This window comes from Amycolatopsis pretoriensis, assembly GCF_900107925.1.
Taxonomy (GTDB): Bacteria; Actinomycetota; Actinomycetes; order Mycobacteriales; family Pseudonocardiaceae; genus Amycolatopsis; species Amycolatopsis pretoriensis.
Map to the genome: position 1 here is coordinate 786790 of NZ_FNUJ01000004.1, position 50883 is coordinate 837672.

Sequence of the window (50883 nt, forward strand, 5' to 3'; positions counted from 1 at the left end):
CTCGGCGCCGAACGCGCGGGCGGCCTGCGGCGCCACCTCGGCGGGCACGACGCCGACGCTGCGCGTGATCGCCTTGCCGTGCAGGCGCCGCGCGTACCGGAACAGCAACGCGCGCTCCCACCACGGCAGCAGCCGGTGGTGCGCCAGCAGTGCCGCGCACTCGCCGTGCCCGATCGCGAAGATGCTCGTCAGCTCGTCGTAGGCGCCGTTCGTCGCCGGCTCGTTCAGGTGCAGCCGGACCTCGAAGCGGGTGCGCGCGGTGAGTTCGTCGAGCAGCTCACGGCGATCGAGCCGTGCCTTCGCGCGGGAAAGCGACCAGTCGGACATCGGACCTCCAGACGTCGCGCACAGGCTAAACGCCGCGCGACGCCCGGAACACGGTTTCAGCCGATCTTCTCGCCGTACATCTCGCCGAGCGGGTCGGAGATCAGCTCGACGCGGGCACCGTCCGGATCGGACAGGTAGATGGAAGTCTTGCTTTCCAGCAGGTACTTCACGCCGGCTTCGTCGAGCTTGTCCTTGATCGCGCTCCACCGTTCGGGAGTGACGGACAGGGCCAGGTGGTGCAGTCCACCCAGGACTTCCGCGTACGGGCCGAGGTCCAGACCGGGCAGGTCGAAGAACGCGACCGCGTTGCCGTTGCCGACGTCGAAGAAGAAGTGGCTCGAACCGGGGTAGTCGCGGTTCTCGATCAGCTCGGTGAGCGGGAAGCCCAGGATGTCCTGGTAGAACCCGATGGTCCGCTCGACGTCGCTGGAGATCAGCGCGGTGTGGTGGATGCCGCGCCCGTTCGTCGCCGGACGGTCGGCGGCCGGGCGCAGGTGGCGCTCGCGCAGCTCGTCGCGGATTTCGGCGAGCTTGGTGACCTCGGCCTGGGTCGGTGCCATGTCCCTCACGTCCCTTCCTGGTGGTGTTCTCCAAGCTACGCTCGATTTATCTCGCGTGCAAGAGGTTGCTTGGCGAGAGTTCCGTTGACCGGAACGCCGAGGCTTGTGTGCGGGGTGCCCGCACGGCAGAGTCCGGAGCGTGGATGCCAGCTTGGTGCAGGAGGCCGCCGCCGTACTGGCGCGGGCCTACGCGACGCGCGAACCGATCGAGCCGCTGATCAAGCTCTACCCGGACGCGGGGGTCGAAGACGCGTACCGGATCCAGCAGGAGCAGGTGCGGAAGTGGGTCGAGGGCGGGGACGCCGTCCGCGGGCACAAGGTCGGGCTCGCGTCCGCCGCGATGCAGCGGCAGATGGGCGTCGACCAGCCCGACTACGGGCACCTCACCGGCAGCATGTTCCACCTGGAGCACCAGCCGATCCCGACGGCGGCGTTCCTGCAGCCGCGGATCGAGCCGGAGATCGCGTTCGTCCTCGGCTCGGCGCTGCGCGGCCCCGGCGTCACGGTCGCCGACGCCGTGCGGGCGGTCGACTTCGTGCTGCCGTCGCTGGAGATCGTCGACTCGCGGATCCGGGACTGGAAGATCTCGCTGTTCGACACGATCGCCGACAACGCGTCCTCCGGCGGGGTGGTGCTGGGCAGCCGTCCGACGGCGCTGCGCGACGCCGACCTGCGGCTCGCCGGCTGCGTGCTGCACCAGAACGGCGAGGTGGCGGCCACCGGCGCGGGCGGCGCGGTGCTCGGGTCGCCGTTGAACTCGCTGGTGTGGCTGGCGAACACGGTCGGGCCGCTGGGCGTCACGCTCGAACCCGGGCACGTCGTGCTGCCGGGCTCGATGACCCGCGCGATCCCGGTTTCGCCGGGCGACACGGTCGTCGCGACCATCGCCGGCCTGGGCAGTGTCACCGCGGTCTTTTCGGAGGAATCGTGAACGTGCGGGAAGCGGCCACCGCGCTGCTGGGGACGACTTCGGAGCGTTCGCCGCTGTCCGAGGAGTGGCCGGAGCTGGACGTCGACACGGCGTACGCGATCCAGGCCGAGGCGTTGCGGCAGCGACGGGCCCGCGGCGAGACGCTGGTCGGGCTCAAGCTGGGCCTGACGTCCCGGGCGAAGCAGGAGCGGATGGGCATCGACGCGCCACTGCTGGCCTGGCTGACGGACGCAATGGTGCTGCCCGCCGGTGTCCCCGTGCCGCGGCTGATCCACCCGCGCGCCGAACCGGAACTGGTCTTCGTGATGCGGGACCGCTTGGCGGGCCCGGGCGTGACGGCGGCGACGGCGCTGGCCGCGGTCGACCGCGTGTACGGCGGCGTCGAGATCATCGACAGCCGCTACGCGGACTACCGCTTCACGCTCCCGGACGCCGTCGCGGACAACGGCTCGTCGGCGTACTTCAGCGTGGGCCCGGTGGGCCTGCCGCCCGCGTCGCTGGATCTCTCGCTGGAGGCGGCGCTGCTGGAGGTCGACGGCCAGATCGTCGACACGGCGACGGGCGCGGCAGTCCAGGGCCACCCGGCCGAAGCACTGGCCCTGGCGGCGAACGCGCTGGGCGCGCGCGGGCTGGCGGTGGAGCCGGGCTGGATCGTGCTGACGGGCGGCATGACGGACGCCGTCCCGCTTCGAAGCGGCTCCCGCGTGGCGGCGCACTTCTCCCACCTGGGCTCGATCACGCTTTCGGGCTGACCTCGGCGCGCTCGGCGATCCGCGTGATGCCGCGGACGATCCGCGGCCAGACTTCGCGGGGCAGGTCGTGGCCCATGCCCGGGACGACGTCGAGGTCGGCGCCGGGGATGGCTCGCGCCGTCGCGCGGCCGCCGGAGACGTGGACCAGCGGGTCGCGGGCGCCGTGGACCACCAAGGCGGGTGTGCGCACCTTCCGCAGCCGCGGAGCCCGGTCGCGCTCGGCCATGATCGCCGCGAGCTGGCGCAGCGTGCCGCCGGGGTGGACGCCGCGGTCGAACGTGCGCTCGGCGCGGTCGCGCATGCGGGCCTCGTCGAACGGGTAGCCCGGCGAACCGATCAGCCGGAAGGTCCGCACGAGCATTTCGACGTACTCCGCGCGGCTGCGCGGCGGCGCGCTGAGCAGCATCGACATCGCCCGGCCGCTCGGGCGGCCGACCAGCCGGCCGCCGGTGCTGGACATGATCGACGTCAGCGACAGCACCCGCGCGGGGTGCCGGATCGCCAGGGTCTGCGCGATCATCCCGCCCATCGACGCGCCCACGACGTGCGCGGCCGGGATGCCCAGCGCGTCCAGCAGCCCGGCGGCGTCGGCGGCCATGTCGGCCAGCGAATAGGGCGCGCTGTGCAGCAGGTACGCCTGCGCGAGGTTGGCCCGGCCCCGCATCCGGCTCGACCGGCCGGCGTCCCGGTTGTCGAACCGGACGACCCGGAACCCCTGTGCGGCAAGGGATGCGCAGAACTCTTCGTCCCACCAGATCATCGGCGCGCCGAGGCCCATCACGAGCAGCAGCGGCCGGCCGCCCGCGTCGCCGAAGGTTTCGTGGCACAGCTCGACTCCGCCGACCTCGGTGACCTGCTCCGCCATCAGGGCTCCCGGGTGTGCTCGGCGGCCAGTTTCGTGAGCTCGGCCAGTGCGTCGTGCAGGTGGCCGATCAGGTCCCAGACGTCCGGGATCAGCTCACGGCAGGCGACGAGCCCGAAGTCCAGCTTGCCGTCGTAGGACATCACGGTGATGTTCAGCCCGCCACTCGCGTCGGTGATCGCGGACACCGGGTAGTTGCCGAGCAGCCGCGCGCCGGCGAGGTACAGCGGCCGCTGCGAGCCCGGCACGTTCGAGACGACGAGGTTGACGACCGGCGCGGTGGCGCCGAGGAACTTCATCGTGGCGCGGGCGGCGAGCCCGCCGAGCGCGGCCGGCAGCATCCCGCTGAAGTCGACCAGCCACGACGCCGGCAGCGGCTGGTACCGCTGCTTCGCGGCGACCATCGCGCTGGTGACCTCGGCCAGCCGCGCGGCGGGGTCGGCGAGGTGCGTCGGCAGCGGCGCGAGCATGACGGAGACCTGGTTGCCGGCGTCCTTCGCCTGCTCGGGCGTCCGTACGGACAGCGGGACGAGCGTGACGAGCGGCTGGTCGGGCAGGGCGTCGTGATCGGCCAGCCACCGGCGCATGACGCTCGCGCACAACGCGAGCACGACGTCGTTCACGGTGACACCGAAGGTGTTCTTGACGTGCTTGACCTCGTCGAGGGGCAGCGAGCCGTACGCGAACCGGCGGTGCGGGCTGATCGGCCCGTTGAACGGCGTGTCGGGCGCGACGAGCCGCGGCCGGGCGGCCTCGTGGCGCCCGGGCCCCTGGCGCGTGACGCGGTTGAGCACGCTGCCGGCCTTCGCCAGCAGCCCGACGCCGGGGTAGCGGCCGAGGCCGGGGACGTCGTCGAGGTGCTGCAGCAGTTTCGGTACCTGCAGCGCGGCTTTGACGGGGTGCAGCACGAGCTTCCGGGTCCCGTTGAGCGCGAGTGCGACGGGCGTGGGGACGGGCTCCTTTTGTGGGGTCTTGGGTGGTTTTCGCGGTGCCGGTTCGGCGGTGGTGTCCATGAGGACGCCGATGAGCTCGGCCCCGGAGACGCCGTCGATGGCGCTGTGGTGGACCTTCGTGTAGACGGCCTTGGTGCCGTCGTGCAGGCCGTGCATGAGGTAGGCCTCCCAGAGCGGCCGCCGCCGGTCGAGCGGCCGCGCGGTGAGGCGCGCGATCTGTTCCCCGAGCTGTTTCGGATCGCCGGGAGCGGGCAGCGCGATCTCGCGGACGTGGTATTCGAGGTCGAACTCGGGATCGTCGATCCAGTAGGGGTGGTCGAGCCCGAGCGGCACGGGCAGCAACCGCCAGCGCAGCGGTCTCGCGAGGTGCAGCCGCGACCCGATGTGCTCGCGCAGGCCGTCGAGGGTGAGGGTCCGGTCCGGCGCGGTCAGGGGGTCGAGGATCGAGAGGCCCCCGACGTGCCCGGTGGTGGTGGTCGACTCGGCGTTGAGGAACTGCACGTCCAGGGCGGTGAGCTGGCGCATCAGGCCTCCTCGGGCTCGACAGGCCAGTCTGCCCCGCGGGATCGGCGCGGTAAATCCGCTGGCCGGAGTACGCGAGCGGCACACGTGATCAACCGAAGCGAGCCGCGTCCGGTCGGAAATCTTCACGACGGCGTGCGAATCCGTCGTGACAAATCCTGGTCAATTCACACTGGTCTTCTTCGCTTCGTTTCGGATCCGTGCAAAGCGGCGTAACACGGAAGGTGGACGCGGAAGCCCGGCACTTCGCCGTGTCTCCGGAGGGGATCCTTGACAATTCCAGAACACGGTTCGAGGGGCCGAAGACGCGCTGCCGACCCCTCGTGAGAACCGCGGACCAGGCTCAAAGAATGAGAATCTGCTTCGTTTCGGTCTCGGTTCGGACCAGCAGTTCGGCGTGGTCCTCCTTGACGGCGCGGTACATGACGTCACCGATGCCGGTCAGGCGGCGGACCGCTTCGGTCAGCGAGACGTTCTCCCGCTCGCACACGTTCTCGAGCGCGGCGAGGGTATCGGCGTTGACGGCGACGTTGATGCGCTTCGGGGCGGGCTTCGGTTTCGGACTCGCCGCGGGCCCCGGTTGGATATCGGTGCGGTCGGTCGTCGACGTGGCGGTAGGCCTGCTCATGGTCGTGTCCCTTCCTCTGGTGGTCCCCGGGCTCGCGACGCCTCCCCGAGCGCGCCGCCGGCAGGCGAGGTCCGGTGCCCGGCTCCCCGCTCAGTACCACTATGTGCCCGGCCCCTGGCCAGACGCCACCTCTGGACTGCTTTCAACGTGGTGAAAGCGAGCGACAAGCGCGCATCTGCTGCTCCCGTCTTCGTCCCGGCGGTAGCGCTGCCCTGGTCCGAGCCCGTGGGCTTCGCTAGCCACTAAACCACTCGCTCAGGCAGATCACCACCGCCAAGCGGCGGGTTTCACACTTCTTAACCACGCTGAGACTCTTTGATACCCACAGTACACACACGCTAGACACAGCATCAACACACGTACAGCACACATCAAGGTACCTTGGGGATAGCAGTGACCGCGCACGGCACTTGTCCCCGTCGGGTGCCATCCGTCGATGGACCGGGAAAGGACAGCCATGACCAAACCACCCGAGCACAGGACACCGCCGCCACGCCCCGACGCCACCGCGACGCACGCCGAAGAAGCGGAGAACGACCAGCGTTGGTGGGAAGACTCCCGGGTGCTCGCGTGGCTTGAAGGCTCGACGCTGGAGGGGTTCGAACACGAGGCCAGGACCACCCCCTTCCTCCGAAGCCGCTGCCGGACCGACGTCCCGCCGCGCCCGGAAAAGGCCGGGGACGATGACTGACGACGAGGCCCCGCCACCGGCAGCCGAAGGTGAGGAGCCGGTCGTTGCCGCCGTCGACTCCGAGGCCGGCGACGGGGAGACGGTGATAGAGGACGCGGAGCCGGTCGAGCTCGGCCTCGGCGATCCGCCGCCGCAGACGAGCGAGGTCGTGCGCGTGCTGGTGCCGGAGCCCCCGGCGGTGCCGGTCACGCTGGCACTGCCGCCGACCCTGGGCCGGGCCGACGAGGTCAAGCAGCTGGAGCGGGAGCACGACCAGGTCATGCTCACGCGCGAATACAATCACGAGACCCAGCTGCAGAAGGAGGAGCTGCGGCATCGCTCGCAGATGCAACGGCTCGTACTCGGCTCGATCATGGTCGTGCTGCTCCTGGTCTTCGGGCTGGTGCTGGCGGCGGTCTGGAACCACGGCATCACTCCCGAGTTCGGCCTGGAGCTCAGCCGGCTGATCGTGCCGTCCCTCGTCGGGTCCGCCGCGACCATCGTGGGCGCGATGTTCATCAGCGGCGGCAGCGGGATCAAGAAGTGATGGTGCGCGGCTCCGGGACCTCCGGGCCCGCGCGGTAGGCGCGCGCCTGGATTTCGTACAGCTCGTGGTACACCCCGGCCGCCCTGGTCAGCTCCTCGTGGGTTCCCTGCTCGATCAGTCTTCCCTTCTCCAGCACCAGGATCCGGTCCGCCGAGCGGATGTTCGCCAGCCGGTGGGTGACCAGGATCGTCGTGCGCCGGCCGTCGTGGGACGCGCTTGCGTGTTGCAGCCCGGCGAACACCCGGGCCTCCGCGCGGGCGTCGAGCGCCGCCGTCGGTTCGTCGGCCACCAGGACCGAGGCGTCGCGGTAGATGCCGCGGGCGATGCCCATGCGCTGCCACTGGCCGCCCGACAGGTCCTGGCCCTCGTCGAACTTCTTGGACAGCACCGTGTTCTCCTTGGCGGGCAACGACTCGATCACCTCGTCCGCGCCCGAGTAGTCCACCGCTTCGCGCCACGCCCGGCCGTCCGGGTCCGCGCGGCCGAGGCGGCCCACCGTGACGTTGTTCGCCGCTGTCATCGGCCACTCCGCCGGTTCCTGCGCGATCACCGCGATGTTCGCGTGCACCGACGCCGGGTCCGCGTGCGCGAGGTCGACGTCGTCCCAGCGGACCACGCCTTCGTCCGGTGGGTACAGCCCGGTCAGCAGCTTGCCCAGCGTCGTCTTGCCCGACCCGTTCTCCCCGACGAGCGCGACCACCTCGCCGCGCCGGATCGTCAGCGAGATGTCCCGCAGCGCCGGCCGCTGCTGGCCCGGGTAGGTGAACGAGACGCCCTCCAGCCGGATCTCGCCCGGGTCGGCCGGCGCGGTCAGCGCCGTCGGCGGTGGTTGCCGACGCACCGATTCCACCAGCAGCTGGTTGTAGAACCCGATGTAGAACGAGTCCTCGTACAGCGAATTGACCGCGCGCATGGTGTTCGACAGCGCCGTCGACGCCGTGCGCATCGCCAGCACCGCCGTGCCGGCCAGCGCCAGTTCCATCCCGCCGGAGTAGAGGAGCCAGCCGAGCACCAGGTACGCGACGGCGGTGCCGAACCCGGCCGCCGCCCGGCCGGTCGTGCGCACCAGGTTGCTGCGGTGCGCCAGCTGGACCTCTTCCTGCATCAGGCTGCGCGAGATGCGCCGGTATTCGCCGAGCAACGGTTCCTGCAACGTCAGCGCGTGCCGTTCGAGGGCCATCGACCGCCAGGTCGCGACCTCTTCGACCACCGACTTGCGGATGTTGCGCCCGACCGTGTCGATGAAGTGCCGGTAGTTCAGCTTCGCGATGCGCGCGGCGGCGAAACCGTCGGCCGCCGCGGCGAGCAGCAGGACCGGCGCCAGCCACGGGTTGAGGAGCCCCGCCGTCAGCATCGCAGCCGCGAGCGAGATGACCGACGACGTCAGGTCGGCCAGCCGGCGCAGGCTCGTTTCGATCGACCGGACGCCGAACCGCGCGCCCTGCCGCGCCAGCTCGCGGAAGTCGGCGTCCTCGAACGCGATCAGCCCGACGCGCACGACCGCCGCCGTCACCGCGTCGTCCGCCGCCGCGGTGACGCGGGGCCGCAACGCGCCCTCGACGGCCGCGACGGCGGCGTCGAGCAACGCGCGCGCCGCGTACGAGCCGGTGACGACCGCGATCGCGGGCAGCGACTGCAGCACCCGATCCGGTGTCGGGCCCTGTTCGAGCAGCGCGGTGAAGACGTTCGCGGTGGCGAGCAGCCCGAACGCCGTGACGCAGCCCGAGATGACGTGCACGAAGCCGGCCAGCAGCGTCAGCCGTGGCGACGTGCGCCAGGCCAGCCGCAGCACGACGGCGATCGCGGTCGGCAACGCGCGCACGGCCTGGCCGAAGCCGGCCGCGGCCACGCGTTCGTCGACGCGTGCCCATTCGGGCATCTTCACGTTCTCGACCCCGATCAGCGGGGCCGCGTCGGTGGCGTCCTGGGGTGTTCCGGCGGGTCTGCGCACGCATCCATCTCTACTCCGGGGGTCCGACAATTTCGGAGCGCCGCTAGGCCGTTCGGGTGAAAGTAATCGATTTCTCTGGGCCTTCGCGAGTGTCGGGGACACACTCGCTGCAGAACCTCGAATCGAGCAACACCGAATAACTAATAATTGTTGTGAAATTGACCCGTCGCTGGGCCGCCCGGGTCGGCAGGTCCGCGGATGTGGTGGCAGAGACCGGAAACAGGTGACGTCCTCGTGCCAGGGGGGAGGGGCGTCGCCTGTTTCCTCCTACCTGTTTTCGCGGGTGTACCGCGCCCGCAGAAATGCGCTGAATTCGCCGTCTTCGCCCAGTCTGATGTCGATTTCGTGGGTCAGGGTGGCGCCGTCCGGGGTGAGCCGGTGCCGGGCCACCCCGCGAGCGGTCTGCTTCTCGAGGACGAGCGTCGCGCCGGACCAGTCTCCGCGAGCCGGCGACTCGGGCGGGTAGCCGTAGCTGTCGAAGCCGTACCAGAGCGTCTCGCCGGTGTGCGGGTCCACGGTGAAGATGTTGTGCCCCAGGAACTCCGTGCCGTCGTCGCGCAGCTGGCGGTAGTCCTGGACCAGTGCGAACCCGTTGAGCTCCGAGCGGTACCGGCACTCGGCGCGCGCGGTCGAAGCCGGCGCCCACGGTGAAGCGGCGAGCTCCTCGGTGCCGGTCCAGTCGCCGGCGAAGGCCTTCAACGCGTCGTGCGCGGGGCCGAGGGTGGGCATGTCCATGGTCGTCTCCATTTCGACAGGTACCTGTCGATGTGCGAGACTAGCACGCATGCGGTCCCATCGAGCCGAGACGTTCACCCGGGTGATCGACGCGGTCTTCGCGTGCAACGGCGGCTTCCTGACCGCGGGCGACGCGCTGACCGAGCCGGTCGGGCTGACGGCCGCGCAGTGGCAGGTCCTCGGCTTCCTCGAGGACGGCCCGGCGACCGCGGCCGAGGTGGCGCGACGCCGCGGGCTGCGGCGCCAGAGTGTCCAGGAGACGGTGAACCGCTTGCTGCGCAACGGAATGCTCGACCGCCTGCCGAACCCGGCCGACGCGCGGGCGCCGCTGCTGTCGTTGACGCGGCGGGCGAAGGCGGCGATGCGCGAACTGGGGGTGGCGCAGGTCGCGTGGGCGGAGGACGTGGCGGGCGCGGTGTCCCAGGAGGACCTGGAAACGACGCTGCGGACGTTGCGCCGGCTGCGTGAGGTCGTCGCGCAGCCGCGGTTGCACTGAGGGTTACGCGGCCACGCCGGGGCCGGGAAGCGCGTCGACGTCGCGTGCGTGCATCGGCTCGCCGCAGTGGGTGCAGCGGAGGTCGACGGTGGTGATTTCGCCGCACGCGTGGTGCCGGTAGAGCACGGGAGGGCCGGCCTCGCCCGCGAGCCACTTGTCGCCCCAGCGGGTCATGACCATCAGCATGTCGACGAGTTCGGTGCCCTTCTCGGTCAGGACGTACTCGTAGCGCGGCCGCCGGTCGTACGGCCGCCGCTCGACGATGCCCTGGTCGACGAGGTGATTCAGGCGTTCGGTGAGAACCTTGCGCGAGATGCCGAGGTCGGCCTGGATCTGCTCGAACCGGCTGGCCCCGACCCACACGTCCCGCAGGATCAGGGGTGACCAGGGCTCGCCGATGACGTCGAGCGTGCGTGCGATCGAGCACGCGGCCAGTTCGCTGAAGTGGGTGCGCTGCATGAGACCACTTTAGCATTCGGGGTTCCCTTAGGGAACTCGTCCTGCTACGGTTACGGAGTCTCCTCAAGGAACTCCGGAAGGATCGCGATGAGCAAGGTCTTCAGTGCCCACGCAGTGTCGGTCGACGGGTACATCACCGGCCGCGGCGCCGGTCCGGGGCACGGTCTCGGCGACGGCGGGACGCTCTTCGACTGGTACACCGACGGCGACACCCAGAGCCGCGTGTTCGACTTCTTCAAGCTCAGCGAACCGAGCGCCCGCGTCTTCGACGACCTCGCGGGGCGCGTCGGCGCGATCGTGGCCGGCCGGAACACCTATGAGGACTCGGACCACTTCGGCGGCGGCAGCCCGCACCCCGGCGCCCCGCTCTTCCTGCTCAGCCACCGCCCGGCGCCCGAGCTGACGCCGCGGCAGACCCTGGTGGGCGACATCGAGGAGGCCATCGAGGCCGCGCGCGAGGCGGCGGGCGGCAAGGATGTCGGCCTGATGGGCGGCGGCGTCCTGACGTCGGCGCTGGCGGCGGGCCTGGTCGACGAGGTCGTCCTCCACCAGGTCCCGGTCCTGCTCGGCGGCGGGCGCTCGTTCTTCCAGGAACTGCCCTCGCACGTGCGGCTGCGGCTGGTCGACGCCGTCGCCGCTCCCGGCGTCACCCACCTCCACTACTCGGTCGCCTGAACTCACCCAAGGAGAAAGCCATGCTGAACGAAGACGTCCGCCGCATCCTCTCGACGAACGTGGTGGCCCACCTGGCCACGGTCCTGCCCGACGGCGCCCCGCACTCGATCCCGCTGTGGGTCGACCCGGAGGGCGACCACATCGCGATCATGACCGGCCCGGACTCCCGCAAGGCCCGCAACCTCCGCCGCGACCCGCGGGTGGCGCTGTCCCTGACCCCGGCGGACAACCCGTTCGAGCCGGTGATCATCCGCGGCCGCGTGGTCGAGTGGATCGACGGCGACAGGGGCTGGGAGATCGTCGACCGCATCGCCACGAAGTACATCGGACAGGGTTACCCGCGGGAGCAGGTGCGGGTGGTCGGGCTGATCGAGGTCGAGCGGCAGAGCATCGGGATGGGCTGAGCTACTTGCGCTTTCCCCAGCGTTCGTCGGCCGGTTCTTCGCCGCGCCGCAACGCCGCGAGGTAGGCGCGGTCGGTGGCGAAGCGGGCAGCGATCTCGTGTCCTTCGGCGATGGCGCCGTGCCCGGGGATCAGGACGTCGACGTCCTTGGCGGCCGCTTCGAGCCGGTCGAGCGCGGCGGGGTAGGCGTCTTCCTGACCGGAGCGGCGCGGGTCGAGGAGCGGGATCAGGACGTCGGAGAGCATGTCGCCGGCGAGCAGGACGCCCCGGTCGGCCAGCAGCAGAGCGGCGTGGCCGACGGCGTGGGCATCGTGCTCGACGAGCTCGCCGGGCAGGGGGTTGTCGGCGGGCAGCGGGGTGACGAGGGCGATCGGCTCGAGGGGGATGTCGGGCGCGGTCTCGGCCGCCATGGCCTGCGCGCGCTCCCGGGCTTCGGTGGCGACTTCGGCCGCGGCTGGGGTGGCGTAGCGGGGGACGTCGCCGAAGCGGGGGTGCCAGAGCAGGTGGTCGAAGTGGGGGTGGGTGCAGAACCCGGCGACCACGGGGAGGCCGAGCTGGTCGAGGTCGTCGGCGAGCTCGTTCAGTTCGGCGCCGGTGATGCCGGGGTCGACGAGGACCAGGCCGTCGTCCGTGCGGATGACGGTGGTGTTGCTCCAGACCCATTCGCTCTGCCGGACCCACACGCCGTCGGCTACCTGCTTCAGCATCGGAACACGGTGTCAGGTGGTGGGGGTTGGCGCAATCACACCGGGGGAACGGTTTCGGTGGCCCGGGGTGGAGGCTGCGAGGTGGGGGCGGGCGGCGGGTCGGCCGGGCGGGCGGCTGCCTGGGTGGAGCGCTGGCCGCGGGCGGCTGTCGGCCAGGTAAGCGGCCTCCCGGGGTGGGTCGTTGGCGGTGGCGGCCTGGCTCTCGTGGGTTGGTGGGGCCTGGCGTGGGCCGGCCGGCGGGCGGCTTTGCGTGGGTTGGTGGGGCCGAGTTGAGCCGCCTGGCGTGGGCCGGCCGGCGGTGCCGGCTGGTCAGGCTGTCCCCGCCCCGCCCCGCCCCGCCCCGCCCCGCCCCGCCCCGCCCCGCGGCCGCCGATGCGCCGCGAACCCTCGGAGCCCGCGACCGTCAGTCCGGTTTGATGCCCAGCAGCGTCAAGAACGTGCGGAACCCGGCCGACATGTCGACCTCCGACCGGTCCAGCAGCCACTGCAGCTGCAGCCCGTCCAGCACCGCGATCGCGATCGGTGCCAGCTGCTCCGGGGTCGTCCCCGGGGGCAGCTCGTCCCGGTGGCGCTCCAGCATCTGCGTCATGCCCGCGCGCACCCGCTCGTACCGGTCGTGGAAGTACCCGCGCGCCGGGTGGTCCTCCGTCACGCTGTCCGCCGACAGCACCGTGTACGTCTGGACTATTCCCGGCCGCGTCGCGTTGTAGTCGACCAGGTCCGCCAGCTGGTTGACCGTCATCGACGACTCGGCGTGCCCGAAGTGCAGCAAGTCCCACTCGTCGCGGGTCTCCAGCACCGCCGTCAGCAAGTCCTCCTTCGTCGGGAAGTAGTGCATCAGCCCCTGCTGCGTCAGCCCGACGCGGTCGGCCACCGCCGCCAGCGAAGTGCCCCGGTAGCCGCGTTCGGCGATCACCTCGAACGCCGCTCGGACGATGCTCGCGCGGCGGTCGGCGCCCCTGGCCCGGGTCATGATCCCGAGCCTACGGGACGCGCTGTCACGAAACTGTAACGTTCACTAGTCATCGCCAGGTACAGTAAGCGCCCATGAGCTTCGACGTCGACGCGCTGCTGGCCGGGCTCGACCTGGACACCAAGGCGAGCCTGCTCGCCGGCCAGGACGTCTGGAGCCTGCCCGCGCACCCGGACCTCGGCCTGGCCTCCCTCGTGCTCTCCGACGGCCCCGTCGGCGTCCGCGGGGTCCGGTGGAGCCCGGACGACCCCTCGGTGACGCTCCCCAGCCCGACGGCCCTCGCCGCGAGCTGGGACCCGCGGCTGGCCGTGCGCGTCGGCCGGCTGCTCGCGCAGGAAGCCCGGCGCAAGGGCGTGCACGTCCTGCTCGCCCCGACCGTCAACCTCCAGCGCTCGCCCCTGGGCGGCCGCCACTTCGAGTGCTACTCGGAAGATCCCCTCCTCGCCGGGATGATCGGCGCCGGCTACGTCACCGGCGTGCAGGACGGCGGGGTCGCCGTCACGGTCAAGCACTTCGTCGCCAACGACTTCGAGACCGAGCGCTTCACCGCCGACGTCCGCGTCGGCGAACGCGCCCTGCGCGAGCTCTACCTCGCACCCTTCGAACTCATCGTCCGACGGGCGAAGCCGTGGGGGATCATGGCCGCCTACAACAGCGTCAACGGCACCACGATGACCCAGCACGCCGGGCTCCTCAACGGCGTGCTGCGCGACGAATGGGGCTTCGACGGCTTCGTCGTCTCCGACTGGCTGGCCGCGCGCGACACCGTCGCCTCCGCCAACGGCGGCCTCGACGTCGCGATGCCCGGCCCCCGCACGGTTTTCGGCGACCAGCTCGCGGAAGCCGTGCACGGCGGCGAAGTCGACGAAGAAGTCGTCGACGACATGGTCCGCCGCGTGCTCCTGCTGGCCCACCGGACCGGCGCGCTCGGCGGCGCAGCTGTCCCAGCACCGTCCACTCTGGACGGTGACGCGATCGCGCGCGAGGTCGCGCACCGGTCGTTCGTGTTGCTCAGCAACGAAACCGGCGTGCTCCCGCTCAAGCAACCGCAGAGCATCGCGCTGATCGGCGCGCTGGCCGAGGACCCCAAGATCCTGGGTGGCGGCAGCGCCACCGTGTTCCCCGATCACGTCGTCTCCCCTCTCGACGGCCTCCGCAAGGCCGTTCCCCCGGGCACCGACCTGGCGTTCGCCCTCGGTGCCGATCCGCGAACGACGCTACCGCCGGCCACCGACAATTTCCGGCTCCGCGCGACCGCCAAAGCGGCCGATGGCACCCGATTGGCTGAATTTCCGCTCAGGGAAGCCAAAATCAACTGGATCGGCGAGCTGCCGCGCGGGCTCGACCTCGCCACGCTCGCGTCGGTCGAGATCGAAGGCACCTACCTGCCGGAACGCGGCGGCACGCACACCTTCGCCGTCACCGGCCCCGGCGACCTGCGCCTCACGGTGGCCGGCCAGACCCTCTTCGACGGCGTCAACCTGCCCGAAGGCGGCGACGTCTTCACGTCGATCATGCAGGTCATCGAGCAGCGCCGCGAGGTCGAGCTGACCGCCGGCGAGCTCGTCGACATCAGCCTCACGTACTGGATCCCGTCGGAGATGGCGGAGTTCGCCCGCGGCACGTTCGCCTGGGTCACTTTCGCGCTCGGCCACCGCGGCCCGGTGCCCGCCCCGGACGCAGCCCTCGACGAAGCCGTTGCCCTGGCGGGGAAGTCGGACGTCGCCGTCGTCGTGGTCGGTACCACCGCCGAGGTCGAGAGTGAAGGCTTCGACCGGACTTCCCTGGCCCTGCCCGGAAGGCAGGACGAACTCGTCACCCGGGTCGCGAAGGCCAACCCCAACACGGTGGTCGTCGTGAACGCCGGCTCCCCGGTGGAACTGCCGTGGCGCGACGACGTCGCCGCGGTGCTGCTCACCTGGTTCCCCGGCCAGGCCGGCGGCGACGCGCTCGCCGATGTCCTCTTCGGCCGCGAGGAGCCCGGCGGCCGCTTGCCGACGACCTGGCCGGCGAAGCTCGAAGACGCCCCGGTCACCGACGTCACCCCGGAAGAAGGCGTCCTCGAGTACGGCGAAGGCGTCTACATCGGGTACAGCGCGTACGCGAAAGCGGAGACACAACCCGCGTATTGGTTCGGCCACGGCCTCGGCTACACGACCTGGGTGTACGAGGAACTCGACGTCTACCCGGACGACGAAGGCGGCGCGCGCGTCCGAGTCCGCGTACGCAACTCAGGGACGCGCAGGGGCCGCGAAGTCGTCCAGCTCTACCTGGCGCCGACCGAACGCGGCGACCGGCCACCTCGCTGGCTCGCCGGCTTCGCGAGCGTCGAGGCCGGGCCCGGTGAGGCCGTCGAGACCGACATCGTCGTCACGCCGAGGTCCGCCGAGGTCTGGCGCGACGGCTGGCAGCACATCGCCGGCGAGTACGTCCTGGAGGCGTCGCACTCCTACGACCAGCCGCGGCTGAGCACGCGGGTCGTCCTCCAGAAAATACGTTGACGCCCGGTGCCGGAGGCCCTAACTTCACGCGAGCACCCATGATCAGCGAAAGGAGGTGGGACCGATGATCACCCAACCGATCACGCGCTCCCACCTCGGAACGAGGGTGCCGGGTACCTGACCGGGAGCGCGTACTCCTGGAAGGAATTCCGTGACCGATCTGGTCATCCGCCCGCTCGAAGCGGGCGAAGAAGCCCTGTTCACCTCCCTGCCCGACCGCGGTCTCGTCGGCCGCAAGCTGTTCGGCAACGACTTCACCGAGATGGCGGCGAAGGGCGAATACCGGCCCGGGTGGGTCTGGGTCGCCCTGCGCGACGACGTCGTCGTGGCGCGGGCCGCCTGGTGGGGCACGCCGAAGGACGAGACGCCGATCGCGCTCGACTGGTTCGACTTCACCGACTTCGACGCGGGCGTCGAGCTGCTGAAGAAGGTGCCGCTGCGTGCGGAGTACGCGTTGAACACGCCGCCCGCGTGGCAGGACGACCCCGACGTGAAGCACGAGGTCACCATCCGCGTCGAAGCGGCCGAGAAGGCGGGCTACCGCAAGCTCGTCGAGCGCTACCGGTTCTGCTGGACGCCGGAAAACGGCCTGCCGGAGAAGCCGGGCCGGCTCGAGTTCCGGCCCGAGCCGGACGACGACGTGTTCCTCGACGTCTTCAAGCGCGTGCACGTCGGCAGCCTCGACGCGCACGTCCGCAAGACGATCGAGGAGCACGGGCTCGACGCGGCCGCCCGCGAAGACCTGGACATCATGCTGTGGATGCCGGCGCCGCGGGACTGGTGGCGGCTGGCGTACACCCCCGATGGCGAGCTCGTCGGGCTCACCCTGCCGAGCCGCAACGCGTACGACCCGGTCGTCGGGTACATCGCCGTGGTGCCCGAGCAGCGCGGGAAGGGCTACGCCTACGACCTGCTGGTCGAGGCCACGCACGACCTCGTCGGGTACGGCGCGGAGCAGATCGTCGCGGGTACCGACGTCGGCAACGTGCCGATGGCCAAGGCGTTCGCCAAGGCCGGCTACCCGGTGACGCAGCACCGCATCGACCTGGTCTGAGGCGGAGCTTTCATAGGGAAAGTGCCGCCCGGCACTTTCCCTGTGAAAGAGGCGGCGGTACCTTCGCTAGAGCGATCTATCAAATCCAGGGGGCTGTGATGGACGTTCTCAAGGAAAAGGGGCTGACGCCGCTCCGCGTGATCCTCGGCTTCTCGCTGCTCACGACCACGCTGCACTACGCGCACAACGTCATCCGGGCGGCGGACTACCCGCCGGTCCCGGGCATTCCGCTGCTGGTCACGCAGGTCGTCGTCGCGTTCGGCTGGGTCCTGTTCACGGTGTTCGGCTGGCTCGGCTACCGGGCGTACGAACAGGGGCGATACCCGCGCGCGCTCGCGTTCCTGCTGGTCTACTCGCTGTCCGGGCTGGCCAGCGCCGGCCACTTCCTGGTGGGCGTGCCGCGGATCCCGGCGTTCTGGTTCGCCACGATCTTCACCGACTCGGCGGCAGCGCTGGCCCTGTGGGTGTTCGTAACGTGGGCGTGGTCGGTGCTCAACCGGGTGACCTCGCGAGATCAAGTTTCTACACAACATTGACGTTCGTCGTACCTGTGTAGACAATCGGGTGAGTGACCACCACCACACCGGTGACCTTCGACCGCCGTCCGGACGAGTACCGCCACTGGCGCCTCCAGCTCGACGGGGAGGTGGCCTGGCTGGAGCTGGACGTCGACGAGCAGGGCGGGCTCGTCGAGGGCTACGAGCTCAAGCTCAACTCCTACGACCTCGGGGTCGACATCGAGCTGTACGACGCCACCCAGCGGCTGCGGTTCGAGCACCCCGAGGTCCGCGTGGTGGTGGTGACCAGCGCGAAGGACAAGGTCTTCTGCGCCGGCGCGAACATCCGGATGCTCGCCGCGTCCGAGCACCACTGGAAGGTGAACTTCTGCAAGTTCACCAACGAGACCCGCAACGGCATGGAGGACGCCACCGCGCACTCCGGCCAGACGTACGTCGCCGCGGTGAACGGCACCTGCGCCGGCGGTGGCTACGAGATCGCGCTGGCCTGCGACAAGATCCTGCTGATCGACGACAACTCCTCGACGGTCGCGCTGCCGGAGGTGCCGCTGCTCGGCGTCCTGCCCGGCACCGGCGGCCTGACCCGGGTCGTCGACAAGCGACGCGTGCGCCGGGACCTCGCCGACGTCTTCGCGACGCGCCCGGACGGCGTCAAGGGCAAGACGGCGGTCGACTGGCGGCTGGTCGACGAACTGGTGCCCCGCCAGGGGTTCCGTGACGCCGTGGCGAAGCGCGCGCGGGAGATCGCGCGCGAGTCCGACCGGACCGGTGAGGGCGGCATCGAGCTGACACCGCTGGAACATCGCTATGTCGACATAGAAGTAGTCAAAGACCAGGCGACCATCACCATCAAGGGTCCCGAAAACGATCCGGGTGACCTGCGCGAAGAAGGCGCGAACGGCTGGTTCCTCGCCATGACCCGCGAGCTGGACGACACGATCCTGCGGCTGCGCACCAACGAGGTCGAAGCCGGCACCTGGATCCTGAAAACGCAAGGCGACCCGGAGAAGGTGCTCGCGCACGAACAGGCCGTCCTCGGCGCGAAGGACTGGCTGGGCAACGAGATCACGCACTACTTCAAGCGCACGCTCAAGCGGCTCGACGTCACCAGCCGCACGCTGATCGCGCTGATCGAGCCCGGCAGCTGCTTCGCCGGGTCGCTGCTCGAACTCGCGCTGGCCGCGGACCGCCAGTACATCCTCGACGGCCCGCCGATCGACGACGAGGATTCCGAAGAGCGAGCCACGATCAGGTTGTCCGAAGCCAACTTCGGCCCGTTCCCGATGGGCAACGGGCTCACGAGGTTGCAGACGCGCTTCTACGGCGACGACGACCACCTCGCCTGGCTCGCGCGCGAAAAGGACCACGAGCTGAGCGCGGCCGAAGCCGTCGAACTCGGCCTGGTCACCGACGCCCCGGACGACCTCGACTGGGAGGACGAGATCCGGATCGCGCTCGAAGGCCGGGCGTCGCTCTCCCCGGACGCCCTCACCGGGATGGAGGCCAACCACCGGTTCGTCGGTCCCGAGACCATCGAGACCAAGATCTTCGGCCGGCTGGCGGCTTGGCAGAACTGGATTTTCACCCGGCCGAACGCGTCCGGGCCGGAAGGCGCGCTGCGCCGATACGGTACCGGTCAGAAGGCCGTCTTCGACAGGAAGCGGGTCTAGCGCAGATGCCCGAGAAGATCGACTACGACGCCAAGATCCCGAACAACGTCAACCTCTCCGAGGACCGGCGCCTGCAGCGGGCGCTGGAGGGCTGGCAGCCGAAGTTCATGCACTGGTGGGGCGAGATGGGCCCGACGCTGGAGACCCAGGGCGTCTACCTGCGCACCGCCGTCAGCGTCGGCCGCGAGGGCTGGGCGCACTTCGACCACGTCAACGTGCCCGACTACCGCTGGGGCATCTTCCTCGCCGAGCGCGACCCGGACCGGCGGATCGCCTTCGGGGAGCACCAGGGCGAGCCGGTCTGGCAGCAGGTGCCCGGCGAATACCGCGCCGACCTGCAGCGGCTGATCGTCATCCAGGGCGACACCGAACCCGCGTCCGTCGAGCAGCAGAAGCTCCTCGGCCTGACCGCGCCGAGCCTCTACGACCTGCGCAACCTGTTCCAGGTCAACGTCGAAGAGGGCCGGCACCTGTGGGCGATGGTGTACCTGCTGCACGCCTACTTCGGCCGCGAAGGCCGCGACGAGGCCGAAGGGCTGCTGCTGCGCAACTCGGGTAGCCCCGACGCGCCGCGCATCCTGGGCGCGTTCAACGAGGAAACCGCCGACTGGCTGGCGTTCTACATGTTCACCTACTTCACCGACCGCGACGGGAAGTACCAGCTCGGCACGCTCAAGGAGTCCTCCTTCGACCCGCTCTCGCGCACCTGCGAGTTCATGCTGAAGGAGGAGGCGCACCACATGATGGTCGGCACCACCGGCGTCGACCGCGTGGTGATCCGCAGCGCCGAGCTGATCCGCGAGCACGACACGCTCGACATCGGCCCGCACGGCGGCATCCCCCTGGACCTCATCCAGAAGTACATCAACTTCCACTACACCGTCTCGCTCGACCTGTTCGGCAGCGAGACGTCGACGAACGCGGCGAACTACTACACCGCCGGGCTGAAGGGCCGCTGGCAGGAGACCCGCCGCAAGGACGACCACAAGCTCACCGACGACGCCCGCAGGCTGGAGAAGCCGGCCGCCGACGGCACGTGGACGTCCGAGGAGCTGCAGGCGATCCTGTTGCTCAACCTCGACCTGCGCAGCGAGTACGTGGCCGACTGCCAGACCGGCGTCAACCGCTGGAACAAGATCCTCGCCGAGGCCGGCATCGACCACACGTTCCGCTTGCCGCACCCTGGCTTCAACCGCGAAGTCGGCATAAACTCCGGCCACCACGTCACTCCCGACGGGACCATCGTCGACGAGGCGACCTGGGAGGCCGGCAAACGCAAGTGGCTGCCCACCACCGAGGACCTCGCGTTCGTCCGCTCGCTGATGCACCCGGTGTACGAGCGGGGGAAGATCGCGAGCTGGGTGGCCCCGCCGCGGCAGGGCATCAACGGGAAGCCCTTCGACTACGAGTACGTGCACCTCACGTAGGAGGTCTGGTGGCGACAGCGTTCAACGCCGCGGAGTACCTGCTTTCCGCCGGGCACCCGGACGCGACCGCGGTCGTGTCGCCCCGGCGGTCGCTCACCTACGGCGAGCTGGCCGAGGAGTCCCGCCGCGTCGCGGGCGGTCTCCTCGAGCTCGGCGTGCGGCCCGAAGAGCGCGTCATGTTCTGCATGGTCGACGACGTCGAGCTGCTCACCGGCATCCTCGGCGCGATGCTCGCCGGCGCGGTCGCCGTGCCGGTGTCGACCATGGTCACCGGCCTCGAACTGGGCAAGATGCTGGCCGACTCGCGGGCGCGCCTGCTGTGCGTGTCCGGCGAATTCGCCGAGCAGGCCGTGACGGCGGTGGGTCTCGCGCCCGAGGTCACCGACGTCCTGCTCGACCGGTCCGACGGCGACGGCTTCGGGGTCCGGACGCACCAGTGGCCGGCGCTCGCCGGAACGTTCCACAGTGGACGGACCTGGGCGGACTCGCCCGCGTTGTGGCTGTACACGTCGGGGACGACGGGGCAGCCGAAGGGTGCGATGCACCGGCACGCGAGCATTCGCGCGGTGTGCGAGACGTACGCGCGCGGGGTGCTGGCGACGACCCCGGTCGACCGGTTTCTGTCCGTGCCGAAGCTCTTCTTCGCCTACGGGCTGGGGAATTCGTGCTTCTTCCCGCTGGGCGCGGGCGGGACGACGCTGCTCGAACCTTCGCGGCCGACCCCGGCGTTGTTCGCGAGACGCGCGCGTGAAGAGCAGCCGTCGTTGTTCTTCGCCGTCCCGACGTTCTACGCGGCACTGCTCGCCAGCGACGTCCCGGACGACTCGTTCGCCTCGGTGCGCCACGCGGTTTCGGCGGGCGAGCCGCTGCCCGCGTCACTCTTCGAACGGTTCCGCGCCCGCTTCGGCCTGGAGATCCTGGACGGCATCGGGTCGACCGAAGCGTTGCACATCTTCCTGTCCAACCGGCCCGGCGCGGTGCGGCCGGGCACCACCGGCGTCGCGGTGCCGGGGTATTCCCTGCAGATCCGCGACGAGGCCGGCGCGGTGATCGACGCCGCGGGCAAGCCGGGCGAGCTGTTCGTGGCCGGGCCGTCGACGGCGACCGGCTACTGGGCGCGTTACGACGCGACGAAGCTCGTGTTCCAGGGCGAGTGGCTGCGGACCGGCGACAGCTACGTGCGCAACGAGGACGGCACGTTCACCTGCCTGGGCCGGTTCGGCGACATGCTGAAGGCCGGCGGGATCTGGGTGTCACCGTCCGAAGTGGAGGAACGGCTGCGGCAGCACCCGGCGGTGGCGGAGGTCGCGGTCGTCGCCGCGCCGGACGCCGACGGGCTCGACAAGCCGGTGGCGTGCGTGGTGGCCGCCCCCGGGGTTACCGTGGACCCGGACGAGCTGATCGAGTTCTGCCGCGAGGGTCTCGCGGCGTTCAAGCGCCCGCGGGGAGTGGTCGAACTGGCGGAACTGCCGAAGACGGCGACCGGGAAGATCCGCCGCAACGTGATCCGCGAGCAGGTCCGCGACGTGCTGCGGGTGGTGCCCAGACCGTGATCGACGGGTACTTCGTGGTCGACGCGCACGTCCACGCACCGCGCCTGCCGACGCTCAAACCCGCGTGGCTGCAGTGGGCGCACGACTTCGCGGGGTCTTACCCGTGGCGTTCGGTGTATTCCGCCGACGGGTCGGTGATTCCGTCTGCGATGGACGAGCTGATGGAGTCCGAAGGCGTCGACCGGGTGCTGTTGTTCTGCGAGTACAGCCCACGGGCGACGGGCATCCAGTCCATTGAGGACAACCTGCCGCTGGTCGAGCACAACCCGGCGCGGTTCCGGCTCGTGGCGAACGTCAACCCGTACGTGCACCACCCGCCGGCGGCGGAAGTGGCGCGGCAGCTGGACCTGGGCGCGGTGGCGCTGAAGATCCACCCCGTGCACGGCGCGTTTTCGCCGGCGGACAAAGAGTTGTACCCGGTCTACGCGTTGTGCGCCGAGCGCGGGGTGCCGGTGATCCTCCATTCGGGAACGTCGAGCTTCCCGGGGTCCCGGACCAGTTTCGGGAATCCCGAGCTGATGTCCGATGTGGTCGAGGACTTCCCGTCGGTGCAGTTCGTCTTCGCCCACGGCGGACGCGGGTGGTGGTACGACGTGGCGGCGTTCTTGGCTTTGGCGCGCGAGAACGTGTGGCTCGACTTGGCCGGGTTGCCGCCGAAGAAGCTGCCGGAGTACTACCAGCGGTTCGACCTGGCCCGGTTGGCGGGCAAGTTCATCTTCGGGACGGACTGGCCCGGCGTGCCGAGCGTGGCGGCCAACGTGCGGACGTTGATCGGGCTGGGCCTGCCGGAGGACGTCTTGACCGGGGTGCTGTCGGGCAACGCGGTCAAGCTGATGCCTGGCCTAGCCTAGGACCTGGTGCAGGCAAAGCACATTGCCCTCCGAGTCGGTGAACCACGCGGCCCGCTCACCGCCCAGCTCGGCGATGTGGTCGACGGTCTTCAGGCCTTCCAGCTCGAAGTCCTGGAACCGCACCCCGCGGTCCTCCAAGGTTCTGACTTCGGCCGGTAGATCCGAAACCTCGAAGCTCAACGCCGTGTTCTCGCTCTGCGCACCCGCCGGCATGGTCCGGAGCCCGATGGCGCCCGCGCCCGCCGCGAAGTACAGCGTTCCGTCTTCGCCCTTCCCCGTCTGCTTCAGGCCCAGGGAGTTCGCGTAAAAGTGGCCGGCGCGTTCGCTGTCGGTCACCGGGAGCATCGTCGTGATCGTCGATTCGGTGAGCATGTGTCCATCGTGCGCGCTGCGAAAACCGCTGACCAGCGAGCCTTTTTCAACGTCAGGCGTTGAATGCGCGCAGTGTCCGCATCGCTTCCGCGAGTGGCTGCGCGTCGTCACCCAGCGGAGCCAGGACAATGCGCCGCAGGATCTCCGCCGCCGCCGAGCGGGCCTTGTTCGCCATGTCCAAGCCGTGGTCGGTCAGCGCCGCGAACGTGACGCGGCGGTCGTCCGGGCTCGGGACGCGGCAGATCAGGTCCGCCGCGACCAGGCGGTCGGCCACCTTCGTGAAGCCGCCGCTCGACAGCGCCGCCTCGGTGGCCAGCTTGGTCATCGGCATCCGGTGCTCCGGCGAGCGGACCAGGCGCAGCAGGATGTCGAACGACGCCGGCGCGAGGCCGAGGCGGTCGGCGATCTCGCCCATCAGCTTGTCCTGCGTGGCCAGGTAACCCTCGATGACCAGGCCCCACCACGTGACGATCTCGTCGTCGTCGGTCTTCGGATCCACCGCGTCAGCCTACCCGAAAGTCTGTACGGAATATATCTTGCGAGCGAGAGGTTCTGCGGTTACCTTACGAAGAGGAGGCAACCATGTCGATCAAGACGTCCGGCCTGCACCACGTCACCGCGATCGGCGGCGCCCCGCAGCGCAACGCCGACTTCTACCTGCGGACCCTGGGCCTGCGGCTGGTGAAGACCACCGTGAACTTCGACGACCCGGGCACCTACCACCTCTACTACGGCGACAGCTCGGGTAAGCCGGGCTCGCTGATGACGTTCTTCCCGTGGCCCGACGCGCCGAGCGGCCGCCACGGCACCGGCCAGGCGACGACCACGTCGTTCTCCATCCCCGAAGCGTCGCTGGGCTGGTGGAAGCAGCACCTCGCCGCGAACCGCATCGAAACCGGTCAGGTCCGCAACGCCGACAACGAAGAAACGATCACGTTCCGCGATCCCGACGGCCTGCGGCTCGCCCTGGTCGCGCACCCGCAGGGCGACCCGCGCGACCCCTGGGACACCGAGCTGGTCCCGGCCGAGCACGCCATCCGCGGGCTGCACTCGGTGACACTCTCGGTGACCAAAGAGGACGCCACGGCCGGCATGCTCACCGACGGTCTCGGCCTCTCCTTCGCCAACCAGGACAGCAACCGCCTGCGCTTCGCCGCCGGTGACGGTGGCCCGGGCGCGCTGGTCGACGTCCTCGTGACGCCGGACGCGCCGCGTGGCCTGGTCGCCGCCGGCACCGTGCACCACGTCGCCTGGCGCGCGCCGGACGAAGAGACCCAGAAGACCTGGCGCGAAGAGCTCGTCGACCAGGGTGTGCACGTCACGTCCATCCTGGACCGCCAGTACTTCCGCTCGATCTACTTCCGCGAGCCGGGCGGCACGCTCCTGGAGGTCGCGACCGACGAACCGGGCTTCGCCATCGACGAGCCGCTGCTGGAGCTGGGCCGCGCGCTCAAGCTGCCGCCGTGGCTGGAGCCGCGCCGCGAAGAGATCCAGCACATGCTGCCCAAGCTCGACCTCCCCGCCGAGAACAACCCGGAGCTGTCATGACGCTGGAGCACAAGTACGTCGAGGGCTCGCCGGACGCGCCGCTGCTGCTCCTGCTGCACGGCACCGGCGGCAGCCCCGACGACCTGCTCGGCCTGGCGCGCGAGCTGAGCCCGGACTCCGCCGTGCTGGCCCCGGCCGGCCCGGTGTCCGAGCACGGCGCCGCGCGCTGGTTCCGGCGGCTCGCCGAGGGCGTCTTCGACCACGAGGACGTCGTCAAGCGCGCGAACGAGCTCGCGGACTTCGTCGTCGAAGCCCGCGAGAAGTACGGCCTCGGCGACCGGCGGCTGGTCGCCGTCGGGTTTTCGAACGGTGCCAACATCGCCGCCGCGGTGACGCTGCTGCGGCCGGAGGTCGTCCGCGAGGCCGCGTTGTTCGCCGCGATGTCGCCGGTCCCGCAGCCGCCGTCGCACGACTTGAGCGCGACGCGGGTCTTCCTGGTCAACGGCGAACGCGACCCGATGGCGCCGCTGGCGTCCACCGAGGAGCTGGTCCGGCTGCTGCGGGAGCGCGGTGCCGACGTCGTCACGCAGCGCCACCCCGGCGGGCACCAGATCACGCTCGACGGCGTCCGCGCGGCCGCGAAGTGGATCATGACCTGACGTTTGTACGGAGCGTATACCGGCGCGCCCTACGATCGGGCGATGACTAACGAGGCACTACAGCGTGCTACGAAACTGCTGGACGCCGTCATCCTCGCCGACGGGCACAACGACCTGCCCTGGGAACTGCGGATGCACGGCGGCCCGAACCCGGTCGAGGCGGCCGCGTCGCTCGACCTGACCGTCCGGCAGCCCGCGTTGCACACCGACTTCCCGAAGCTCGCCGACGGGAAGCTCGGCATGCAGTTCTGGTCGGTGTACGTGCCGTGCGAGTTCGAGGGCCACAGCGCCGTGACGGCGGTGCTGGAGCAGATCGAGGTCGTGCACCAGCTGGCCGAGCGCTACCCCGACCGGCTGCGGCTGGTCGACACCGCGGACGAGGCCGAGGCCGCGTTCGCCGACGGCCGGATCGCGTCGCTGCTCGGCGCCGAAGGCGGGCACAGCATCGCCGAGTCGCTCGGCGTGCTGCGGATCCTGCGCCGCCTCGGCGTCCGCTACATGACGCTGACGCACAACTACAACACCACCTGGGCCGACTCGGGCACCGACGAGCCGGTCCACGGCGGGCTCACCGAATTCGGCCGCGACGTCGTGCGCGAGATGAACAAGATCGGCATGATGGTCGACCTCTCGCACGTCGCGCCGTCGACCATGCGCGCGGCGATCGAGGTCAGCTCGGTGCCGGTGATTTTCAGCCACTCGTCGTGCCTCGCGGTGAACGACCACCCGCGCAACATCCCGGACGACGTCCTGGCGCTGCTGCCCGGCAACGGCGGCGTCGCGATGACGACGTTCGTGCCGGCGTTCATCTCACCGAAGGTCACCGCGTGGGACCAGGAGCTGAAGGCGGCCATGGCCGACGCGGGCCAGGACTACCGCAACCTGACCCTGCGCGGGCAGTTCGTGAAGGAGTGGGACGGGCCGGCCAAGCCGAAGGCCACCGTCGAGGACGTCGTCGCGCACGTCGAGCACGCCCGCGAGGTCGCCGGCGTCGACCACATCGGCCTCGGCGGCGACTACGACGGCGTCGGCTCGCTGCCGGAGGGGCTGGAGGACACGTCCAAGTACCCGGTGTTGTTCGCGGCGCTGCTCGAGCGCGGGTGGAGTGAGGAAGACTGCGCGAAACTGGCCGGGAAGAACACGCTCCGCGTACTCCGGGAGGTCGACGGCTTCGCCCGTTAGGGGGTTTGGCACGGCGCTCCCCGCGCACCGGACGGACACTGAGGACATGACGCACGCGCGCGGGGGCGCGGCCGACCGCCCCACCGGCCCCACCAGTCACGACCTGCCCGGCAACGACGGTCCCGGCCGTCACCAGCTGGGCGAGAACGACGTGCCCGAGGGCGCGCTCGAACCCGCGGAGCTGCGGGCGGGCGACGTCCGGCCCGGCGCCGAGGAGGTCACGCCGGTGCGTCCGGCGCCGAGCAGGCCCGCGGCCACCAAGAAGGCGCGCCCGACGCGGATCAGCGGCACCTGGGTCGCGGTCATCGCCGGCCTGGTCGTGCTGATCGTGCTGCTGATCTTCATCCTGCAGAACCTGGACTCGGTGACCGTGCACTTCTTCGGCGCGGACGGCAGCCTGCCGCTGGCCATCGCGATGTTGTTCTCCGCGATCGGCGGCGCGGTGCTGGTCGCGCTGATCGGCGGCGCCCGGATCCTGCAGCTGCGGAAGCAGGCCCGCCGCCGCTAGGTGTCACTTTCCCTATAAAAGCTCCGCCCCTCCGGTGGGAGCTTTCATAGGGAAAGCTCCGCTTCAGACGATGATCGACGTCATCGTCAGGACCTGTGCGCAAACGTTTTCGTCGCCGGTCGTGCGGACGCGGCCGACGTCGGCGGTGTTCTTCGTGCAGAGGCGCCAGAACGTGTCCAGGTCCGTCGTCACCGTGGCCAGCGGGGTGCGTGACGGCGGGGCGCCGCGGTCGAGCGTCCAGCCGTCGCGCTCGCGGCGGGCGTGCCACTTGCCGGCGCCGGTGACCGTGTAGCCGACCTGCTTGCCGACGCGGGCGTCGACTTCGCGCAGGGTGTGCGGCAGTGCGCGGACGAACGTGTCGGCGATCGGCTCGGCGTACTCGGCTTCGAGCGGGGTGTGTTCCAGGGCCTCGCGAATCTGCACGTGGTGGACCCAGAACTCCGAATAGTCGCGGGCCGCGTCGAGCCAGCGCGGCGCCGGTTCGTCGCCGGCCCAGCTCACCGGTATGCCGAGGGCGCCGAGGTCGAGCTTCGCCCAGTACTCGGTGGTCTGGCCCATGAACTCGTACATCATCGTGAGCAGCACGTCCGTCGAAAGCCGGCGGCACGCGACGACCCACTCCTCGTTGATCCGGTCGATGAACCGCGGGAAGGCCTCACCCGGACGGGGGGCATCTGAGGAGTGCCCGTCGCGGCCGCGGGACAGCCGGCCGACCTTGTCGCCCAGCAGGTGGGCGGCGACGTCCTTGACCGACCAGCCCGCGCACATCGTCGGGCGCGTCCAGTCTTCGTCGGTCAGCGCGCCGAGCAGCGTCATCAGCGCCTGTTCCTCTTTCGAAAAGTACGGGAGGACGTCGATCGGCGGACCCCAGCGCGTCGGACTCATGTGTGCATCCAAACACCGCCGTTCGGCCTACCCACAGGTAGCATCAGCCGCGTACGCAGAGGGGAGTGGCCTGGTGAACGCAGAGCGACCGAACGGCCGGGGCACCGGCGACGAGGTGGCCGACCTCGCGCGCCGCGCCGGGCAGCTGGCCGGCTGGGCCGCGCGCACCGGCTTCGCGCTGGGCCGCAAGCTCCCCGGCGTCGAGACTGCCGAACGCGGGGTGCGGCAGGTCGAGCGCCAGCTGCTGGCCGAGCTGCGCCGCCGGCTCGACGAGGTCGACGACCCGTACCACGCGGCCCTGACGGCGGCGTCGGCGATGAACCGCCCGGCGGTGCCCGGCAAGGTCGAAGCGTCCGTGACGCTCGTGCCCGCGCGCGACAACCACGTCGAGCCGTTGCGCGCCGCGATGGCCGAGCTGCTCAACCACTCCATCGGCTTCGGGCGGGACCGCGCCCGCGAATACTTCTACGCGATCATCCTGCGCCAGCTGACGCCCGACGAGGCGCGCATCCTCTCCGCGCTGTCGGACGGCTCGCCGTTCCCCGCGATCGACGTCGTCGAGCGGACCGGCATCGGCGGCACGGGCCGGGTCGCGCTGCGCAACGCGTCGACGGTCGGCAAGGCGGCCGGGGTGTCGCTGCCCGACCAGGTGCCCGGGTATGTGACGCGGCTGATCGGGCTGGGCCTCGTCGACCTCGACGAAGAGGTGCCGTCGCTGGAGACGCAGTACGAGATCCTGCTGACCGACGAAACCGTGCGCGACGCGGAAAAGCACGTCAAGCGCGCGAAGTACGTCCGGCGGACGATCCACATTTCGCGCCTGGGTGCGCAGTTCTGGCAGGCCTGCGACCCGAGCTTCGCCTAGCCGGATGGGGGCCTTCCTCAGCGGCATCCTCGCCGACTTCGCGCAGCACTGGCCCCTCTACGTCTCGATCCCGATCGTGGCCGCGCTGATCGGCTACGGCACCAAGCTCGTCGCCATCCGGATGATGTTCCAGCCGGTGGAGTTCATCGGCGTCAAGCCGTTCCTGGGCTGGCAGGGCATCGTGCCCAAGCGCGCGGCGCGAATGGCGAGCATCGCGTGCGACACGATGACCGAGCAGCTGATCAAGCCGGCCGAGGTCGTGGCGCGGCTGGACGCGTCCCGGATCGCGCAGGAGATCGAGAAACCGCTGCTGGCGGGGGTCGAGGACATCGTCCGCGAGGTGGCCGGGCACTACCAGCCGGGGCTGTGGGAATCGCTGCCGGTGCGGGTGCAGCGCCTGGTGATCGAGCGCGTCCAGCACGAGTCGCCGCGCATGGTCGCGGCGGTGCTCGACCTCATCAAGTCCGATGTGGACAGTGTCTTCGACCTGAAGGGCATGGTGGTCACCAGCCTGGTCAAGGACAAGCGCCTGCTGAACCGCATCTTCCAGGAGGCGGGCGCGAAGGAGTTCAAGTTCATCGCGCGCTCCGGCCTGGTCTTCGGCGGCGCGATCGGCGTGATCCAGATGGTGGCGTGGGTGCTGTTCAAGTTCCCGCCGATCATGCCGATCTTCGGTTTGTTCACCGGCTGGTTCACGGACTGGCTGGCGTTGCGGATGATCTTCTACCCGATCGAGCCGCGCCGGTATTTCGGAGTCGAGTGGCAGGGGCTGTTCCTGAAGCGGCGCGCGGAGGTCGCGGAGGCGTACGGGTCGTTGATCGCGAAGGAGATCATCACCCCGCACAACGTCATCGAGGCCATCCTGCACGGGCCGTTGTCGGACCGGGTGCTGGCGTTGATCCAGCGTCAGCTGGACCGGGAACTCGGGAGCGTGGCGAAGCCGTTGCTGGTGTTCGCGGTGGGTTCGCGCAAGTACCAGGACGTGAAGCTGGCGATCGCGTCGCAGATCATGTCCCGGTTGCCGGAGACGATGCGGTACATCGAGGACTACGCGGCGGACGCGATGGACATCCGGAACGTGCTGGTGTCGAAGATGAAGGAACTGTCACCGCGGGAGTTCGAGCGGTTGCTCCGGCCGGCTTTCGAGCAGGACGAGTGGATTCTGATCGCCACCGGCGCGGTGCTGGGGTTCGCGGTCGGTGAGGGCCAGGTCCTGTTGCTGGAGCACTTGGCGGCCTGAGCCCGGACGGGCGAGGAACTCCACCCGAACGGCCGTACACCCGGACGTATCCCAGTGCTCACCTCGCGCCTCTACTCTGCGTCAGGACGACGACCGGGCGGGGGAGCCCATGACCGAGACGGCGGAGACGCAGGCGGACGCACTGCCCCGGCAGGAGATCCGGCTCGCGATGACCATGGTCGGCGGCGCCAGCCTCGCCGTCTGGATGGGCGGCGTCGCGAGCGAGACGTCCCAGCTGCTGCGCGAGGCCCGGGGCAGCGCGCCCGCCGGCCTCTACCGGAAGCTGACCGGGCTGCTCCGGGCCGACCTCTCCGTCGACGTCCTGACCGGGACGAGCGCCGGGGGCGTCAACGCCGCCTGCCTCGGGCTCGCCGAAGCCTTCGGCTCCACCCCCGAATGCCTGCGCGACACCTGGATCTCGACCGGCTCGCTGGACAACCTGACCCGCGACCCCGCCGAGCCCGACCCGCGGTCGCTGCTCGACGGCGACCGGGTCCTGCTCGACGGCGTCCGGGGCGCGCTCGAGCAGATCGTGCGGGGCGGGCAGCCGGCCGCGGCGGGCGCGGCCGACCTCACCGTGCTGCTCACCGGCACCATGATCGACGGGGAGAGCACCCGCTACGAAGACGCGCTGGGCAACCTGGTCCGGGACACCGAACACCGCATGCTCTTCCGGTTCCACGGTGACCAGTGGCGCACGGCGAAGGTGGTCGCGCCGCTCGCCCTCGCCGCCCGGTCCACCGCCTCCTACCCGGGCGCGTTCGAGCTGTCCCGGGTGCCCGTCGGTGCGGACCAGGCGGACGAGCAGCACCCGGACATGGGCCCGTACACCGCCCTCACCCGCTCGCACTGGGTCACCGACGGCGGGGTGCTGCTCAACAAGCCGCTCCGCCCGGCCCTGCAGGAGATCTTCGCCCGGCCGGCCGCCGCCGACGTCCGGCGGCTGCTGCTGTACGTCGTGCCCACCGGGGAACGGGAAGCCGAGGCGCACCCCTGCGACCCCAAGGACTTCCCGCTGCTCACCAACACCATGGGCAAGGTCGTCACCGCGGTGATGAGCCAGTCCATCAGTTCCGAGCTCGAGGAGCTTTCCCGGCACAACGCCGGTGTCACGCGGACCCGGGACACCCGGGTCATCCTGGCCGGGCTCGGGTTGCGTGGTGGCGCCGAGTCCCTGATCGACCAGCGGCTGTCCGCGGCCTACCTCGAACGGCGGACGGCGGCGGACGCGGCCGAGCTGGTCGAGCTCGCCGCGCGGCGGTACGCGCAGTCCCGTGTGGACAGTCCGGAACTGCAGTGGTTCACCGGGATGTCGGTGTCCCTGCGCCAGACGGTCGCGGCCGGGCTGGCGCAGGGGGTGCCGATCGAGCCGCCGGCCACCCGGATGTCTTCGGCCGCGCTCGTCCCGTACCGCACGTCGGCCCTCGCCGACGCCGTCGCCACCGGGCTGCAGCTGATCAACGCGGGCTTCCGCCTCGGTCCCGAAGCGGCCGACGCGGCGGTCCTCAACCAGGCCAGGGCCGAGCTGCACCGCGCCCGGATGGACTCCGCCCGCGAGGAGAAGCTGGACCAGTGGGTCATGGCCCACGCGGCGCCGGAACCGGACCAGACGCTCGCGACGTGGCTCCGGGAGCTCGCCCGCGAATGGGCGCTGCTCGGCAAGACGCCGGGGCTCGCCGACGCCTGGTCCGCCGTCGTCGTGGCGCTGCGCACCACGGCACCCGCCTTGCGGCGCCTGGTCGAGGAGCGTCCGGACGACAGCGACACCGTGCGGACGCTGCTGGACTGGCTCGCGCTCGACGGCGAACCCGACGACGACGTCGTGCGGGCGCGGCTGCTCGCCCTGCACGTCGCCGGCCGCGGGCTGCTGGCGGAGGCGCCGGCCGTCGACCAGCGGGCCGATCTCGTGCAGGTGAGCGCCGACTCGCGATCGTTGCTCGACATGGCGCGCCGGCGCTCGTGGGACAAGCTGACCGGCATGCAGGCGGGCTACTTCGGCGCCTTCTACAAGGCGTCCTGGCGCGCCAACGACTGGATGTGGGGCCGGATCGACGGCGCCGGCTGGCTCATGCAGGTGCTCCTCGACCCGGTCCGGCTGCGGAACCTCCGGGACCTCGCCGGGCGCGACGCGTTCCGCGAGGAGGTGCGGTCCACCTTCCTGGCGATCGGCTGGTGCCCGCCGCGGGAGGCCGACAACCTCGAAAAGGCCGACGTCGACGTGCTGACCTGCCAGCTCGGCGAGGAGCTGGCCTTCCTGGGCCTCGATGCCCGGCTGGAGCCGCTCGAAGAAACAGCCACCGCGGAGCCCGCGAGCATGCCGGTGACCGCGCTCGTGCTCGCCCGGGCACGGCAGCTGGAGATCGCGCGGGCCGAGCTGCCGGTCGTGTGCCGCCACGCGGAAGACGACGTCGTCAAGGAGAAGGGCAGCGACAAGAAGTCGAAGGTCTTCCGCGGGCTGGCCAAGCCGGAGCTGCCCCTCGACGGTGACGGCCAGACGCAGCAGACCTTCCAGGCGTGCCGCGTCTCCGCCGAACGGATCTCCGACGAGCGGGGGTCGCCCCTGCTGGTCAAGACCATGATCAAGCTGGCGGCGGCCGGGGTCAACGCGGCGGCCGCGACGGTGCCGCCGTCGACACCGAAGGCCGCGAAGTCGATGGTCACCGCCGTGCGGGCCACCGCCCGCAGCACCTGGCGGATCACCAAGGGCTCGATGGCGCTCAAGACGCCGGGCACCATCGTCGCGGCGGCGCTGGCCCTGGTCGCGGGGCTGCTGATGGGCGGCAACGGCAGCGTGGTCGTGGGCCTCATCGGCTTGCCCGTGCTGGCCGGCGCGGTGGTCTTCGTCGTCGTCAACGTGCTGCTGATGTCGAAGAAGTCGCCGCTGGTCTTCGCCTACCTGCTCGCCTTGCTGGCGGTGCTCGGCCTGCTGCTGGCGCCCTTCTTGCCGGTGCTCGCGCGGCCGTTCTTCGGCTGGCTGGGCTCGGTGGTCGCGGGCTGGGGCCGTGGTGACGCGCCGGTCTGGTGGGTCGTCTTCGTGGTCGTCCTGCTGCTGCCGTGGGTCGTGCCACCGCTGGGCACGCTGTGGCGGTGGGCCCGCCCCGGTGACCGCCGGCCGGCGGTGCCCGTGGGCGGGGCGAAGGCCGAGCCGGTCGTCCTGGCGACCCCGGCCACCGTGACCGCCCCGGACGCGACCGCGGCGGCACCGGAACCGGCTCCCGAACGCACACCGTGAGGGCTTGCCACGGCCCGTCGCCTTGCGATCACGGCTCCGAAGGTTCATCGTGCGCATAGGTCGTGAGCCACGCGCGAACGGCCCAGGCGCGCGTGTGCCCAAGCACCGCCGGATTCAAACATGTTTGTGGGCCTGCTCACCGGGTACTCCGCGTCGCCGCAGGTCATCACGGGGGTCGTGAGCTGCGTCGCTGGCGAGCGGAAAATTCTCTGTTACGTTTCCTGAGTATGTCCGTAACGCACTTGATCGAATCCCCGACCAAGGCGGACGGCGCGGAGCTGTGGAGAATCGCGCGCGATTCCGCCAAGCTCGATCTCAACTCGCCGTACGCATACATGCTGTGGTGCCGCGATTTCGCCGAGTCCTCGGTCGTCGCGCGTGAAGACGGCAAGGCGGTCGGATTCGTCACCGGCTACCGCAGACCGGGTGAACCCGAGGTCGGGTTCGTCTGGCAGGTCGCGGTCGACGCGTCCCAGCGCGGGAAGGGCCTGGCAGGGAAGCTGCTCGACGCCCTGTACGACCGCCTGGTCGACGCCGGCGTGCGTTACCTCGAGACCACCATCACCCCGGACAACGAAGCGTCCATCCGGCTGTTCACCTCCTTCGCGAAGCGCTGGGAGGCCTCGGTGGAAACCACCGTGCTGTTCGACGGCACGGATTTCCCCGGCGACGGTGAACACCTACCGGAAGAGCTTTACCGCATCGGTCCGCTGAAGCCGCGCAATGATCCGGGCGAGTAGGAGAAAAGAAACGTCATGAGCATCTTCGAAGAGCTCGAATCAGAGGTCCGCAGCTACAGCCGCGGCTGGCCGGTCGTGTTCGACCGCGCCCAGGGCAGCTGGCTGTACGACGAAAGCGGCAAGGGCTACCTCGACTTCTTCGCCGGCGCCGGCGCGCTCAACTACGGGCACAACAACCCGCAGCTGAAGCAGGCGCTGATCGACTACATCCAGCGCGACGGCGTCACCCACGCCCTGGACATGTTCACCGTGGCCAAGCGCGACTTCCTGCAGTCCTTCCGCGACAAGATCCTCGACCCGCGCGGCCTGAACTACAAGGTCGTCTTCCCGGGTCCGGGCGGCGCGAACGCCGTCGAGGCCGCACTGAAGCTGGCGCGCAAGGTGACCGGCAAGGAATCGGTCATCAACTTCACCAACGCGTTCCACGGCATGACGCTGGGCGCGCTGTCGGTCACCGGCAACTCGATGAAGCGCGGCGGCGCCGGCGTCCCGCTGGTGCACGCCACCCCGATGCCGTACGACAAGTACTTCGACGGCGCGATGCCGGACTTCCTGTACTTCGAGAAGCTCCTCGAAGACTCCGGCAGCGGGCTCAACGAGCCGGCCGCGGTGATCGTCGAGGGCGTGCAGGGCGAGGGCGGCATCAACGCCGCCCGCCTGGAGTGGCTGAAGGGCCTCGACGACCTCTGCAAGCGCCACAACATCCTGCTGATCCTCGACGACGTCCAGATGGGCTGCGGCCGCACCGGGCCGTTCTTCAGCTTCGAGGACGCCGGGATCAAGCCGGACATCGTCTGCCTCTCGAAGTCCATCGGCGGCTACGGCATCCCGATGGCGCTGACGCTGATCAAGCCGGAGCTCGACGTCTGGGAGCCGGGCGAGCACAACGGCACGTTCCGCGGCATCAGCCCGGCGTTCGTCACCGCCAAGGAAGCGATCGACGTCTACTGGAGCGACGACGAGCTCGAGAAGTCGACCAAGGCCAAGGGCGAGCGCATCGCCGCGGCCTTCTCCGGCATCGTCGAGGCCTACCCCGAGGCGGAACTGTTCGCCAAGGGCCGCGGTCTCGCGCGCGGTATCGAGTTCCAGAACGGCGACCTGGCCGGCCGCGTCTGCGCGGAAGCGTTCGCGCGCGGCCTGCTGATGGAAACCTCGGGCCCCGACGGCGAAGTCATGAAGCTGCTGCCGCCGCTGACCCTGACCGACGACGAACTGACGCAGGGCCTGTCGATCATCGACGAGTCCATCAAGGCCGTCCTGAAGAAGTAAAGGAGATCGCCCGTGCTCGTCCGCACACTCGACGAGATCACCGACACCGACGCCGACATCAAGACCGAGAACTGGCGGAGCAAGCGGATCATCCTCGCCAAGGAGGGCGTCGGCTTCTCGGTGCACGAGACCACGCTGTACGCGGGGACGGTCAACGACTTCTGGTACGCGAACCACATCGAGGCGGTGTTCATCACCTCCGGCGAGGGCGAGATCGAAGACCTCGCGACCGGTGAGGTGCACCAGCTCAAGCCCGGCACGCTGTACCTGCTCAACGACCACGACAAGCACCAGGTCCGCCCGAAGACCGAGATCAAGTGCGTGTGCGTGTTCAACCCGCCGGTGACCGGCCGCGAGGTCCACGACGAGAACGGCGTGTACCCGCTGATCACCGAATAAGAACCGGAGAGGAAACAGGAGGCGAAGCCCGTGACGCTGACGGACACCCGGGTCGACGACGGTTACCCGACCCGGATCACCGGTACACCGGCGCATCTGCCGCGCGTGCACCCCACCGTGTGGGGTACCGAAGCCGACGGCCCGATCGACGCCGCGACGCTGGCGAACCACGAGACCAAGGGTTACACCGTGGTCGACGACCTGCTGTCCGTCGGGGAGGTGCAGACGTACTGGCAGGAGCTGGTGCGGCTGTCCTCCGACGCCGAGCTGGCCAGGGACGAGCGCGTGATCACCGAGGCGAAGACCGGTGAGGTCCGGTCGATCTTCGACGTCCACGAGATCTCCGCCCTGATCGCCGAACTGGTGCGCGACCCGCGCGTGCTGGACCGGGCCCGGCAGCTGCTCGGCTCCGAGGTGTACGTCCACCAGAGCCGCGTCAACTACATGCCCGGGTTCAAGGGCACGGGGTTCTACTGGCACTCGGACTTCGAAACCTGGCACGCGGAGGACGGCATGCCGTCCCCGCGCGCGGTCAGCTGCTCCATCGCGCTGACCGACAATTACCCGTTCAACGGCGGCCTGATGATCATGCCGGGCTCGCACCGGACGTTCGTCCAGTGCGCCGGCGAGACGCCGGAGGCGAACTACAAGAGCTCGCTCAAGGACCAGCGGGTGGGCGTGCCGAGCGAGGACGACATCACGAAGATGGCGGCCGAGCACGGCATCGACCAGTTCACCGGCCAGGCGGGCTCGGCGTTGTGGTTCGACTCGAACATCATGCACGGCTCCGGCAACAACATCACCCCGTACCCGCGCTCGAACATCTTCCTGGTGTTCAACAGCGTGGAGAACGCGTTGCAGGAGCCGTTCGCGGCGAGCGCGCCGCGACCCGCGTTCATCGCCGGCCGCGACTCGACCCCGATCTCGCGCTGAGCCGCACCGACCCGGCGGTGACCGACCCGGTGCGCTTTGTTACCGTGTCGCCACCGCGTGGGCGTGTGGTCCGCGCAACAGACGTCTTCGCGGACGATCGGCGGGTGCTTCGCTCGGGGTGAGCTCACCCGCCCGGTCGCCTGGGAAGACGACGGGCGGACCGTGCCCCCTGACGGCCCGGCCGGAGGCTTCACCACGACCCCCTACCAGCGGATCGGGACCGCCGGTAGGGGGTCGTGTCATGTCCGCCGGTGGATGTCGCACCGCTTCCCGCTGACCGCTACGGAATTCGCAGAAAGCCCAAAACTCCTGGTACCGGCCCCGCTCGACAGCCGGTGACCACGGTAGGTTGATTTCCGGCGAGGGAGACGCCGAACCGACCGTGGACCCCCGGGGAGGTGGGCGCGAGCATGGCCGAATGCCGGTTCCAGCTGCTCGGGCCCGTCCAGCTCTTCGCCGGTGACGTCGCCGTCCCGATCGGCGGTCCCGGCGTCCGCGGCCTGCTCGCCCTGCTCGCGCTCAAGCCCGGCAAGGTCGTCGGGCTCGACGAGATCATCGACGCCCTCTGGGGCCACGACCCGCCGGCCAGCGCGCGGACCATCGTCCACGGCAACGTCTCCCACCTGCGGCGGATCCTGCGTGACGTCGACGGCCCGAGCATCCTGACCGCCCCGCCGGGCTACCTGCTGGCGGTCGAGCCCGAGCGCGTCGACGTCCACCGGGCGCGCAGCCTGCTGGACCGCGCGTCCCTCGCCGGCCCGGAGACCGCCGCCGCGCTGCTGGCCGAAGCGCTCGCGCTCTGGCAGGGCCCGGCGCTGGGCGGCGTGCCGGACTCGCTGCGGGCGCCCGAGCTGGAGGACCTGCGCCTGGCCGTGCACGGCGCCCGCGTCGACGCCGACCTCGACCTCGGCCGGCACGCCGAGCTGATCGTCGAGCTGAGCCCGATCGTCCGCGCCGACCCGCTCGCCGAGCGGACCGCCGGCCAGCTCATGCGGGCGCTGTACCACGCCGGGCGGCGCGGGGACGCGCTCGAGCTGTACCGGACCGTCTCGCGCGCCACGCTGCGCACCCTGGGTGTCGAGCCCGGCGCCGAGCTGCGCTGGCTGCACGAGCGCGTCCTGAACGACACCCTCCCGGAGCTTTCACGTGAAAGCTCCCACCTGCGGGCCGAGCTTTCACGTGAAAGCTCGGGCGACGAGCGGGGGCAGCCGGTGTCGCAGCTGCCCGCAGCGGTGCCGAGCCTGGCCGGGCGCGCCGACGAGCTCGCCTGGCTCGACGGCCTGGTCACCCGCGCCGAAGCGGGCGAGACGACGATCGCCGTCGTCACCGGGACCGCCGGGGTCGGCAAGAGCACGCTGGTCGTGTGGTGGGCGCACCGCGTCGCGCCGCGCTTCCCGGACGGCGTGCTGTTCGCGTCGCTGCGCGGCTTCGACCCGCACCACTCGCCGCTGGAGCCGGCCGAACTGCTCACGCAGTTCCTGCTCGGCCTCGGCGTCGAGACCGCGAAGATCCCCGAGCTGCTCCACGAACGCGTCGCGCTCTACCGGTCGCTGATCGCCGGGCGGCGGATGCTCGTGCTGCTGGACGACGCCCGGGCCGCCGAGCAGGTGCGTCCGCTGCTGCCGCCGAGCGCGCGGACGATGACCGTCGTGACGAGCCGGTCGCGCCTGGACGGGCTCGCCGTGTCGAACGCGGCCAAGCAGCGCGTCCTCGGCACGCTCGCGCCCGACGACGCCGTGCGGCTCATCGAGGAGCTCGCCGGCCCGGCCGTGCTCAACCACGCGCTGGCGCGCCTGTGCGGCTACCTCCCGCTCGCCCTGCGGATCGCGGGCGCGCGGCTCTCGGCGAGCGCGCAGCGGACCGCGGAGGAGCTGGTCGACGAGCTGGGCAACGAACGCACCCGGCTGGCGGGACTGCAGGTCGAAGGCGCCGACGACGGCGTGCGCGCCGCGTTCGACGTCTCCTTCCGCGGTCTGCCGGGCGAGATCGCCGAGACGTTCCTGCAGCTGGGCGCCGTGCCCGGGGTGATGGTCGGGCCGCACCTGATGGCCGCGGCCGCGCAGATCCCGGTCGCCGAGGCCCGGCGGCGGCTGCGCGCGCTGGCCGCGCACAACCTCATCGAGGAAACCGCCCGGGACGTCTTCGTGCCGCACGACCTCGTCTGGCTCTACCTGCGCGAGCTCGCGGAACAGGAGCTGGGCGAGAAGGAACGCGACGAGGCGCTCGGCTGGACGGTCCGCTACTACCAGGCGGTGGCCGACCGCGCGCGGCGCCGGCTGGGGCACGTGGCCGACCCGCTGGACTTCACCGGCGTGCTCGCCGAGGAGGCGATGCCGCCGCTGACCGGCTTCGGCGAGGCGCAGGAGTGGTTCGCGGCCGAGTGGCCGAACCTCCTCGCGGCCCTCGACGCCGCGTACGCGGCCGGCCGCCACGACGACGTCTGGCGGCTCGCGCTCCTGGGCCACACCTACCGCGTGGTGTGCCCGTTGCTGGACGAGTGGACGCGGATGGCCGACCTGGGGGTCGCGGCCGCGGAAGCGGCGGGCGACGTCGAGGGCCAGTGCTGGCTGCGGCTCGCGCGGTGCGAGATCGCGCTGGTGTTCGAGCTGCCGGGCCACGGGTTCGCGGACGCCGAACGGGCGTCGGAACTGTCCGCGCGGGTGTCGGACCCGAGCCTGGTCACCTCGGCCGACCTGCACCTGGGACGCGCGCTGAGCCGGCGCGGCGAGCACCAGAAGGCGATCGACCGCCTGGCGAAGGCGATCGCCGAGGCCCCGGACGTCACGCTGCGCGGCCAGGCGCTCAGCAGCTGCGCGCAGGCGGAGAAGCGGGCGGGCCGGCTGGCCGAGGCGGTCGCCCACCAGCTCGCCGGGCTGGCGATCGACCGCTCGCTCGGCGACGACGACCGGGTCGTGGTGGCGCTGGACAAGCTGGCCGACCTGAGCCTGCGCGCCGGCGACCTGGAGGCGGCGGAGCGGCACGTCTGGGAGGCGATCGACCTCGCGATCAGCCGGGAGTTCGTGGCCCGCGAGGGCGCCTTGCGGCTGACGCTGGGGCGGGTGCTGCGGGCCCGGGGCGATCTCGACGGCGCGCGAGAGCAGCTCGCGTTGTCGGTGCGCATTTACGAACGGGTCCACCCGAAGCTCGTCGGAGAGGTGCGGAGCGAACTCGCCGAACTCCAGTGAGGGCTTTCCGCGACAACTCCGCGCCGGAGATCGACTTTCGTGAAGAGAGTTGCGAATGGATCACGGCCCACGGCATCCTCGTGAATCCTTAGTGGATTCTTAGTGCCCCCGGGCGGCGTCCGCGTAGGTTCGGCAGTGCCGGCTGAGCCCTAGGGGAGGGGCAGGCTGAGACGCCGGTGCCGGGCCCCTGCGGGAAAACCCCGCCGGGGCCGGGAGCCGCCAGGAGCGGCTCGTGGCGGCCCGGCCGGCCGACTTGGGGGTAGGCCGGCCGGTCGCCAGGCTCGCCTCAGCTCACGTTCGCCGTGCAGAGCGCGATCGTCGTCCCGCTGTTTTCCGCGACCTTCTTGCCGTCGACGAGAATGGCGCAGCTGATTTCGTTGGTCATGTTCGAATTGCGCGTGTCGGCGGTCAGCGTCAACAGGTACGAACCATTGTTGTAGGACGCCCCGCCCTCCCAGGCGTCGGTGCTCGCCGGCGCGTTCTCCGTGCGCTGGTCCGACAGGCTGCCGTAGCGGACGGTCGCGCCGCCGGCGGAGGTCACCTGGAACGTCACGGTGTGCTTGTCCCCGCTCGCCGCGGGCATGTGCAGCCCGGACTCGCCGCCGCTGAGGAAGGTCGAGTACAGCAGCATCCCGGCCGCCGTCAGCAGCGCGGCGATCGTGGCCACCAGCGCGGTGATCGCGAGCCCGCGGTCGCCCACGGTGCCCTTCTTGACCTGGACCAGTCCGGCGATCGCCAGCACGAGCCCGATCCCGGCCAGCGGCCACGCGACGAACTCGACGTCCGGGACGAACGTGACGACGAGGGCGGCCACGCCCAGCAGCAGGCCGACGATGGCCAGGATGTTCCGCCCGGGTTTCGCGTTGGCCTGACGACGCTCCGTGGCCGTCACCGGTGGCGCGGGCCGTCCGTGGCGCGCGGCGGTCGGCGGCGGGTACTGCGGGTCGGTCATCATGCGGGCCCCTTCGGGTGGGAGTGCGACGACGTTAACCCATAAGAGTGCCCGCGAACGAAATTGTTACATTCTGGAAAAAGTCATTGTCCCACCATTTCGCGCGAAGTACCGGTATTTCCTGACATCTCGCGCAGGGTGTGGCCAGGTGATCAATGGGGAGAATATCGGGGTTCCCACTGTTTTCGTGGCCGGACGGCCTACGACGACCGTCGGTTCCGGTGTTCAAGACGAAAGTCGCAACCTGGACTTTTCAGTCGAAAAGGCTCACTTCGGGGGTGATTTCGAGGAGCTCGAAAACGGGCCGGCCGCGCCGCCCGTCGATCGTCGTCGTGCGCACGACGCGCAGCCGGGCGGTCACCGGGCGGTCGAGGTTCTCCTTGATCTGGTCGAGCAGGTCCGGCGCCACCGCGCCCTGGATCGTCCCGCCCGGCTCGCGGTCGAGGTAGAAAATTCGGCGCCGCGTGCGGACGCCGTCGAGCCGGCCGCGCACGGTCTCGTAGCCGACCGCCTCGCGCGACTCCCGGAGGCTGCCCTGCAGGATCCGCGCCTGCTCGGTGGTCATGCTGCGGGTGACCTGCTCGCCCGCCGTCGGCGTCAGCGCCATCCCGATGCCGGCGTTCTTCGCGACGGCGTTCACGATGTCGCTCACGGCGTTGCGGACCGTGTCGCGCTGCAGCAGCACGGCGTCGAGCGCGCCGTCGTCCGAGCCGTTGGCGGGCAGGAAGTCGCAGAGCTCCTTGACGGCGCGTTCGGACAGCGTCTCGATGCCGTCGACGATCAGCGCGTCTTCGGCCACCGGTTCCGGGAAGCCGAAGAAGATCGCGTTGCCCGCCTGGCCGCGCTGGATCAGCGGCGCCTTGTCGCGGTCGGCCTGCTGGACCTGGGTGACCTCGCCGGAGGGGTTCCGGATGATGTGCCCGATCTTGGCCGTCGCGTCCTGCAGCGCGCGGCTGATGTCGGAGAAGGTGTAGGCGTCGATGGTCTGCTCGCCGATCACCGAGACGTGCAGCAGCGGCGACCGGGACGTCCGCTCGAACTTGGCGTTCGCGGCCATCGCCGAGGCGCGCGCCAGGTCGTCGAGCCACGTGCCGCCCGGGATCTCGTCGGCGATGCGCCGGAACTCGTTCCTCACCAGATCATCTCCGGGTAGCCCCTGCCGCCTTCGGCCCAGACCTCGGCCCAGACGTCCTCGTCGCCGGGACGGCAGAGGAAGCCGTCCAGCATGCCCCCGACCGGTTGCACCTGATCCAGGTACATCGCCGGCTGCCCGACGATCACGCCGCGCAGGGTGAGCAGGCCGTACAGCGCCGACCGGCCGGCGTCGTCGAGCCGCTTCAGGGCGCCCCACTCGTCCGGGATGAGGACGACGTCGAGGCTCTGCGGCGGGTGCGCGCCGCGCGTGATGAGCTCGCCGCCGATCCAGGCCCGGCCGGACGGCATGATCCGCCGGGCCACGCCGAGGTAGCTGTTGAGGGCGCTGAAGAGGATCTCGCGCTCGTTCTGGTGCGGGGCGTCGAAGACCAGGCGTTCGTAGACGTCGGCGAGGTCGCAGGCGTGGCGGCCCGGCGGCAGAACCAGCTGGGGCGTCCAATGGGGGAGCGCCACGCCACCCCCTTCTCAGCCCTCGCTCACAGTGCGTAGCCGAACTTACCAGGATGGGTGTCAGCCACCGCGCCCAGGCTGCTGCGGCCACTGCGGGGTGGCCTCTTCGGACTCGGGCCAGGCGGGTTCTTCCTCGGTCGGCCAGTCTTCGGCCTGCGCCCCGCGCTGCGGCGGCAGCGGCAGGTGGCCCTCGCGGTGGCCGACGGGCTCGGGCTCGTCGTCCTCGTGGACGTCGTGGGGCCGTTCGGTGCCGGGCTGCATCCACGCGGCGGGGATGAACTGGGTCTGCTCGGCGGGCTCTTCGTAGTGGTCCTCGACCACCGGGACGGGGTCGGTCTCGGGGTGCGGTTTCGGGCGCTGGGCGGTGCGCAGGACGAGCCACGAGGTGAGCGCGCCGAGGGCGAAGGCGACGATCAGCCACAGCCAGATCTGCCCGAACAGCCACACCATCTGCTCACTCACCCCTTCAAACGACGGTGATTTCGACGCGCCGGTCTTCTTCGCCGCCCGCCGGGCGTGTGTCGCCCAGCCCGCGGTAGGTCACGCGCTTGGTCGTCAGCCCGTTGGTGGTGAGGATCCGCGTGACGGCCCTGGCGCGGTCCCGGGAGAGCTTGAGGGCGCCGCTCGCACTGCCGGTCCCGCGGGCGGCGTGCCCGGTGACGCGGTACCGGAAGGTGTCGGGCGACTTGGCGAGCGCGACGGCGACGGCCCGGGCGGCTTGTTCGCCATCGGGGGTGAGCCGGGCGCTGTCGGGTTCGAAGGTGATCGGCGCTTCGGCGAGCATGCGGTCGATCTCGGCTTGGACGCCGGCCTTGTCGGTGGGCGGCGGCGGAGCGGTGGCGCTGGTGGTGGGCGGCGCGGTGGTGGTCGGAGCCGGCGCGCTGGTGGGCGGCGGCGTGCTCGTGCTCGGGGCCACCGGGACGACGTCGCCTTGGAGCTGGGCGGCCCGCACGCCATCGACGTTCTGGACGACTTCGAGGGCCCGCAGGGCTTGGTCGGGCGGGAAGCCGCTGAGGGTGGCGTCGCGGCCGTCGAAGGTAACGGAGCCTTTTCCGAGGCCGGCTTGCGTCAGGGCAGCTTGGGCGTCGGCGGTGAGGTCACGCTGGATGTTCCCGGCTTGGGCCCAGGTGACGACCCCCGCCAGCAAGGCGGTGACCAGCACCGCGATCGGGACCACGAGGATCCAGCGACGACCACCGGACATAAGGGGACTGTAAGCCGGGTGGGGCGGGTTGGCGACCCGGGGAAGGGTGGTCTTCCACAAGTTGTCCCCAGGCAAGTCGACATGTGGACAACTCGGGGCGCGGTGATCGGTTGAGCACGGTGTGTCGGGAGGGGCCGATAGAATGGACTCGGGGACGCCCCCCTGGGCGCGGCGGGGAATGTCTGTGGGGCGCCGAGATCCCCCGCAGTGGCCTCGCCAGGTCCTGAATGAGTCATTCAGGACCTCCGACGACCTGAATGACTCATTCAAGACACGCGAGGCAGCAGCCGCGAACCCGGGCATCGAGCCGAGCGGCACCGGCCAGAACGCGCGAAGGTCATTGGGCCGAGCAACACCCGGCCAAGAACGCTGAAGGCCGCCACCGGAGCCCCCGGCAGCGACCAAGAACGTGCGAAGGCCGCCACCGACCCCCGCCGGCAGCGGCCCCGCGAACGAAAGACCCCCTCAGCTGGCCTGCTGCCGAGCCTGAGCGTTGTCCGGAACCTCAAGCACATCCAACGGCAAGAGCGGCGCCAGCTGCGGCCGCTTCGGCGACAACCCATCCCCCATCGACTGCCCCCGCAGCTGCCGCCGGATCCAAGGCAGCAGATGCACCTTCGTCCACGTCAAATCCGACCGCCGCGAGTCGATCCACCGGTACGGCGCCGCCTCCAAAGGCCACGGCTCGCGCCAGTCGCCCTCGAGGGGGATCCCCAGCACCTCCGCCGACTTCATCGCGATCCGGCGGTGGGCCTCCGGTGAGAAGTGCAGCCGGTCGTCGCTCCACGCTCGGCGGTCGTGCAGTGGCCCCATCGTCCACAGGTCCACCATGCGGGCTCCGTGGCGCTCCGCGATCGCCCACAAGTGGGTGTTGTAGATCGCCACCTTGCCGCGCAAGACCGACATCACGGACAAAACCTTCGTGTCCGGGCCGTTGAAGATCAGCACCGGGATGCCCGCCGCGCGCAGCTTCGCCACGCCTTCCTCGAAGCGGGCGGCCACCGCGTCCACGTCCGCCCCCGGGACGATGATGTCGTTGCCGCCCGCGCAGAGCGTGACCAGGTCGGGCTTCAGCTCCAACGCGATCGGGAGCTGCTCGTCCATGATCTCGTCGAGCATCTTGCCGCGCAGGGACAGGTTCGCGTACCGGAAGTCGGGCCGCCCGGCCGCCAGGATCTCCGCGAGCCGGTCGGCCCAGCCGCGGAACGAGCCGTCCGGGAGCTCGTCGTTGAGCCCTTCGGTGAAGCTGTCCCCGATCGCCACATAGCTGTCGAATCCGTACACGTTGGGTCCCCTTCCCGTCCTGCGACCGACTCCCCGACATGTAGTTGTACACCCCAACTAACCATCGGGACCCCCTGCCCGCGTTCAGCCTGTGGTAACAGTGTCTTATCTTGTCGGTCTTCTCCGCCTCTCTATTACGTAGTCTTCACCTTCCGCATGCCGTGAGACAGCACACTCGGAGGCCATTACCCCGCCCGGTGTGGCGAAGATCTCCCTGCTTGGAGCCTTCGCGACGCGATCCGGCACGCTGGAGGAGTGTCCGCAGAACCCCGTGAGTCGCTCGCGCAGATCCTCGGCGGCCGCCGAGGTGCGCTCGACGCCAGCATGCCGCCCGTCGGCTTCGTCGCCGGCTGGCTCGCGGCCGGGCAGTCCATCGCCTGGGGTGCCGGTGCCGCCGTCGTGGTCGCCGTCGCGCTCGGTGCCTACCGGGTCGCGCGCGGCGGGAAGGTGCGGGCGCTGGTCGTCAGCCTCGCCGCCGTCATCGCGGCCGCGCTGATCGCCCTGCACACCGGCCGCGCCCAGGACTTCTTCCTGCTGCAGCTGATGTCCAATGTGGCCAGCGCGCTGCTCTGGGCGGCCAGCATCGTCGTCCGCTGGCCGCTGCTCGGCGTCGTCGTGGGCCTGGTGCTCGGCCAGAAGACGCGCTGGCGCCACGACCCCGTGCTGCTGAAGGCGTACTCGCGCGCCAGCTGGGTGTGGGTGTTCGGCCAGTACACGCTGCGCGTGGTCGTCTACGGCCTGCTGTGGTGGTCCGGCCAGGTGATCGCGCTCGGCGTGGCCCGCACGGTGCTGTCGTGGCCCCTGGTCGCGCTGACCGTCGCGGTGAGCGGCTGGGTGCTCTACCGGGCCCTGCCGCCGGAGCACCCGGGGCTGCGCTTGGCCCCCGAAACCGGCGGGGAAGACGTACCCCGGACATAAGGCGGCCCCCGGCGAGGGGGGAGGGTCCGGGGGCCACTGCCTACGTTACCCGGAAAACCCGGGTTCAGTCGACGTTTTGACGTGTTCCTGGCAAGGGAATTGCCCGGTCTGGGGAAATACTGGTCTAACCACCCCTTCGCCGAACGCGTCCACGGCGGCGAGCCAGGCCGCCCCGAGCACCCCGTCGGAGCTGGTCAGCACCTCGAGCCCGGACAGACCACGGCGCACGAGGCCGCCGATCGGGCTTTGTCCGGTGAGCACCGAACCCACGAGCACGACCGGTGTCGACTCGCCGGGCTCGCGCGCGGCGAGCGTGTTGGCGACGAGGAGTTCGGCCGCACGGGTGACGATCGCGCGCGCGGCGGGCTCGCCCGCGTCGTGCGCCGCGCTCACCAACGGGGCGAACCGGGCGAGCCGGACCGGTGCCTCGGCGTTGGCCGCCGTGATCAACGCGCGGGACGCGGCGAGCCGCTCGGCGTCCGTCCGGACGTCCAAACCGGACGGTCCGAGCGCGGCGGCGAGCACCGCCGAAGGCAGCCCGTCGAGGGGCAACCCGCGGCCGAGAGCCTCCAAAGTGGATCGGACGGCTTCGCGGCCGAGCCAGAACGCCGACCCTTCGTCACCGAGCAGCCAGCCGTAGCCGCCCGCGGTGCCGGCCAGCCGCCGCTTGCGGATCCGGCCCGCGATGGAACCGGTGCCGGCGACGAGCACCGTGCCGTCCGGCGCCGAAGTCGCGGACGCGTACGCCACTTCCGCGTCGGCGACCACTCGGACGTTCGTGAGCCCGATTCGCGTCCAGGCCGCGTCGAACACCGCCGCCACGCGCACGTCGCTGAGCTTGCTGACACCCGCCATGCCGACGACGCAGGCGCGCACGTCGCCGGGGTCGCGGGAGCCCAGCGCCGCGGTGATCGCGTCGGCGATCCGGCCCGCGGCGACGTCGGGCGCGTGCGAATTGGGGTTGGCGCCGTCGCCGCGGCCGGTGCCCAGCACCGCGCCGGCGGCGTCGACCAGTGCGGCCCTGGTCGACGTTCCGCCGGCGTCGACGCCGATCGCGAAGCTCACCTCGTCTTGGTCACCTTCAGCAGGCCGCGCGGGCTGTCCGGGTCGCCGCCGCGGGCGAGCGACAGGCCGAGCGCGATCCGCTGGATCGGCAGGATCTCCAGGATCGGCGCGAGCTCTTCGACCGTCGGCGCGACGTCGATGCGCAGCGCCGCCGGCACCTGGGACGCGGCCGAGCCGACCGCGAGCACGTCCGCGCCGCGCTTGCCGACGGCGTCGAGGACCTCGTGCATGGCCTGCCCGCCCTGACCCCGGCTGGTCACCGCGAGGACGGCGGTCTCGCCGTCGACCGCCGCGACCGGGCCGTGCAGCAGGTCCGCGCCGCTGTACGCGCGGGCGGCGAGGTAGCTGGTCTCCGCGAGCTTGAGCGAGCCTTCGAGCGCGGTGGCGTAGGAGTAGCCGCGGCCGGTGGTGAGGACGCGGTCCACGAAGCGGTACCGGTCGACCGCGCGCTGGACGCCCTCGGCGGCGCCGTCCAGGGTTTGGCTCGCCAGCTCGCCGATCTTCTCGGCGTCGGCCGCCTTGCCGCCGCGGACGGCGTCGATGAGCAGGTAGAGCGCCATCAGCGTCGCCGAGTACGTCTTGGTCGCGGCGACGGCCTTCTCGACGCCGGCGCCGATGTCGACGCCGAGTTCGGACGCCGCCCGCAGCGGCGACTCGGGCGTGTTGGTGACGGACACCGTCAGCGCGCCCTGGCGCCGCGCCGACTCGGTGACCTCGATCAGGTCGGGCGAACCACCGCTCTGGCTGACCGTGACGAACAGCACGTCCCGCAGATCGGGCCGCGCGCCGTACAGCGTCGCCGTGGACGGGGAGACAAGACCAGCCGGAAGGCCGAGCAGTACCTCGATCAGGTACTTCGCATACAACGCTGCGTGGTCACTCGATCCACGCGCGGCGAGCAAAGCGAAGCGCGGCGGCCTCTGTGAGATCTTTTCCGCCACCTCCGCGATTTCCGCCTGACGCTCCACCAGTCCCGCCAGGACCTCCGGCTGCTGGGCGATCTCCGCGGCCATGTGCTCGCCGGGCCGTTGTTCGGTCATCATTTTCCTCTCCACCTCCGGCATTATGTACCGGACTCAGGCGGCGTCGGTCAGGTCTAGACCAATGTTAGTGGGGCGGCGCGTTTGGGGAAAAGGGTACGTTTCTTACGGGGACGTGGCGTGCGATGAGGGAAGACATAGGGAGTCGGGCATGTTGGAGACCACCACCACGGGCGAGGCGAGCGCCGTCGCCGGGATGCGCGGGCAGCGCGAGCCCAAGTACTGGGCGCTGAAGCAGCACCTCCTCGACCTCCTGGACGTGCTGCCGCCCGGGTCGCCGATCCCGACCGAACGCGCGCTCGCCGGGGAGTTCACGGTCTCCCGCACCACCGTGCGCCAGGCGCTGGCCGACCTCACCGCCGAAGGCCGCCTGCACCGCGTGCAGGGCAAGGGCACCTTCGCGGCCGAGCCGAAGCTCGCGCAGCGGCTGCAGTTGTCGTCCTACACCGAGGACATGCGCCGGCAGGGCCTGAAGCCGTCGTCGAAGCTGCTCGAACTCGAGGAGCTGCCGGCCGAGGGCGACCTCGCGAAACTGCTCGGAATCCGTACTGGTGCGAAAATTCTTCGCCTTCGACGGCTTCGACTGGCGGACTCGCAGCCGATGGCCCTGGAAACTTCGCACCTGCCCGCCGGCCGATTCCGCGGGCTGCGCAAGCACGTCTCGGCGGGCGGTTCGTTGTACGCCGTTCTACGCGAGCACTACGGCGTCGAACTCGAACGCGCCGAGGAGTCGATCGAGACCTCGCTCGCCGGGCCGGAAGAGGCGGAGATGCTCGGCGCCGACGTCGGCATGCCGGTGCTGCGGCTGACCCGGCACTCGTTCGCCACGGACGGCAAGCCCGTCGAGTACGCCCGCTCGGTCTACCGCGGCGACCGCTACAAGTTCGTCACTACGCTGATGCCGTGACCGCCACGGAAGACACCGGGATCAGGTGGGGCACCCACGCCGCGCGCGGCGTGCTGGCCACCACCATCCTCGGTTCGGGCATGGCGATGCTCGACGGCACCATCGTCAACGTCGCCCTGCCCCGCATCGGCGCCGAGCTGAACGCCTCCGTCGCCGGCCTCCAGTGGATCCTCGACGGCTACATGCTGGCGCTCGCCGCGCTCATCCTGGTCGCCGGCTCGCTCGGCGACCGGTACGGCCGGCGCCGCATGTACCTGATCGGCGTCGTCTGGTTCGGCGTCGCCTCCGGGCTGTGCGCCGCCGCCGTGTCCACCGAGATGCTGGTCGCGATGCGGATCCTGCAGGGCGTCGGCGGCGCGCTGCTGACGCCCGGGTCGCTCGCCATCCTCCAGTCGTCCTTCGCGCACGACGCCCGCGCCCGCGCGATCGGCGCCTGGTCCGGCCTCGGCGGCATCGCCGCGGCCGCCGGCCCGCTGCTCGGCGGCTTCCTCGTCCAGGTCTGGTCGTGGCGCCTGGCGTTCATGATCAACGTGCCGATCGCCATCGTCGTCGTGCTGATGGCCCGCAAGTTCGTCCCCGAGTCGCGCGACCCGGACGCGACCGGGCGCCCGGACTTCGGCGCCGCGGCCCTCGGCGCGATCGGCCTCGCCGGCGTCACCGGCGCGCTGGTGGAGGCGCCCGGGCGAGGCATCGGCGACCCGATCGTGCTGGTCGCGGGCCTGCTGGGGATCGCCGGGCTGACCGCGTTCGTCGTCGTCCAGCACCGCGCGCGCGAGCCGCTGGTGCCACCGTCGCTGTTCCGCGACCGCACGTTCACCCTGGCCAACGCGCTGACGTTCGCCATGTACGCGGCGCTCGGCGGCGTGATGATGCTGCTGGTCATGCAGCTGCAGGTGTCGCTGCACTACTCGCCGACCGCGGCCGGCCTGGCCGGGCTGCCGCTCACGGTGGTCATGCTGCTGCTGTCGGGCCGCTCGGGGGCGCTGGCCCAGCGCATCGGACCGCGGACGCAGCTGGTCGTCGGGCCGATCGTCGTCGGCGTCGGGATGCTGCTGATGCTGCGCATCGCACCCGGCGCGTCCTATCTCGGCGCGGTGCTGCCCGCGGTCGTGGTGTTCGGCCTGGGCCTGGCGACGGTGGTGGCCCCGGTGACCGCGACGGTGCTCGCGGCGGCGCCGGACCGCTACGCCGGGGTCGCGTCGGGAGTCAACAACGCGATCGCGCGGTCGGGCGGGCTCTTGGCGGTGGCGGTGCTGCCGGCGGCGGCCGGGTTGACGGGCGAGGCGTACGCGGACCCGGTGGCGCTCACGGCGGGCTGGCGGACGGCGCTGGTCATCTGCGCGGCGCTGGCGATCGCGGGCGGGCTGATCGCGCTGGGCATCCACAACGGCGTGCTCGAGCCCCCGACACCGGCCGCACCCTCGGACGACGAGTGCCCCCACCTGGGCGAGTGCTACCACTGCGGAGTCGAGGGCCCGCCGACGCACGTCCGCGGCGGCGGGACCCCGGTCGCCGGCTCCTAGGCCCAAGCGCCCCAATGAGGTTTTCTCAGTAGCGCCCCTGGTGTTCGTGGTGGGTCAGGACGAGGGCTGCTTGGACGATCGCGCCGATGCGTTTCGGGCAGAGGCTGATGCGGTGCAGGGCTGACCAGCGGGTTTTGAGGATGGCCATAGCGCGTTCGCCGAGGGCCCGTGCCCGGGATTGCAGCAGGTTGTAGACCCGTTGCCGGGGGCCGAGAAGCGGTTGACCTGCGGTTTTCTTGACCGGTGTGCGGATGCCGATGCCGGCTGCGTGGTAGGCCTTGTCGGCCAGGGTCGGCAGGCCTGCGGCTGCGGCGGCGGTCAACGCGCCGGTGATGCCCAGGTCGCGGGCGGCGGAGAGATCGTTGCGGGAGCCGGGCAGCACTGGGGAGACCCAGAGCGGGAACCCGTCGGCGGTGGCCAGGAACTGGATGTTCCCGCCGAAGCTGCGGTGTTTGCCGGAGTACCACAGATGCACCGTGGCTCCCCGGTTCGTGCCTTTGGTTTTGATCGTGGTGGCCGCGACCCGGTCGCAGGGGATGAGGGTGCCGTCGAGGATGACGTGGGTGTCGCCGGCGGCCCGGCGGTCGGTGAGGACCTGCTGCAGGTCGGGGGCGCAGGCGGCGAGGGCGGTGATGGCTTCGTGCAGGTAGCGGTAGGTGGTGGCGATGCTGATGTGGTGGTCGCCGGCGAGGCGGTGGAGGGG

The 50883-nt window shown here is 70.7% G+C and carries 51 protein-coding genes (1 of these 51 only partly in view); 29 read left to right on the plus strand and 22 right to left on the minus strand.

The annotated features are described in order from the left end of the window. Together BLV96_RS21365 and BLV96_RS21370 are read right to left on the minus strand one after the other, a co-directional pair. Window positions 1-327 carry the 5' portion of a hypothetical protein gene (locus tag BLV96_RS21365; protein ID WP_086674562.1) on the minus strand. The gene continues 246 nt to the left of window position 1, outside the view, so only the first 327 of its 573 coding nucleotides appear in the window; it begins with the start codon at window positions 325-327; the stop codon falls past the left edge of the window. 56 nt (window positions 328-383) lie between these two features. Next, window positions 384-887, minus strand: a complete 504-nt coding sequence (locus BLV96_RS21370; RefSeq protein ID WP_167379667.1) for a VOC family protein — start codon at window positions 885-887, stop codon at window positions 384-386. A 139-nt stretch (window positions 888-1026) separates the two neighbouring features. On the opposite strand from BLV96_RS21370, the gene BLV96_RS21375 reads away from it, so the two are divergent. After that, complete coding sequence (locus tag BLV96_RS21375; RefSeq protein ID WP_086674564.1) at window positions 1027-1818, plus strand: 2-keto-4-pentenoate hydratase; 792 nt, start codon at window positions 1027-1029, stop codon at window positions 1816-1818. Beyond that, complete coding sequence (locus tag BLV96_RS21380; protein ID WP_208608286.1) at window positions 1815-2570, plus strand: 2-keto-4-pentenoate hydratase; 756 nt, start codon at window positions 1815-1817, stop codon at window positions 2568-2570. The genes BLV96_RS21375 and BLV96_RS21380 overlap by 4 nt, the downstream gene beginning before the upstream one ends. Here the strand turns inward: BLV96_RS21380 and BLV96_RS21385 are convergent. The 3 genes from BLV96_RS21385 to BLV96_RS21395 all read right to left on the minus strand — a co-directional run bounded on the left by BLV96_RS21385 (window position 2554) and on the right by BLV96_RS21395 (window position 5535). Then, window positions 2554-3435, minus strand: coding sequence for an alpha/beta fold hydrolase (locus BLV96_RS21385; protein ID WP_086674565.1), 882 nt, complete (start codon window positions 3433-3435; stop codon window positions 2554-2556). The two genes, BLV96_RS21380 and BLV96_RS21385, sit on opposite strands and share 17 nt — an antisense overlap. Next, entirely contained in the window at window positions 3435-4910 is a 1476-nt protein-coding gene (locus tag BLV96_RS21390) for a WS/DGAT/MGAT family O-acyltransferase (RefSeq protein ID WP_086674566.1), read from the minus strand. Before BLV96_RS21390 ends, BLV96_RS21385 begins: the two co-directional genes overlap by 1 nt. 340 nt (window positions 4911-5250) lie before the next feature. After that, window positions 5251-5535, minus strand: a complete 285-nt coding sequence (locus BLV96_RS21395; protein WP_086674567.1) for a ribbon-helix-helix domain-containing protein — start codon at window positions 5533-5535, stop codon at window positions 5251-5253. Between the two features lie 436 nt (window positions 5536-5971). Between BLV96_RS21395 and BLV96_RS21400 the strand changes: the two genes are divergently transcribed. Beyond that, on the plus strand, window positions 5972-6226 hold the full coding sequence (locus BLV96_RS21400; RefSeq protein ID WP_167379668.1) for a hypothetical protein: 255 nt from the start codon (window positions 5972-5974) through the stop codon (window positions 6224-6226). Next, complete coding sequence (locus BLV96_RS21405; RefSeq protein WP_086674569.1) at window positions 6219-6752, plus strand: hypothetical protein; 534 nt, start codon at window positions 6219-6221, stop codon at window positions 6750-6752. Before BLV96_RS21400 ends, BLV96_RS21405 begins: the two co-directional genes overlap by 8 nt. On the opposite strand, the gene BLV96_RS21410 is transcribed toward BLV96_RS21405, so the two are convergent. Together BLV96_RS21410 and BLV96_RS21415 are read right to left on the minus strand one after the other, a co-directional pair. Continuing rightward, the gene (locus BLV96_RS21410) at window positions 6742-8631 is read right to left on the minus strand and encodes an ATP-binding cassette domain-containing protein (RefSeq protein ID WP_086674591.1); all 1890 of its coding nucleotides are present in this window, start codon (window positions 8629-8631) and stop codon (window positions 6742-6744) included. The genes BLV96_RS21405 and BLV96_RS21410 overlap by 11 nt on opposite strands. Window positions 8632-8970: 339 nt before the next feature. After that, complete coding sequence (locus BLV96_RS21415; protein WP_244180373.1) at window positions 8971-9438, minus strand: DUF1579 family protein; 468 nt, start codon at window positions 9436-9438, stop codon at window positions 8971-8973. 49 nt (window positions 9439-9487) lie between these two features. On the opposite strand from BLV96_RS21415, the gene BLV96_RS21420 reads away from it, so the two are divergent. Further along, window positions 9488-9934 carry a MarR family winged helix-turn-helix transcriptional regulator gene (locus BLV96_RS21420; RefSeq protein ID WP_086674571.1) on the plus strand — a complete coding sequence of 149 codons (447 nt, stop codon included), beginning with the start codon at window positions 9488-9490 and terminating at the stop codon, window positions 9932-9934. Between the two features lie 3 nt (window positions 9935-9937). Here BLV96_RS21420 and BLV96_RS21425 read toward each other — a convergent pair whose 3' ends face one another. Then, window positions 9938-10393, minus strand: a complete 456-nt coding sequence (locus tag BLV96_RS21425) for a winged helix-turn-helix transcriptional regulator (protein WP_086674572.1) — start codon at window positions 10391-10393, stop codon at window positions 9938-9940. A gap of 87 nt (window positions 10394-10480) precedes the next feature. Between BLV96_RS21425 and BLV96_RS21430 the strand changes: the two genes are divergently transcribed. After that, window positions 10481-11068, plus strand: coding sequence for a dihydrofolate reductase family protein (locus BLV96_RS21430; RefSeq protein ID WP_086674573.1), 588 nt, complete (start codon window positions 10481-10483; stop codon window positions 11066-11068). A gap of 20 nt (window positions 11069-11088) precedes the next feature. After that, the gene (locus BLV96_RS21435) at window positions 11089-11472 is read left to right on the plus strand and encodes a TIGR03618 family F420-dependent PPOX class oxidoreductase (protein ID WP_086674574.1); all 384 of its coding nucleotides are present in this window, start codon (window positions 11089-11091) and stop codon (window positions 11470-11472) included. A gap of 1 nt (window position 11473) precedes the next feature. On the opposite strand, the gene BLV96_RS21440 is transcribed toward BLV96_RS21435, so the two are convergent. Together BLV96_RS21440 and BLV96_RS21445 are read right to left on the minus strand one after the other, a co-directional pair. After that, window positions 11474-12178, minus strand: coding sequence for an MBL fold metallo-hydrolase (locus BLV96_RS21440; RefSeq protein ID WP_086674575.1), 705 nt, complete (start codon window positions 12176-12178; stop codon window positions 11474-11476). 403 nt (window positions 12179-12581) lie between these two features. Then, the gene (locus tag BLV96_RS21445; RefSeq protein ID WP_086678837.1) at window positions 12582-13151 is read right to left on the minus strand and encodes a TetR/AcrR family transcriptional regulator; all 570 of its coding nucleotides are present in this window, start codon (window positions 13149-13151) and stop codon (window positions 12582-12584) included. A gap of 74 nt (window positions 13152-13225) precedes the next feature. On the opposite strand from BLV96_RS21445, the gene BLV96_RS21450 reads away from it, so the two are divergent. The 7 genes from BLV96_RS21450 to BLV96_RS21480 all read left to right on the plus strand — a co-directional run bounded on the left by BLV96_RS21450 (window position 13226) and on the right by BLV96_RS21480 (window position 22725). Further along, on the plus strand, window positions 13226-15652 hold the full coding sequence (locus BLV96_RS21450; RefSeq protein WP_086678838.1) for a beta-glucosidase H: 2427 nt from the start codon (window positions 13226-13228) through the stop codon (window positions 15650-15652). A 151-nt stretch (window positions 15653-15803) separates the two neighbouring features. Next, window positions 15804-16706, plus strand: a complete 903-nt coding sequence (locus BLV96_RS21455) for a GNAT family N-acetyltransferase (protein WP_086678839.1) — start codon at window positions 15804-15806, stop codon at window positions 16704-16706. A 98-nt stretch (window positions 16707-16804) separates the two neighbouring features. Further along, on the plus strand, window positions 16805-17242 hold the full coding sequence (locus BLV96_RS21460) for a hypothetical protein (protein WP_086678840.1): 438 nt from the start codon (window positions 16805-16807) through the stop codon (window positions 17240-17242). A gap of 32 nt (window positions 17243-17274) precedes the next feature. Continuing rightward, complete coding sequence (gene boxC / locus BLV96_RS21465) at window positions 17275-18894, plus strand: 2,3-epoxybenzoyl-CoA dihydrolase (RefSeq protein WP_086678841.1); 1620 nt, start codon at window positions 17275-17277, stop codon at window positions 18892-18894. A 5-nt stretch (window positions 18895-18899) separates the two neighbouring features. Continuing rightward, a complete protein-coding gene (gene boxB / locus BLV96_RS21470; RefSeq protein ID WP_086678842.1) occupies window positions 18900-20321 on the plus strand; it encodes a benzoyl-CoA 2,3-epoxidase subunit BoxB in 1422 nt (473 codons plus the stop codon). Window positions 20322-20329: 8 nt separating this feature from the next. Further along, entirely contained in the window at window positions 20330-21874 is a 1545-nt protein-coding gene (locus tag BLV96_RS21475) for a benzoate-CoA ligase family protein (RefSeq protein ID WP_086678843.1), read from the plus strand. After that, the gene (locus tag BLV96_RS21480) at window positions 21871-22725 is read left to right on the plus strand and encodes an amidohydrolase family protein (protein ID WP_086678844.1); all 855 of its coding nucleotides are present in this window, start codon (window positions 21871-21873) and stop codon (window positions 22723-22725) included. Before BLV96_RS21475 ends, BLV96_RS21480 begins: the two co-directional genes overlap by 4 nt. Here the strand turns inward: BLV96_RS21480 and BLV96_RS21485 are convergent. Then, window positions 22717-23097: a VOC family protein gene (locus BLV96_RS21485; protein ID WP_086678845.1), complete on the minus strand. Its 381-nt coding sequence runs from the start codon at window positions 23095-23097 to the stop codon at window positions 22717-22719. The genes BLV96_RS21480 and BLV96_RS21485 overlap by 9 nt on opposite strands. A 52-nt stretch (window positions 23098-23149) precedes the next feature. Beyond that, window positions 23150-23596: a MarR family winged helix-turn-helix transcriptional regulator gene (locus BLV96_RS21490; protein WP_086678846.1), complete on the minus strand. Its 447-nt coding sequence runs from the start codon at window positions 23594-23596 to the stop codon at window positions 23150-23152. 83 nt (window positions 23597-23679) lie between these two features. Between BLV96_RS21490 and BLV96_RS21495 the strand changes: the two genes are divergently transcribed. The 4 genes from BLV96_RS21495 to BLV96_RS21510 are packed head-to-tail and all read left to right on the plus strand — an operon-like array spanning window position 23680 to window position 26934. Beyond that, the gene (locus tag BLV96_RS21495; protein WP_086678847.1) at window positions 23680-24645 is read left to right on the plus strand and encodes a ring-cleaving dioxygenase; all 966 of its coding nucleotides are present in this window, start codon (window positions 23680-23682) and stop codon (window positions 24643-24645) included. After that, window positions 24642-25244 carry an alpha/beta hydrolase gene (locus tag BLV96_RS21500; protein WP_086678848.1) on the plus strand — a complete coding sequence of 201 codons (603 nt, stop codon included), beginning with the start codon at window positions 24642-24644 and terminating at the stop codon, window positions 25242-25244. The genes BLV96_RS21495 and BLV96_RS21500 overlap by 4 nt, the downstream gene beginning before the upstream one ends. 42 nt (window positions 25245-25286) lie before the next feature. Further along, entirely contained in the window at window positions 25287-26426 is a 1140-nt protein-coding gene (locus BLV96_RS21505) for a dipeptidase (RefSeq protein ID WP_086678849.1), read from the plus strand. A 46-nt stretch (window positions 26427-26472) separates the two neighbouring features. After that, complete coding sequence (locus tag BLV96_RS21510) at window positions 26473-26934, plus strand: LapA family protein (protein WP_086678850.1); 462 nt, start codon at window positions 26473-26475, stop codon at window positions 26932-26934. 63 nt (window positions 26935-26997) lie between these two features. On the opposite strand, the gene BLV96_RS21515 is transcribed toward BLV96_RS21510, so the two are convergent. Next, entirely contained in the window at window positions 26998-27819 is an 822-nt protein-coding gene (locus tag BLV96_RS21515; RefSeq protein WP_086678851.1) for a maleylpyruvate isomerase family mycothiol-dependent enzyme, read from the minus strand. 73 nt (window positions 27820-27892) lie between these two features. On the opposite strand from BLV96_RS21515, the gene BLV96_RS21520 reads away from it, so the two are divergent. The 8 genes from BLV96_RS21520 (at window position 27893) to BLV96_RS21555 (ending at window position 39682) form a co-directional block, all read left to right on the plus strand. Further along, a complete protein-coding gene (locus BLV96_RS21520) occupies window positions 27893-28684 on the plus strand; it encodes an Abi-alpha family protein (protein ID WP_086678852.1) in 792 nt (263 codons plus the stop codon). A 4-nt stretch (window positions 28685-28688) separates the two neighbouring features. Continuing rightward, window positions 28689-29924 carry a DUF445 domain-containing protein gene (locus tag BLV96_RS21525; RefSeq protein WP_086678853.1) on the plus strand — a complete coding sequence of 412 codons (1236 nt, stop codon included), beginning with the start codon at window positions 28689-28691 and terminating at the stop codon, window positions 29922-29924. Window positions 29925-30033: 109 nt separating this feature from the next. After that, window positions 30034-33156, plus strand: coding sequence for a patatin-like protein (locus tag BLV96_RS21530; RefSeq protein WP_086678854.1), 3123 nt, complete (start codon window positions 30034-30036; stop codon window positions 33154-33156). A gap of 182 nt (window positions 33157-33338) precedes the next feature. Continuing rightward, on the plus strand, window positions 33339-33896 hold the full coding sequence (gene ectA, locus BLV96_RS21535; protein ID WP_341866095.1) for a diaminobutyrate acetyltransferase: 558 nt from the start codon (window positions 33339-33341) through the stop codon (window positions 33894-33896). 15 nt (window positions 33897-33911) lie between these two features. Beyond that, window positions 33912-35165, plus strand: a complete 1254-nt coding sequence (gene ectB, locus BLV96_RS21540; RefSeq protein WP_086678855.1) for a diaminobutyrate--2-oxoglutarate transaminase — start codon at window positions 33912-33914, stop codon at window positions 35163-35165. Window positions 35166-35177: 12 nt separating this feature from the next. Then, complete coding sequence (locus BLV96_RS21545; RefSeq protein WP_086678856.1) at window positions 35178-35564, plus strand: ectoine synthase; 387 nt, start codon at window positions 35178-35180, stop codon at window positions 35562-35564. Between the two features lie 30 nt (window positions 35565-35594). Then, a complete protein-coding gene (thpD, locus tag BLV96_RS21550) occupies window positions 35595-36497 on the plus strand; it encodes an ectoine hydroxylase (protein ID WP_086678857.1) in 903 nt (300 codons plus the stop codon). 410 nt (window positions 36498-36907) lie between these two features. Continuing rightward, window positions 36908-39682 carry an AfsR/SARP family transcriptional regulator gene (locus BLV96_RS21555; protein WP_086678871.1) on the plus strand — a complete coding sequence of 925 codons (2775 nt, stop codon included), beginning with the start codon at window positions 36908-36910 and terminating at the stop codon, window positions 39680-39682. Window positions 39683-39968: 286 nt separating this feature from the next. Here BLV96_RS21555 and BLV96_RS21560 read toward each other — a convergent pair whose 3' ends face one another. The 6 genes from BLV96_RS21560 to BLV96_RS21585 all read right to left on the minus strand — a co-directional run bounded on the left by BLV96_RS21560 (window position 39969) and on the right by BLV96_RS21585 (window position 44727). Beyond that, window positions 39969-40637, minus strand: coding sequence for a DUF4190 domain-containing protein (locus BLV96_RS21560; RefSeq protein ID WP_086678858.1), 669 nt, complete (start codon window positions 40635-40637; stop codon window positions 39969-39971). A 250-nt stretch (window positions 40638-40887) separates the two neighbouring features. Further along, window positions 40888-41769, minus strand: a complete 882-nt coding sequence (locus tag BLV96_RS21565; protein ID WP_086678859.1) for a hypothetical protein — start codon at window positions 41767-41769, stop codon at window positions 40888-40890. Next, window positions 41766-42242 carry a DUF6932 family protein gene (locus tag BLV96_RS21570; protein ID WP_086678860.1) on the minus strand — a complete coding sequence of 159 codons (477 nt, stop codon included), beginning with the start codon at window positions 42240-42242 and terminating at the stop codon, window positions 41766-41768. The genes BLV96_RS21565 and BLV96_RS21570 overlap by 4 nt, the downstream gene beginning before the upstream one ends. A 57-nt stretch (window positions 42243-42299) precedes the next feature. After that, window positions 42300-42701: a cytochrome c biogenesis protein CcdC gene (locus BLV96_RS21575; RefSeq protein ID WP_244180375.1), complete on the minus strand. Its 402-nt coding sequence runs from the start codon at window positions 42699-42701 to the stop codon at window positions 42300-42302. Window positions 42702-42705: 4 nt separating this feature from the next. Further along, window positions 42706-43443, minus strand: a complete 738-nt coding sequence (locus BLV96_RS21580) for an OmpA family protein (RefSeq protein WP_244180377.1) — start codon at window positions 43441-43443, stop codon at window positions 42706-42708. Window positions 43444-43908: 465 nt separating this feature from the next. Then, window positions 43909-44727, minus strand: coding sequence for an SGNH/GDSL hydrolase family protein (locus tag BLV96_RS21585; RefSeq protein WP_086678863.1), 819 nt, complete (start codon window positions 44725-44727; stop codon window positions 43909-43911). Window positions 44728-44982: 255 nt separating this feature from the next. Here BLV96_RS21585 and BLV96_RS21590 point away from each other — a divergent pair, with 255 nt between their 5' ends. After that, complete coding sequence (locus BLV96_RS21590; RefSeq protein ID WP_086678864.1) at window positions 44983-45645, plus strand: DUF3159 domain-containing protein; 663 nt, start codon at window positions 44983-44985, stop codon at window positions 45643-45645. Between the two features lie 45 nt (window positions 45646-45690). Here BLV96_RS21590 and BLV96_RS21595 read toward each other — a convergent pair whose 3' ends face one another. Next, window positions 45691-46710 carry an N-acetylglucosamine kinase gene (locus BLV96_RS21595; RefSeq protein ID WP_086678865.1) on the minus strand — a complete coding sequence of 340 codons (1020 nt, stop codon included), beginning with the start codon at window positions 46708-46710 and terminating at the stop codon, window positions 45691-45693. After that, entirely contained in the window at window positions 46707-47753 is a 1047-nt protein-coding gene (locus tag BLV96_RS21600) for an SIS domain-containing protein (protein ID WP_086678866.1), read from the minus strand. The genes BLV96_RS21595 and BLV96_RS21600 overlap by 4 nt, the downstream gene beginning before the upstream one ends. A gap of 148 nt (window positions 47754-47901) precedes the next feature. Here BLV96_RS21600 and BLV96_RS21605 point away from each other — a divergent pair, with 148 nt between their 5' ends. Together BLV96_RS21605 and BLV96_RS21610 are read left to right on the plus strand one after the other, a co-directional pair. Next, entirely contained in the window at window positions 47902-48657 is a 756-nt protein-coding gene (locus BLV96_RS21605; RefSeq protein WP_086678867.1) for a GntR family transcriptional regulator, read from the plus strand. Beyond that, the gene (locus BLV96_RS21610; protein ID WP_086678868.1) at window positions 48654-50180 is read left to right on the plus strand and encodes an MFS transporter; all 1527 of its coding nucleotides are present in this window, start codon (window positions 48654-48656) and stop codon (window positions 50178-50180) included. Before BLV96_RS21605 ends, BLV96_RS21610 begins: the two co-directional genes overlap by 4 nt. Before the next feature lie 25 nt (window positions 50181-50205). Here BLV96_RS21610 and BLV96_RS21615 read toward each other — a convergent pair. Continuing rightward, window positions 50206-50883: transposase family protein (locus tag BLV96_RS21615; protein WP_091389405.1), on the minus strand; the 678-nt coding region annotated here is incomplete at its 5' end.

What these genes read in the sequence shown, in the direction of transcription:
- BLV96_RS21370 (WP_167379667.1), bottom strand. Translation starts at nt 887, where the DNA reads ATGGCACCGACCCAGGCCGAGGTCACCAAGCTCGCCGAAATCCGCGAC.
- BLV96_RS21385 (WP_086674565.1), bottom strand. Translation starts at nt 3,435, where the DNA reads ATGGCGGAGCAGGTCACCGAGGTCGGCGGAGTCGAGCTGTGCCACGAA.
- BLV96_RS21390 (WP_086674566.1), bottom strand. Translation starts at nt 4,910, where the DNA reads ATGCGCCAGCTCACCGCCCTGGACGTGCAGTTCCTCAACGCCGAGTCG.
- BLV96_RS21395 (WP_086674567.1), bottom strand. Translation starts at nt 5,535, where the DNA reads ATGAGCAGGCCTACCGCCACGTCGACGACCGACCGCACCGATATCCAA.
- BLV96_RS21400 (WP_167379668.1), top strand. Translation starts at nt 5,972, where the DNA reads ATGGACCGGGAAAGGACAGCCATGACCAAACCACCCGAGCACAGGACA.
- BLV96_RS21405 (WP_086674569.1), top strand. Translation starts at nt 6,219, where the DNA reads ATGACTGACGACGAGGCCCCGCCACCGGCAGCCGAAGGTGAGGAGCCG.
- BLV96_RS21410 (WP_086674591.1), bottom strand. Translation starts at nt 8,631, where the DNA reads ATGCCCGAATGGGCACGCGTCGACGAACGCGTGGCCGCGGCCGGCTTC.
- BLV96_RS21415 (WP_244180373.1), bottom strand. Translation starts at nt 9,438, where the DNA reads ATGGACATGCCCACCCTCGGCCCCGCGCACGACGCGTTGAAGGCCTTC.
- BLV96_RS21420 (WP_086674571.1), top strand. Translation starts at nt 9,488, where the DNA reads ATGCGGTCCCATCGAGCCGAGACGTTCACCCGGGTGATCGACGCGGTC.
- BLV96_RS21425 (WP_086674572.1), bottom strand. Translation starts at nt 10,393, where the DNA reads ATGCAGCGCACCCACTTCAGCGAACTGGCCGCGTGCTCGATCGCACGC.
- BLV96_RS21430 (WP_086674573.1), top strand. Translation starts at nt 10,481, where the DNA reads ATGAGCAAGGTCTTCAGTGCCCACGCAGTGTCGGTCGACGGGTACATC.
- BLV96_RS21435 (WP_086674574.1), top strand. Translation starts at nt 11,089, where the DNA reads ATGCTGAACGAAGACGTCCGCCGCATCCTCTCGACGAACGTGGTGGCC.
- BLV96_RS21440 (WP_086674575.1), bottom strand. Translation starts at nt 12,178, where the DNA reads ATGCTGAAGCAGGTAGCCGACGGCGTGTGGGTCCGGCAGAGCGAATGG.
- BLV96_RS21445 (WP_086678837.1), bottom strand. Translation starts at nt 13,151, where the DNA reads ATGACCCGGGCCAGGGGCGCCGACCGCCGCGCGAGCATCGTCCGAGCG.
- BLV96_RS21450 (WP_086678838.1), top strand. Translation starts at nt 13,226, where the DNA reads ATGAGCTTCGACGTCGACGCGCTGCTGGCCGGGCTCGACCTGGACACC.
- BLV96_RS21460 (WP_086678840.1), top strand. Translation starts at nt 16,805, where the DNA reads ATGGACGTTCTCAAGGAAAAGGGGCTGACGCCGCTCCGCGTGATCCTC.
- boxB (WP_086678842.1), top strand. Translation starts at nt 18,900, where the DNA reads ATGCCCGAGAAGATCGACTACGACGCCAAGATCCCGAACAACGTCAAC.
- BLV96_RS21485 (WP_086678845.1), bottom strand. Translation starts at nt 23,097, where the DNA reads ATGCTCACCGAATCGACGATCACGACGATGCTCCCGGTGACCGACAGC.
- BLV96_RS21495 (WP_086678847.1), top strand. Translation starts at nt 23,680, where the DNA reads ATGTCGATCAAGACGTCCGGCCTGCACCACGTCACCGCGATCGGCGGC.
- BLV96_RS21500 (WP_086678848.1), top strand. Translation starts at nt 24,642, where the DNA reads ATGACGCTGGAGCACAAGTACGTCGAGGGCTCGCCGGACGCGCCGCTG.
- BLV96_RS21505 (WP_086678849.1), top strand. Translation starts at nt 25,287, where the DNA reads ATGACTAACGAGGCACTACAGCGTGCTACGAAACTGCTGGACGCCGTC.
- BLV96_RS21510 (WP_086678850.1), top strand. Translation starts at nt 26,473, where the DNA reads ATGACGCACGCGCGCGGGGGCGCGGCCGACCGCCCCACCGGCCCCACC.
- BLV96_RS21515 (WP_086678851.1), bottom strand. Translation starts at nt 27,819, where the DNA reads ATGAGTCCGACGCGCTGGGGTCCGCCGATCGACGTCCTCCCGTACTTT.
- BLV96_RS21525 (WP_086678853.1), top strand. Translation starts at nt 28,689, where the DNA reads ATGGGGGCCTTCCTCAGCGGCATCCTCGCCGACTTCGCGCAGCACTGG.
- BLV96_RS21530 (WP_086678854.1), top strand. Translation starts at nt 30,034, where the DNA reads ATGACCGAGACGGCGGAGACGCAGGCGGACGCACTGCCCCGGCAGGAG.
- ectB (WP_086678855.1), top strand. Translation starts at nt 33,912, where the DNA reads ATGAGCATCTTCGAAGAGCTCGAATCAGAGGTCCGCAGCTACAGCCGC.
- BLV96_RS21555 (WP_086678871.1), top strand. Translation starts at nt 36,908, where the DNA reads ATGGCCGAATGCCGGTTCCAGCTGCTCGGGCCCGTCCAGCTCTTCGCC.
- BLV96_RS21560 (WP_086678858.1), bottom strand. Translation starts at nt 40,637, where the DNA reads ATGATGACCGACCCGCAGTACCCGCCGCCGACCGCCGCGCGCCACGGA.
- BLV96_RS21580 (WP_244180377.1), bottom strand. Translation starts at nt 43,443, where the DNA reads ATGTCCGGTGGTCGTCGCTGGATCCTCGTGGTCCCGATCGCGGTGCTG.
- BLV96_RS21600 (WP_086678866.1), bottom strand. Translation starts at nt 47,753, where the DNA reads ATGATGACCGAACAACGGCCCGGCGAGCACATGGCCGCGGAGATCGCC.
- BLV96_RS21605 (WP_086678867.1), top strand. Translation starts at nt 47,902, where the DNA reads ATGTTGGAGACCACCACCACGGGCGAGGCGAGCGCCGTCGCCGGGATG.